Origin of the sequence: Blautia sp. MSK.18.38, assembly GCF_024460535.1 — a bacterium.
Classification (GTDB): domain Bacteria; phylum Bacillota; class Clostridia; order Lachnospirales; family Lachnospiraceae; genus Blautia_A; species Blautia_A fusiformis.
This window is the reverse complement of the sequence record NZ_JANFYP010000028.1, coordinates 1-44,055: the sequence shown is the minus strand read 5'-3', so window position 1 is coordinate 44,055 and position 44,055 is coordinate 1. Positions and strand designations below refer to the sequence as shown.

Genomic DNA, 44,055 nt, shown 5'->3' with positions numbered 1-44,055 from the left:
ACACGAACTACTACAAAGAGGTCAAAGAGAAAAACAGAGTGTACTACGAATATTACTGCTTAGACAGAACAGAGGAAGTCCCGGCAGATTATAAAGAAATTTCTTTCGTCTGCTTAAGACCGGATGGTTGTCTGGAACTTCCGACTACTTTGGGGACGGTATGCAGAAAGGTGGCAAAAACATTAGAGGGATTTGAAGGCTTTCATTTCCACCAGTTACGTCACACCTATACAAGCAACCTTTTGGCAAATGGAGCTGCTCCAAAAGATGTGCAGGAATTATTAGGACACTCAGATGTAAGTACCACAATGAATGTCTATGCTCACTCCACAAGAGATGCGAAACGAAAATCGGTTCGGCTTCTTGATAAAGTGGTAGGCAATGATTAAAAAAAATTCCCTTATTTCCCTTGTGATTATCTCATAAGGGCAAAAATAAGGGAAACTACATATCATTTCACTAATGGACAGGCAGGAAAGCCTATAAAATGGGGAAAGTTAGAGGAATAATTATATAAATTCAAGTTTGGAGAATTGAAAAAATGGAATTTACCTATTAAGACATATAAACTCTTGACAATAAAGCTCCTATATAGTATGTTTTTAATAAACTACTATATAGGAGCTTTTGCATGGAAATGAATGGAGGATTTCTTGTCACAAAAATAAAACAGCTTGGAGACCGGATTTTTGAGAAGATTCTCAGTGAAAAGAATATTGATGCGTTTAATGGAGCCCAGGGACGTATTCTTTATGTGTTGTGGCAGGAGGATGGTATCTCAATCAGGTCACTCTCGACTAAATGCGGATTAGCGATAACATCTCTTACTACGATGCTGGAAAGAATGGAAAATCAAGGGCTGATAAGCCGTGTTCAGTCTGAAACGGACAAAAGGAAAACACTCCTGTTTCTGACTGAGAAAGCACATGCCTTAAAGGGCGAGTACGATTCTGTATCTGATGAGATGGGCAGTATTTACTACAAAGGTTTTTCAGAGGAAGAAATTACCCGGTTTGAGAAATGTCTCGACCGCATCAGAAAGAATCTTGAGGAGTGGCAGAAGTCATGAGTATTTGTATCAAAGATCAGATTCAGAACATGAATATCGTCATTGGCTGCACAGTGGGGTGTACATATTGCTATGCCCGCAACAACGTGAAACGCTGGCATATGATTGATGACTTCGCTGACCCTGAATTCTTTCCGGGTAAGCTCAAGATGATGGAAAAGAAACGTCCGCAGAACTTTCTTCTTACCGGGATGAGCGATCTCTCCGGATGGAAGCCGGAATGGAGAGACGAGGTATTTGCAAAGATCCGTGAAAATCCACAGCATCAGTTCCTGTTCCTTACCAAGCGACCTGATTTGCTGGATTTTGATACCGATTTGGAAAACGCATGGTTTGGCGTTACGGTGACGAGGAAAGCAGAACTGTGGCGTATCGACGCCCTTCGGAAAAACGTCAGAGCAAAACATTACCATGTTACCTTTGAGCCGTTATTCGACGATCCCGGCACAGTTGACCTTTCCGGAATCAATTGGATCGTTGTGGGCACCATGACCGGAGCTCAGAGCAGGAAGATTCATACGGAGCCGGAATGGGCATGGTCTCTGGCGGACCAGGCACATAAGCTCGGCATTCCGGTGTTTATGAAGGAAGACCTTGTCCCTATCATAGGGGATGAAAATATGATTCAGGAAATGCCGGAAGAATTTAATAAAGTGTTAGAGGTACAGAAATCATGGAAGAAGTAATAAATGGAATCCTCATTCGTGAGGTGGAAACAAAGAACATCATGACTAAGTCTAGTCTGCCGGTAGGCGGTTACTCGGTCAATCCCTATGTGGGCTGTACACATGCCTGCAAGTATTGCTATGCTTCTTTTATGAAGCGCTTTACCGGGCACAAGGAGGAATGGGGCACTTTCCTTGATGTGAAGCATTGGACGGAAATTAAAAATCCGAAGAAATATGCCGGACAGCGGGTGGTCATCGGTTCTGTGACAGATGGCTACAATCCACAGGAGGAGCAATTCGGGAATACCAGAAAACTTCTGGAGCAGCTGATCGGCAGTGACGCAGATATTCTGATCTGCACAAAGTCGGATCTTGTGGTACGAGATATTGATTTACTGAAGAAGCTTGGACGTGTAACCGTTTCATGGTCGATCAACACACTAGATGAAAATTTCAAGAACGATATGGACTCTGCTTCGAGCATTGAGCACCGTATCGCTGCTATGAAGCAGGTATATGAGGCAGGTATCCGTACAGTCTGTTTCGTATCCCCGGTATTTCCCGGTATCACGGATTTTGAAGCAATCTTTGAGCGGGTAAAGGATCAGTGCGATCTGTTCTGGCTCGAAAATCTCAATCTTCGAGGCGGTTTCAAAAAGACAATTATGAATTATATCGCCGGAAAATATCCTGATCTTGTACCACTTTACGACGAGATCTATAACAAGCATAACCGCAGCTACTTTGAAGCACTTGAAGTAAAAGCTGAGAAAATGGCTAAGAAGTATGATTGTGCCTTTGTGGATAATGAAATGCCTTATGGCAGAGTCCCGCAGGGACATCCGGTGATCGTAGATTATTTCTATCATGAGGAAATCCGTGGGACAGAGAATACCGGAAAAAGAAATCGCTAACTTCCAGTTTGTATATATCTTTTAAAAGGTATATGATTAAGAAAAACGGCAGGAGGTATCTGAATGAAATCACATAAATATTGGTCTATCGGTGCACTGATTACAATGCTTGGAACTTTTTATACAGGTTATAAGGGATCAAAAGAAGGCCATAAGTACTTTGCAGCAAGTTCTTTGCTTTGCATGATTATGGCTATTTATACAGGACACAAGATGATTTCTGGTAAAAGTAGGAAGAAAAAAGAAGTTTCAGTAGAGAGTGTTGAAGATTAAAAAACAAAATATTTTAATAAATAACGCCGGTGCGGGATTTTTGATATCCAGTACTGGCGTTATTTATTCTACAGGGGCTTGGGGGGTGTAGCCACTAAATAGTCAGTTTGCATTCCTTGTCAAAAGACATCGGATCACAGTTCAGTACATCCATATAAAACTCTTTTCATAGGATGCTTCGTCTGAATTCATCTGCAATCTCCGTCATAATAAAAATATCTCCATCATTTCAAAAGAGAATGCTGGAGATATTTCGCCTTGCTTATTCTTGTAGTAACCAATCGGCTATATCGTGAATTACGATTCCTTCATAGTTATATGGGGGATGTTTGGTTCTAGCAATAATCATTTTCGGATAAGCATCTCGAATCTGAAGCCGAGGAAAGCATTCTCTTTCAAATGTTTCCTGCCCGGAAATGTTGTCGCTGATCTGAATATAAAACTTCTCGTTGCTTCTCTGAGCAACAAAGTCGATTTCCTTTTGATAGAGCTTGCCGACATAAACATTATATGAAAATAGATCATACGCTCTGTTTTTTGCAATATTTTATCTTGCGAATTTATCATTGTAACGAATATGTATATCTTCCCAATCCATGAACAATACATAAAATACTTTCCCGTATTGCGGGCTCTCTACAATTCTTCCATGATCAAGAACAGAAAAATAAGTTCCGTCAGCTTTTCGAAGATGAAAGTGAATATAGTCATTTTCATTGCCGTTGTCAATCTGTTCCCAGATACTTGATTCTATCTGTTGCTGTTCATCTTCACGAATCAAGTTGCGAAAACTTTTCTCAGTAAGTCTGAACAGTTCATCTATATCTTTATATCCGGACATATGAAGAAATTCATCATTTGCAAAAATTAGTTCATCATCTTCTTTGTCAGCTCTGTATATGATGAATGCACCTGGAAGATGTTCAGAGATATCCTTGAATGCGAATCCAAGTTGTTTGCGGGCACCTGACCGAAGTCCTTTTCTGTAGACCATACATCCATTTTTTCCATGAAGCTTTATTTCATAAAGAGCGGCATCTGCGCAGCGCATGAGTTGTGAACGATTGGATGCAAATGTTGGATATTCTGCATATCCTAGAGAAACATAAAATGCATGTTCCTTACCATGGTATGAGAATGATTTAGGAAGTTTGGTGAATTTCTGCAGCTGTATATCTGCTTCTGCAAAGGTACAATTTGGTAAAAGAATGCAGAATTCGTCACCACCATTTTTTCCAAGTAATGCATCGGATGGGAAAAAAGTCTTCATGCTGTCTGCAAGATTCTTTAGTGCCCTGTCTCCGTAATTATGTCCATAGATATCATTAATAAACTTGAAATCATCGATATCAAGGAGCGCAGCCACAAAATGTGTTTTTGGATTTTTTTGAATCATTTTTTCTGCAAATTCATCAAATCCATAGCGGTTATAAATATTTGTAAGAGAATCTGTGCGTGCCAGTATCTGAAACTTTTTCTTATGTTCTTTTGCTACTAACCATACTCTGGTAAGAACTGACAGGAGAAGGCTTATTGTAAGAAAAATTCCGATGATGATTATCAGTAATGTGGCATTTCTCCATCCACTTTTAGGAGTTACTTCAAATTTCCAGTTTTCGTCTCCTATTGTAAATGTATAAGAAACAGGACGATTTATTTGCCCATCTGATTGATAAACCACTTTATAAGTATCACTCCATGGAGCGTCTGTTTTTGAAATTTTGTATTCGTATCCAAAATTCGAAAGTGCACTGATTGAATCTGAAAAAATATCCGGAACACGCAGGATAACAATAGTAAATCCCCAGAAATACTCATGTCCGTTTTTATCTTTCAGGTATATGGGATTGCGGACTGCAATTCCATATCCTCCCTGTTTTAATTTGAAGGGGCCCTGCGTAATGATTGTATGGTTGTCTCTTGCGTAACAGGAAATTTTTCCGCGGTCTTTATCATGGATCAAATCAATCTTACCTGCCTCATTTTCATTAGCCGGATAAATATCTGTAACAACACCATTAGGAGCGAGCTGTACACTTTCAATAGAATCAGACATAAGATTTCCTGCAATTGTTTCAAACTGACGGATTTCGCCATCTTCACTTATTAAGATTTGCTTCAAGGTATCTGTGATCTCAATTCCATTTGTAATTTCATTCTTTATTTGTTCGCCATAGGTGGCTACGTTTAATTGTGCTGTTATGTGTCTCTGCTCTTTTTCGTGGGTGTCTGTTTTGTATACAATCAAACTAATAAGGCATATGCCCAGTAAAAAAGTGATAAGAGGCACAAGTGTTTTCTTTTTCACTTGGTTCACCTCATTTTGTTCATGGGAATTATTATAATAAAGCATTATATCATAGAAGTTGAAAAACAGAATAAGTTTTATGAAAAAACGAACTGTGCAAAATCTTTATACATCTATGACAAAAGAATGTATATCGATAGGGATTTGTGAAATCTATATATTTTAAGAAGGAGCCTTGGAATCATCATAAATATCCTGTATTTTTGCTTTTACAGCTTTACGACGTTTTTCTGTATCAGAAGGTACGTTGTGGAGCCATGCAAGATATCCTGAGCGAGAGACACCTAAAAATTTCAACATTCCGGAGACGGAAACCCGGCGTCCAGCCTTTTTGGCAGCTTCCGTCTTCTCAGACACTTCAAGATAAATGGCTTCCGTCATTTTTCCAGAATGTTGATTGCTTTTTTTATCTTGGGCATCACGTAATTCACGTCTGAGACGGGCAATTTCCTTCTGCTCATCAGATGCATAATTACCAGAACCACGAACAGGAATATCACCTGATTCCCGGAAGTCTTTCAGCCATTTTGTTAATGTGCTGTATCCGATGCCAAGATTTTCTGCACATCCACGTACTCCGAGATCTTTGGAGTGTGTGGATTATTGACTAGAGCCTCTCCTGATGGTATATTTAGATTACCCGACGGGTAATTTAAAAAGGAGGGCAAACGTGCAGCTACTATACAATAACAGTAAAGTTCAGAAACAATGTACCGATTTAAAAACTGCAAAAAAATTGTTTGGCGGGAATGCTGCATTAGCAACCAGCCTATTTGCCCGAATAAATGCTATGCTGCAGGCGAGTGTAATTAAGGATATAGTAATGATGCCGACGTTTCATTTTCATAAGTTGAGTGGCAATATGGATGGATTTTTTGCTATAGATGTAAAAACGAGAAGAGATCCATGGCGTATTATTATTCAGCCATTAGATGAGAATGAAGAACCTTATGATCCTTGTAATATTGATGAAATTGCTGGTGTGGTTAGAATTGTTGAAGTAAAGGAGGTAAGTAACCATTATGAGTAATTATATTGAATATAATGATAAGATTGCTTTTCATCCTGGATACTATATCAAAGAAATCATTGAAGAAAGTGGACTTTCTCAGAAAGATTTTGCAAAACGATTGGATACCACGCCAAAGAATTTAAGCATTCTGGTACGTGGGGAGCAAAGCTTATCAATCGATATAGCCATGAAATTATCTCGAATGTTAGGGACTAGTGTTGACTACTGGCTGAATCTTCAGAAGAGCTATGACGCTTTGATTGCTGAGTTTGAATCATCCAAGGAATTAGAGCAGGAAAGAAGAATTTTCAAGTACTTTCAGTACACATATTTCAGAGAGAATTTTGGATTGCCTGATCTTCCGAGAAAAACAAATGAGCAGATTAAGTGCCTACGTGAATTTTTAAATGTTGCATCATTATCTGTTTTTACAAAGCAAAATATGGCAGTTAGTTTCCGAAGTGCATCTGAGGATATGAAAGAGGCTAATACTGCCAGAGCAAATGCAATGGTTCAGATCGCAATTAATCAGGCACTGAAGATAGAAGCACCTAAGTTTGACAAAAAGAAGTTTGAAAAAGCTGTTGATTATGCATTGACATTAACAACACAGCATGGTGATTTTTATCCACTGATTAGGAAGGCCTTTGAAGATGCGGGAGTAATATTCGTAATACTTCCAAATCTTCCGGGTTCAGGAATAAATGGTGCAACCAAGAAGATTGGGCAGAATGTAATGCTGATGGTGAATGACAGACGTTTCTATTCAGATACATTTTGGTTTACTCTGTTCCATGAGATTGGCCATATTATTAATGGTGATTATGGAATTACGTTTGAAAATGAGCACGCTGGACAGGAGGATGCAGCAGATAAATATGCGGAAGACAAATTGATCCCTCCGGGAGAATATGAGGCTTTCGTTAGAATGAATGAGTTTAGCGAAAATGCTATCCGCAGATTTGCTGAAAGAATTGACAGAGATCCGGGTATTGTCCTTGGCCGCTTGCAAAATGATCAGATTGTTCCATTTACAAATGTTGCACTGTCAAAAGCATTAAAACACAAATACAAAGTAATAACATCATAAAGAAGTATATAACTTGAGGTCGTCTACCGTTATCCACGATAGATGGCCTTATTTTTTATCCATTTGGGGAGAAAGGAGGTGAAAGCGATTGGAGGAATTTAAGGCGAAAAGACATGCGGTCAAAAGGATGACCCGAAAGGGACTTGTGGAAACAGATTCCAGAGAAGGGATAGTGAAGGAAACTGCGGAAGCAAAGTCCGGTGGAAGGCGCATCAATGAGGCTGACTTTGTGTGCACCATCATTTGGTACTGCACGCAGTACATGAATTATATTATCCTGGGAATCGCTGAATTCATGTTGGTAGGTGTATTGGCTGCAGGAGCATTTGTCCTGGCATTGGAGTCAGAAGTGAGAAACTGGCAGTGCTGATGAGAGGATACCTGCAATCTATGAAGGCAAATCTGAGAGAAATTATTCACTATATTGACGAGTCAACACTTGAAAAAGCGAAGAACGAAAAAGTTCAAAAGCAAGAGTCTCCCTCAAAGACGTCAAAAGACGTAGAGGAGTCTGTTGATAAGATGATCTCCAATCGTATGAGCAAAGCATATTCTGAATGGAAATCAAATCAAGATACACAGCCATTTAATGAAAATATAGAGAAGGAATACCAGAAGCTTTTGGAAACACTGTCTCCGGAACAAGAGGAAGTGCTTACGAAGTATTGTGATGAAATATTTGCCAGCGGAGCAGAGACAGAAGAGTTTTTCTATCGCCTGGGTATAAAGGATGGACTGAGATTAAAAAGTACGGTAAAATCTGTATTAGAAATGATGTCGTGAAATCGGAAGTTGGAGGGATAATGAGATGAATATAAAAGATTTTAAGTGGACGAGAGAACCTGATGATTACACGCTGACAGATGACAAAATTGAGATTATTACACAGCCTGGAACTGATTTGTGGCAAAGAACTTACTATCATTTCCGCAATGATAATGCTCCGGTTCTGCAGATAGAAACAGAGGAAAAATTTTTTTCATTTATAGTGAAAACTGATTTTAAGGAAAGCCATCATCGCTTTGATCAGTGCGGTGTGGTTATGTATCTTGACAGTGAGAATTGGTTGAAAGGTTCTATAGAATATGAGAATGACTATTTTCAGCACCTGGGAAGTGTTGTGACAAACAATGGATATTCAGATTGGGCAACTACGGAAATTGATGCAGAGATTAAATCTATGTGGTATCGTCTCAGTAGACGTGAAGATGATTATTGCATTGAATGTTCTGAGGATGGAATACGGTTTAAGCAAATGAGGATTTGTCATATGTGGGCTGGTGCAGGAAAAATCAAATTTGGAATTTATGCATGCAGTCCGGAAGATTCATCGTTTAAAGCGGTATTTACAGATATGAAATTGATGGAGTGTCAATGGAAAGCCCACGATGGTCAAATGCCGGATGAGATGTAGCAGACCGTATTTGATATAAAAAAACAATATGAAAATAGTTAAAGTTTTTCAGTTTGTGTAACTGAGAAAAATGAAAATTGCGGAGGTGGATTTGTTGAAGGAAAGTACATATCAAACTCCTTGCGGAACAATTCACTATTGGTCAAATAATCTGAGTTTGGATACAACGACGCTTGTATTTTTACCAGGGCTGACTGCTGACCATAGATTATTTGATAAACAGGTTGAGTACTTCGATGGAAAATATAATATTATTGTATGGGATGCACCGGCTCATGCCTCTTCCTGGCCGTTCCGCTTTGACTTTGATCTGTTTGATAAGGCAAAATGGCTGAATGTGATTCTTGAAAAAGAAGAAATCATAAAACCAATTATAATAGGTCAATCAATGGGAGGATATGTGGGACAGGCTTATGCACAATTGTATCCTGACCGGCTGGCAGGTTTTATTTCCATTGATTCAGCACCGCTCCAGAGAAACTATGTGACAGCAGTGGAGATCTGGCTTCTGAAAAGAATGGAACCAGTATATGCACATTACCCATGGAAGTTGCTTTTGAAATCCGGAACTGAGGGAGTTGCAACTTCTGATTATGGCAGAAATCTGATGAAGGAAATGATGCTGGTCTATGATGGTGATCAGCATCGTTATGCCCAAATTGCCGGGCATGGATTTCGTATTCTGGCAGAGGCAATGGAAAAGAATCTGCCATATGAAATCAAATGTCCTTCCCTGTTGATATGTGGTACAAAGGATCATGCCGGTTCATGCATAAGGTATAACAGAGAATGGCATCGAAAAACGAAAATTCCTTTAAAGTGGATTGAAGGGGCCGGTCATAATTCTAATACAGATAAACCGGAGATGATAAATAGTTTGATAGAAGAATTCCTTTCAAATATATAAAGACGATTGAAAACAATTGGTCAACCGTTATAAAAGGGCAATAAACAAATCGGAATCAGTAGGAGGATCATTATGAGATTTTATAACATATTTTTCAGCCCGACAGGGGGTACAGAGAAAGTAGCAGATATTGTTGCGAAAGGGACGAAGCTGGATGCTGAAGAAATCGACCTAATTAAAGAATCAGATAAACTCATGAAGGTGAAATTTGAAAAAAAGGACCTATGTTTGGTTGCTGTACCGTCTTACGGTGGACGCATTCCAGCAGTTGTAACGGATATGTTCTGCAAAGTAAAGGCAGATGGTACGAAAGCAATTCTTGTGGCAGTATTTGGAAACCGTATGATTGATGATACGCTATTGGAACTACAGGATGTTCTGGAGGCATCAGGATTTGTATGTATCGCAGGAATGGAGGCAGTCGCAGAGCATTCCCTGATGCACCAATTTGGAACCGGACGCCCGGATCGGCAGGATGAAAAGGAATTGCTGGAATTTGCCGCAAAGATTATGCAAAACAGCGAAGCACAAAGGATACCTGCATTTCCGGGAAACAGACCATATCGAGAATATGGTGGTGTTCCATTCAAACCTGTTGCAAATGGAAAATGCACTTCCTGCGGTCTGTGCGCAAAAGAATGCCCGGCAGGTGCCATTCCGTTGGACAATCCGAAGATGACCGATAAGGATAAGTGTATTTCTTGTATGCACTGTGTAGCAGTCTGTCCGAAGAAAGCAAGAAATTACAGTAAGCTTGTCAGTTTTATCGCTGGACTGAAAATGAAAAAGGTTTGTTCCAGTAGGAAGGAAAACAAATTGTATTTATAATAGGGCGAGCAATACAATGAGAAACATGTAAATTGATACGTGAACAATCGGCTCAGTATGATATTTAATTAAATATTGCAATGAAAAGATCATTTACCGTAAACAAGCAGTAGATGGTCTTTTTTATATCTTTTTGTGAACAAGTAGAGATTTATAGCTGGTAATATGTGTTTTATCATAATCCGTGAAATAAGATGAGTTAATTCTTCGATTTACATATTTTTTAAGGTGTTCCGGCATGGTATTATGATACTTATAAAGAACCAATTATATCTGTTGGAGAGAGCGGTGAAAAGTTATGAAGTTATTGTTTAAACAAAGGCTGTTTTCATGGTTTGACAGCTATGATATCTATGATGAAGCAGGCAACACTGTTTATGTAGTAAAAGGCCAGTTGTCCTGGGGACATAAACTTGTAATTTATGATGCCTATGGAAATGAAGTAGGAATGGTTGTTCAGAAAGTACTTACTTTTCTTCCTAAATTTGAAATTTATAAAAACGGCAGTTATATCGGATGCCTGAGCAAAGAATTCTCATTCCTGACGCCACATTATAATATTGATTACAATGGATGGCATATTGATGGAACCATTATGGAATGGGACTATAGCATTCTTAATCAAAGCGGTTATTCAATTGCACGGGTTAGTAAAGAACTGTTTCATATGACTGATACATATGTTATTGATGTGCAGGATCCAGGAAATGCATTGGATGCGTTGATGTTCGTACTTGCGATTGATGCAGAAAAATGTTCCAGAAATTAAATAGTTGATCTTGTTGTCGAAGATATTCGGAGATGGGGAGGTAGCATGGGATTATTCAAAAAGAAAATCGTGAAAAAAACATATGACCGAGAACATATGAAACCAGTTATTCGTGCAAGCATTTGTACCGGAGAAGAAGTAGCAGGATTCAAAGACATACGGACTGGAAAAATCGAAGAAATCATGCTGATCAGATCTCCAGAGGACTTAGAAAAATTCAAAGAGATATATGAGATAACAGAGGAAATTGCAAAAGAATATTAGACATTGGATGAGGAGGAGATGTTGTCATGAGAACTATAGGTAATATCCTTTGGTTTATATTTGGAGGATTACTGGGCGGTTTGGCCTGGGTTTTTGCAGGTTGCATATGGTGTATTACAATTATTGGAATTCCGGTAGGTCTGCAATGCTTTAAATTTGCAACCCTGGCATTCTGGCCGTTTGGAAAAGAAATCGTGTATGGAAATGGCATGTTTTCATTTCTGGTAAATCTTATATGGATTATATTTTTTGGATGGGAAATGGCACTTGGAAACCTGATAGTGGGTTGTATTTGGTGCATTACGATAGTTGGAATTCCATTTGGAAAGCAGTTCTTCAAGATGGCAAGACTCTCTTTCATGCCATTTGGTGCAAGTGTGATAGGGTAGAATGTGTAAGGTCTTATTGATGAAAAATGAAATAATATTATTCACGGATGGTAATATTAATATTGGAGTTCAAATAAAACCTGAACAGGAAACAGTCTGGTTGACACAGAAGTATTGTTTGATGTTAAGCATATGCAGCAGCCGGTCACTGATAAGGAATTTAAAAATTTCACAGACTGTGCGGTTAAGAAAAGTAACGAAAATGCCCTGATTTTCACAACTGAAGATATGGAGAAGCCTTTCATAAGCTTTGATGAAGGAATGTAGAATTTCTTTGAACCGGAGCTTCAGAAGAGATTGTATGAAATGGAAAAAGTCATTTAATATATATTGATCAATGATATAATATTCTAAAATGTTGATGATAAAAGAAATATAGTAATTAAAAATGTTACAAAGTTGTTCTTGATAAAAATATTATTTGGTAACAGGAGATGTTTTATGTTAAAAAGAAAAGTGACGCATTACATAAAAAATGGGTAGATTCAAAAAACAAAAAATGTCTTGTAATTCAGGGAGCCAGACAAACAGGAAAAACATATATAGTTGAAAGATTTGCAGAAGAGAACTATGAAGAAATTGTTGAAATTAATTTTAAACAGATACCTTCTGCGATGGATATTTTTTCCGGTGATCTAAAAGTAGATAATATAGTTATGGCTATGTCCGTATTTGATGACGGAAAGTGCAAAAGCATTAGATAAAATATTGCAGACCATGAGAGAGTGGGGAAACTGATATTTATAACTTTGAATTTGGAGGTTATCGGAAATGACTGAAAGAGAAAAAATGCTAAGTGGAGGGTTGTACGATCCAACGGATAAAGAATTGGAGCAATTACGCGTGAATGCACGTAAATTAGCAAGAAAATACAATTCGACAGATGAAGATGATCAAGAAGAACAAGCACAGATATTGAGGAAATTATTGCCAGCAACAGAGGAACTCCCCTATTTACAGGCGCCTGTTTATTTTGATTACGGATGTAATACGTTCTTTGGAAGATTCAGCTCTGCTAATTTTAACTTTACATGTTTAGATGTATGTGAAATACATATAGGCGATAATGTGATGATTGGTCCAAATGTTACATTGGCAACTCCTATGCATCCATTATTACCTGAAGAACGCAATATTAGGAAAAGAGAAGATGGAAGTTTTTATAATCTTGAATATGCGAAGCCAATAACTATAAAGGATAATTGCTGGCTGGCATCCAATGTGGTTGTTTGCGGTGGTGTCACCATAGGAGAAGGGTGTGTAATTGGTGCAGGGAGTGTTGTAACAAAAGATATTCCGCCGTATAGTTTGGCAGTTGGAAATCCATGCCGGGTCATTCGAAAAATAACTGAGAAAGATCATATGCCAGATGGAATTGAAAAGAATTAAAAATTTGCATTGATGATAAGCAGTTCATCTGAATAAAGAAAATAAAATGATCACAATTAATAACGCCGATGCAGGATTTTTATAATCCTATATCGGCGTTTGTTGGTTACAAGAGAATGTATTTTACACTTATTTTCCAAATGTATTGCTGGATTTAGCAGCAGCTTTAGCTGCCATGGTGTTAGTGGACTCAAATAAGGAAGTTGTCGGTGCGACCGGACACATCAGTACCCGTCCTGTTCCACGATAAACATTTACCAGACCCTCTCCGCTAACTGCAGATCCGACAAGTGTTTTTGTAGATCTTTCTACGGTAAATTCAAGATTTGATGACCAGCATACAGCAAGGTTTCCATCAATTTTCAGTTCATCATTTTCCAATATGACTTCAATCAATTCATCTTCGGGAACATTAGACTCCAGTGCAGCTACACCATTTCCTTGCAAACTCAGATTAAACAGACCTTCGCTACCTAATACTGCTGATGAAAGGTTCTTTCTGGCTACAACTTTACTTTTTACATTTGCATCACAAGCCAGGAACATGCCATCTTCAATTGTCATTCCGGCTGGTCCCCATTTGCCAATGTCTGCAAGGATAATATATTTGTATGTCGGTTCTAATACCAGACAGCCTTCACCAATATATTCCGGTTTAACTGCGGTTTCTTTTGTAACCGCACCCTTGAATGCCTTTCCGAGGAAATCTCCGATACCTTTTACACCAGATGTGGCTAGTACATTACCACCCATCCATTGCATGGCACCAGCCTGGATAACAGCTGAATGGTCTTTATCAATATCAATAACAACCTGTCTTCTTCTGACATTCATTTTACTCATGAAATACTCATTCATTGCATTCATAGGTGAAACGCTGGCATCCTGCACATGTTCAAGCACATGGAAGTTTTCGATACTTTTCGCATATTTTCTGTTTTCATTTTGCAAGTTTTCAATTCGCATAGCATAACCTCCCTTTTAATAATAATTTATGATGTTGCTCGGATATGCTTATTATAAAAGAGGCAGCATAGATAGGAAACACTTCGTGCAGAGAAATATAAAGACAGAATTCTCAAAATTCGAGAAATATAAAGATGCAATTCCTCATGGTGGATGTGTATTATGAAAAATAAATTTGTTATAGTGACAATATCAACAAAAAACAGAATATAAATGGGGTGATCAGATGGAAGCGGCACAGAGAATTCGATTAATCCGGATAATAGAAAAGATGGAGAAAAATCCGGCATTCAGTAATAAGCTTGGCATAAAGAACACATCTGAATATTTAGCAGAAAAAGAACAGAAAAAATGAAAGACACATATTAGAATGAGTTTCAGAAGGAGTAAAAAAATGTTATCGTTATTATTTGCAATTTGTATGATTTGGTTTGTTGGAAAATTTTTTATATTTGGATTAAAAGCATCCTGGGGAATTATGAAATTACTTTGCACAGTTATTTTCTTCCCGGTGATATTGATTGGTATGGTTGTAGGTGGACTGATGTACATTGCTTTTCCATTATTGATTATTGGTGGCATTATAGCATTGGTGACGTCACATTCATAATCGATCAGGAGGAGAAAACGAATGGGATATGATATTGAAAAAGAAAAAAGAGAAGCAATTGAAGCTGGACGTAGAGCTTTGAACAGTCTTCAGGCAGCAAAAGAAAATTTAAACAGTGCAAAGAACTGGGGACTGGTAGATATGTTTGGCGGTGGTTTTTTCACTACGATGCTAAAACATTCTAGAATTGATCAGGCCAAACGGAATATGGAACAGGCAAAGTATGATCTTCGTAATTTCAGTAGAGAATTAAATGATGTAAATATGGTATGTAACTTGAATATCGATACTGGAGATTTTCTTTCTTTTGCGGATTATTTTTTTGATGGATTTGTTGTGGACTGGGTGGTCCAGGATCGAATCAATAATGCACAAAGACAGGTAGAAGAAGCAATTCGAAGAACAGAAAGTATAGTCAATCAATTACAGCGTATGTAAAGTAAAAGGCAATGAGTCAGAAATGGTTCCTTGCCTTTTGTGGCGTTATGGATTATTTTAATTTTTCTTTTTCGGCATTTAAGAGCTCAAGATTAAGTCCCTGTTCTCCGGCTGTCTTATCTGCCCAAAGATTCAAAGAGTCTATAGCTAAAGAAATCTCATCAAGTTTTTTACTGATATAAGCAAAATCTTTCATTTCATCATCGTTACCGTCACGGGCAATCTGGATCAGACGACCGGTAAGAGGATTGATTTCATTTAGACTGGCAATTGTCTCCAAAATGATATTTGACAGATCGGTCACTTCAACTTCTGGAACATAACGATGACCGATTTCACATTTGTGAGAACAATAATAATTGCAAAGATCTGGTCTTTTATAGGCATCTGCCATCTGGAGGATATCATAAGGTGTAGGTTCTTGTGTTTCATATTCAAATTTTTCAATTTTTGAATCAGAGACAGCATCCATTTTTTCACTGGCCTCTGCACTTGTAAGTCCTGCCGCTTCTCGGCAAAGCTGGTAAATTGTTTTGTTTTCCCTGGTGGATTGTTTACCCATGAGAATTTCCTCCCCGTATATCGCCAAACATGAGGATTATCAATATTTAAGTCCTCATGCAAGACGTGTATTTCTCGTATGGAGTTTATTATACTTGAATTATCAGTTAACAACAAGCTCAATAATGAATATGAAGTCAAAAATCAATAGTATTTGTAAGGCGTCAGTGGAGTTATTTCCGCTGGCGTTTTTATTTTTTAAATCTTTTTTCATTTCTCCCTAAACTTTCCCAAACTTTTTTGTATTTAGAAGTTGAGAAGGCTACAGATCAAAAATTTGAATCAAAAAGCTGGATTAGCACTTTGAAAATTAAATGAGCTTGCCAGTTCGCCGGAGTCCTGCCAGATAGGATTCCGGATAAGTCCAAGGACAATCGGTCCGAGGATGAACAGAAACAGAGGTTTGCATTAAAACATTGCTGCGGCAATGGCTTTCTTGGAAAAGCAGCGAATTGATAATGATACTCCCGAATGATGTCGGCCAGGAGGAGTGAGGATCCTGGAGACCATACACGATATGGTTGAGGCTGCCTGCGATGGCGCTAACGGACTGGGTGTTCCCTGAGATGGGATACACGTGTGAACAAGACAAACGAGCACTGTATGAAAAAGATTGCCCCGGTGTATTCCGGGGTAACTGACAATAGAAGTCGTGTGGCAGAGGGAAACTTCTGCCATACCCTTGTGTTGCCAGTGAAAAGAAGTGGCAAACAGAAAGGAGATTAAACAGATGAAACCATATCTAAAAGCAGAAGAAATAACTAGAGAGATTAAAGAAAAGTTACCGGTGATTGATGAGGAGACCTTCAGAGAACATTATTGTTCAGAGTGTCTGTATTATGCAGGAAGGATTGATAAGAAGCCGCGTTGTATGCAGCGCCAGTGTTCCTGGGATCAGGAAGAGGAACATTTCGCGCCGGTATTAAGAAGGATGATTCCGATTCTTGATGAGGAATGCATGCAGGCAGAGGAGAGGTATATTGATGCCAAACGCAGAAGAGACGCCGTTCAAGAGATGTTCGCAGAGGAGATTCGCATGGAACGCAGAAAAAAGATCCATGTTACAAATGTGCGTATAATTGTCATGCTCTATGCATCGGATTTTGCTATCAGCAGATGACAGCTCATCCTGTTGATCCGAATGAGTTTGATTTTTAATAGAGAATGATTACCGGATTGGCTTCAGAGGTGTTGGAACAAATGAAGGAAAAGTAAAAAAGGAATGGGAAGAAATTTTGTTTGGTAGGAAAGATTCACTATAGGAATTGTATTTATGTTATACTTGAGTCGATGAGAAAGTTTTCCAATTAAGATAAATAAAAAATGGAATATAGGAGAAAATAAATGGTAAAACAAATTGTAAGAGATGTTTTCTTCTTAGGCCAGTCATCTGAACCGGCCACGAAAGCAGATATCCAGGTGGGAAAAGACCTGCAGGATACACTGCAGGCGAACCGGGAGCGGTGTGTTGGTATGGCTGCAAACATGATTGGTGTAAAGAAGAATATCATCATTGTAAATATGGGATTCATAGATGTTGTGATGTTCAATCCGGTGATTGCTTCAAAACGTGACATGTATGAGACAGAAGAAGGCTGTCTGTCCCTGGACGGTGTCCGCAAGACGACCAGATACCAGGAAATTGAAGTGGAGTATTATGACTTTAACTGGAAAAAACAGAGGCAGAAGCTGTCCGGATGGACGGCACAGATCTGTCAGCATGAAATTGATCATTTGTCTGGAAAGATTATTTAACCGCATGCGGATTGCGAATATTCGCTTGACTCAAAGCGGATTGTGAGGTGACGGATATGCTGAAAAACGTACTGATCGTGGTGGATGATATAGAAAAATCCATAGAGTTTTATAGGGACTTATTTGGACTGCAAGTGATTCTTAAGAATGAAGGCAATGTGATCTTATCGGAGGGACTTGTTTTGCAGGATGCCGACGTATGGGGGAAAACATTGAATGAAACTTCTACGCCATTCAATAACATGATGGAACTGTATTTCGAGGATTTTGATATAGATGGATTGCTTGTAAAATATGAATCCGGTAAGTATTTCGTCCGATATGCCACTGAACTAACAGAACTTGCAGGTGGGCAGAAGCTTGTAAGGCTGTATGATCCGAGTGGTAATCTCATCGAGGTTCGTACGCCATTTATGTGTAATTAAAGGAGAAGATATGCAGATTTTTGTTGATGCAGATGCCTGTCCGGTAATTGGTATTGTTGAAAAAGTTGCAAAAGAGCACAGTATTCCGGTAACGTTGTTGTGTGATACCAATCATGTGTTATCTTCTGATTACAGTGAAGTGATCGTAGTTGGAGCCGGAGCAGATGCCGTGGATTATAAACTGATCAGCATTTGTCATAGGGGCGATATTGTTGTATCACAGGATTATGGAGTTGCGGCAATGGCACTTGGAAAAAATGCGTATGCGATTCATCAATCTGGGAAATGGTATACCAATGAAAATATTGACCAGATGCTTATGGAGCGGCATCTGAATAAGAAAGCACGAAGGGCATCCGGAAAGAAGCACTTAAGAGGCCCACGAAAACGAACATCGGAGGATGATGAGCATTTTAGAGAATCCTTTGAGAAAATGATACATATGGCAATGGATAAGGAGAATTGATTTGAACGTACAGATTTTTGGAACAAAGAAGTGCAATGATACAAAGAAAGCAGAACGTTTCTTTAAGGAACGTGGGATCAAGTTTCAGTTTATTGATATGAAAGAAAAAGGCATGAGTAAGGGTGAATTCAATTCGGTTGCCCAGGCAAATGGTGGACTGGAAAATATGATCAACTGGGAGGGCAAGGATAAGGATCTGCTTGCGCTCATTAAGTACATTGCAGAGGAAGATAAACTTAAGAAGGTGTTGGAAAACCCGCAGGTGATTAAGACACCCGTAGTTCGTAATGGAAAACAATCCACTCTTGGATATCAGCCGGATATCTGGAAAGCGTGGAAGTAAGAAACAGGATGTTTTACCATGTATGAGGAAGAAGAAAATCGCTGGCGTTGTTCCTTCCGGTCTGATGGAAAATGGATCAATGTAAATGAACTCCTGCAGACATTTGGCGGAGGTGGAGATGCTGCAGCAGCTGGTGTGCGCAAACGGACGAATGATGTTGAAAAATTCAGGCAGGAAATCCTTGAGCGGATTGTTATGATGAGAAAGTTTTTCGGGCAGGATAAATAAGAATTAGAAACAGAACACAGGAGAATCGGGAGATGTAGAATGATGGAAAAGGAAAGAACCTATATTGCAATCGATCTTAAGTCATTCTATGCGTCTGTGGAATGTAAAGAACGAAATCGGGATCCTTTGACGACCAATCTTGTGGTTGCAGATAAAAGCAGAACAGAAAAGACAATTTGTCTTGCGGTATCTCCAGCTTTAAAGTGTTATGGGATACCAGGAAGGGCTCGTTTATTTGAGGTTGTTCAAAAAGTAAAAGAAGCCAACAGCGCCCGCAGGTGGAAAGTGCCGAACAGAACTTTTATCGGAGCCTCTGATGACAGCACAGAATTAGATACCAATCCGGAACTGGAGATTGATTATATTGTTGCTCCTCCCCGGATGGCCCTCTATCTGGAATACAGCACCAGAATTTACAGTATTTATCTGAAATATATTGCGCCGGAAGATATTTTCCCGTATTCGATCGACGAAGTATTTATGGATGTAACGGATTATCTGCATACTTATAATATGACAGCAAGAGAACTTGCAATGACCATGATACAGGATGTGCTGAAAACGACAGGTATAACGGCAACTGCTGGAATCGGAACGAATATGTATCTGTGTAAGATTGCGATGGATATCGTGGCGAAGCACATTAAAGCAGATAAAGATGGTGTACGAATTGCAGAACTGGATGAAATGTCATACCGAAGGAAACTCTGGGGTCACAGACCACTTACTGATTTTTGGAGAGTAGGAAAAGGATATGCAAAGAAGCTGGAAGAATACGGGCTTTATACAATGGGAGATATTGCCAGATGTTCCATCGGAAAAGAAAATGAGTTATATAATGAAGACCTGTTATATAGGTTGTTTGGTGTTAATGCAGAGCTGCTGATCGACCATGCCTGGGGATATGAGCCCTGTACCATGGAAATGGTCAAGGCTTATAAGCCGGAAACGAACAGTGTTTGTTCCGGGCAGGTACTTCATTGCCCTTATGATTTTGAAAAAGCAAAATTAGTCGTTAAAGAGATGACAGACCAGATGGTTTTGGATTTGGTGGATAAGAAGCTTGTAACGGATCAGATCGTGTTGACGGTTGGTTATGATATTGAGAATCTGAACAATGCCGACAGGAGAAAACAGTATCATGGAGAGGTTACGATCGACCGTTATGGAAGAAGAATTCCGAAACATGCACATGGAACGACTAATCTGAAACGGCAGACTTCCTCAACCAAGATGATAACGGATGCAGTAATAGAGTTATATGACAGGATCGTTGACAGAAACCTGCTTGTCAGAAGAATCAATATCACAGCGAACAGGCTTGTGGATGAAAGTTCTGTCAAGAAAGAAGAAGTATATGAGCAGCTGGATCTTTTTACGGATTATGAGGCGCAAAGGAAAAAGCAGGAAGAGGAAGAGGCTGCGCTGGATCGCGAAAAACGTATGCAGGAAGCAATGCTCAGTATCAAAAAGAAATTTGGAAAAAACGCTGTACTGAAGGGGATGAATCTTCAGGAAGGTGCAACCGCCAGGGACAGAAATGAACAGATTGGCGGTCATAAGGCGTAAAGGAGTTGAAAGAGGATGAAAAATAATTCTTATGACGATATCATTAATTTACCGCATCCGGTCTCTAAGAATCATCCGCAAATGCCACTTCGGGATCGGGCAGCGCAATTTGCTCCTTTTGCAGCCCTGACCGGACATGATGCTGCGATAAAGGAAACGGCAAGATTAACCGATGAAAGATTGGAACTGAGCGAGGAAGCGATTGCTCAGCTGAATGAAAAAATCAATATAATCAGAAATAATATCGGTATAGAACAGAAAGTATCGATAACTTATTTTATTCCCGATGCAAAAAAAGCAGGCGGCTCCTATGTTACGTGCTCTGGTATTGTAAAAAAGATAGACGAATACGAGCATACCATCATTATGACGGATCAAACGGTTATTCCAATCGAGCAGATAAGTGATATTAAATGTGAAGAGTGGCAAATCTGAGAGTTGGATGGCGGAAAGTATCGCATTCCGATGTTATGTGAAAGACTGGCTGGAAAAACAGGGATACTGTTAAAAAATACCCATTATAATTATAAGCCAAAGAATATGAATAGTGCTTATCTATTACTGTTTCGAAACTTCCCAGGGGTGGTATTATAATACTTATGAAAAAGTTCACAAAAATAACTGCTATTTGAAAACCCGCAGGTATATGCTATCTCAGTAACAGACATTGTAGTATTTTGAAGAAGAAAAACAGATTTTTCCAAACGATAGCGATTTAGATATACCATTGGGGAAGTATTCAAATATTTCTGAAAAAGGGAAGTGCATTTTGTCTTGCAGCAATTTCCTGAGGATGAAATATCTTTAAGCATAATTTTTTGGGAATAATTTTTTTGCACATATCCGATCATTGTAGTAAGAGCCAGAGTATCCTCTGTATCTTTATCATAATCTGGAAAATAGTTCATATTTTCAGCAAGGAGGCGAAAAATATGAACGGTTTTTTCCAGCGTAATAAATGGCTGTATTTCATCCACATTTTTTTTGTAAAGCATTTCAAGGTCACGAAGAATAGAATTCTGCCACAGGATAGACGGATTCAGTGGCTGATAGGGAAAATGAATATTCTGTATCAGGGGATTTAGACATTTTTCCACAAAATAAGTATTTACAGAAAGCAACTGCGGAGATAACATAATACAGGTAAAGAGACATTCTGTATGAGTATCGGAATAGCCATAATGAAAGCAGCGGCTGTTTACAAAAATTCCTTCACCTGCTTGCAAAGAAATCTTCTGACCATTCACATCATAAAACATCTGTCCCTCTAAAATCAGAATAAATTCCAGATCGTCATGCCAATGACTGACTGCACGAAAATCAGGATAGCGTGAAAGCTGTCCCTTTTTTATATATGCAGGAAAGTCTGGATTGTTATAGGCAACATTTTCAGATGCATCTGAATTTAAAACAATGCTTGGACATACTTCCATCAAAATAATCTCCTTTTCGAACGTTTGTTATATTATTATAGCTGATTATGGTATAAAAATCAATAAAATTGGTTTATTTTTATATTGTGCACAGAAAGGAAAAATTGTAGATGGGAAACGAATTCACAAATAAGATTTTGAAACTTGCTCTGCCCATTACAGCACAACAATTTATGTTAGCACTTGTAAGTGCATGCGATGCTTTTATGTTGGGAGGATTAAATCAGAACTCTCTGTCAGCAATTTCGCTGGCTTCGCAGATCACCTTTGTTTTTAATTTGATTTTAACAGCACTTACAATAGGGGAAAATATGTTTGTTGCACAGTATTATGGAAAAAGAGATTTTGATGGATTACGGACATCAGCAGGACTTGTATTAAGATATGTATTCATAATTTCCATTCTCTTTCTGCTTGCAACATTCTTTATTCCTGAAATGCTCATGCGACTGTTTACAAACGATACTATATTGATTGATTATGGTATTAAGTATTTGAAAGTGATTGGATTATCCTATATCTTTTCAGGGGTTCTGCAGGTTTTGCAGGGAATCTTGAAAAATTGTGGTTATGCAGGTAGATGTACCATAATAAGTGCAGTTGTTGTCTGTGTTAATATTATACTGAATGTTATTCTGAATGTTATTCTGATTTACGGATACATGGGCTTTCCAAGAATGGAGATTGCAGGTGCGGCACTGGCTACTGTCATTGCAAATGGACTTGGTCTGGTTATTACGATTTATATTTTGCACCTGAAAAAGGAATTTTGGATTGGAGTAAAAGACATAAAAAGCAGGGAAGTCCATATAACGAGGAAATTCTGGAAACATGTCTATCCGGTACTTTTTAATGAACTTGCCTGGGGCGGTGGATTTACGATGTATTCTGTCATACTTGGACATCTTGGTTCCGATGCTATCGCAGCCAATTCTATTGCAAATATAACCAAGAATCTTTTAATCTGTGGTTGTACCGGTTTTGGATATGGTGGAAGTATTATTGTCGGAAATCTGCTTGGTAAAGGGAACTTATCTGAAGCAAAGAAAAACGGAAATATTTTATGCAAAACTTCGGTATTTTTGGGCGTGGTGACGGCTGGAGTGATTTTTCTTGCGACACCTGTAATCCTGCATTTTACGAATCTGACTGATATAGCAACAGGATATTTAAAGAATATGCTGTTTATAAGCAGCTATTATGTAATAGGAAAATCAATTAATTCTATGACAATAGGTGGTATTTTTCCAGCAGGGGGAGATACAAAATTTGGATTAATATGTGATGTGGTTACCATGTGGTGCTTTGCAGTTCCACTGGGATGTATCGCAGCATTTGTATTTAAATTGCCAGTAATGATGGTGTATTTTGTCTTAAATCTGGATGAACTGGTAAAACTTCCGGCAGTATTTAAACATTATAAACAATATAAATGGTTAAAAAATTTAACAGAAATGGAGAATTAAATTATGGATATGAAAAAAAGAAGAGATATGCAGCTTGCTTACATTTCAGATGAAGCGGTTATGGAAGAACAGAGGATAGGTAGAAAAATTCTGCAAAAACTTAATTTTGCAGATCGGTCGGATTTTGATGGGATTGCAGAAATAGTAAAAGAACTTTTGGGAAAATCGGAAGGTGCATGGATTAACCCACCTTTTTACTGCGATTATGGTTCGCATATAGAAGTAGGTAAAAATTTCTTTGCAAATTATAACTGTACAATTATAGATGTGGCAAAGGTAAAAATCGGTGATAACTGTCAGATGGCACCCAATGTATCTATTTATACGGCAGGACATCCAATTTATCCAGATACGCGCAATTCTGCTTTTGAATACGGAAAAGAGGTTACCATCGGGGATAATGTATGGTTGGGAGGAAATACAGTAGTGTGTCCGGGAGTACATATTGGAGACAATGTGGTAATTGGTGCAGGAAGTGTTGTAACAAAAGACATTCCGGACTGGTCCATTGCAGCTGGAAATCCATGTCGTGTGATTAGAAAAATAACAGATGAGGACAGGAGAAAATTGTTTCACAATGAAGAAATTGATGATGAAGCATGGGATATGATATGTGCACAGGCGGAAAAATAATATGATCATGAGAGAACGGATTGCAGCCGGATAATTATCAGCAGATTATTGTGAAGGGCTTCCGGAAGATCGGATAAACTGTAAAAAAGGAATGATTCAGTTTAATTCGGGAGTTTTTTTGGGTATAAACATCAATGCTGTTGTATTGCGGGTTATATTTTGCAAATATTGTTCTCATCGTATCATATCTCCCTAAAGCCAATTGAGTCTGTAAAATGCCTTATGAATTATAAGATTTTGATCAGTCTTTTTCTTCATAACTTCATGGTTCCTTTAACAAAAAAACATAAAAAATCAGAATAAAAATCCATCGAGTTCGATAAATGCATGACTCGATGGATTTTTTTCTATTGGTTAATCAAAACTTTACTGCCCATAAAAGAGGAATTGCAATGATGTTTTTTGTCTAAAACTGTATTTTAAATAATGCAGTTTTTTAAATGTGTAGAATATCAGATTATGAAAGACAAAAAAATATACAAAACAGGTAAAAATACTGAGAAGAAAATAGAAAGAACAAATGTATAATAAAGTTACTAAAAAATACAAAAAAATAAACAGAAAACAAACAATTTAATGAATGGAGGAAGGGAAAATGAAAAGTAATACTGTTATTTTTACTGAACCATATAAGGCTGAAATACAAGAAATTGATTGCCCTAAGCCAGGAAAATCAGAGGTTTTGATTCGAACGGAACAAACCTTAATTAGCACAGGAACGGAATTAACTTTCTTGACTGGGGAATGTCCGGAAAAATCAAAATGGTCAGAATATATTCACTATCCGCAAAAGAGTGGTTACTCAAATGTGGGTATTATTGAAGAAGTAGGTGAAGGTGTTTCAAAGGATTTAATTGGAAAACGTGTAGCAAGTTTCAGTGGACATTCACAGTATGTCATTGTGAATGTAAATGAGCTTCGTATGATTAATTATGAAATTAAACCAGAAGAAGCAACATTTTTTGCACTTGCAGAAACAACGATCAATGGAATTCGAAGAACTGGTATCGAATTAGGAAACAGGGTTGTAGTATATGGAGCTGGTATTGTAGGTCAACTGGCGGCCAGGTTTTTACTTGCAGGAGGATGTACAGAAATTTTTGTGGTAAACAGGAGTGAAGCAAGACTGAAGCATTTACCTGATCAGAGGGCAATTATTCCGATTTGCTCCACAAAAGAAGATCCAATCTCGATTATAAAAGAATATACATATGGGGATATGGCAGATATTGTTATTGAAACAACGGGAAATGCAGATGCGATTCCGGAAGAATTTTTAGCTTTGCACCAGCAGGGAAAGCTTTGTATGTTGAGTTCACCTAAGAAAAAGACCTTAATTGATTTTCATGATTGTTGTAATGCAGTAAGTGTAAACATTATTGGCGCACATACATCTTCACAGGCACCGGTAAAAACTTATGACAATCCGTGGACATGTGAAAGAAATAGTGAAACATTTTTTAAGTTGATTTACAACAAACAGGTAGATATGTCAGAAATGATTACACATCGTGTAAGCTATAAAGAGGCACCGCAGATGTATCAGATGCTGTTAAAGGATCGCACGCAGGCAATGGGTGTTGTTCTGGATTGGAGATAAGATGAAGGGTAGTAAAGAAGAAATTAAGGCAATCGATTTACGTAGCGATTATAAAGTAAATCCGATAGGAATTCACAATGTAGCTCCACGCTTATCCTGGAGAATGACGGCGTATGGAAAAAACCGCAAACAGAGTGCCTACCAGATTCAGGTATTTAAAAAGGAGTCGGATATTAAGGAAGTTCTTGTCTGGGATAGCGAAAAAGTTTATTCCGGCGAATCTGTGAACATTCCGTATAAAGGAAAGCAGCTTGCATCCAGAGAGAGGGTTTATTGGAAAGTTCGTATATGGGATGAAAAGGAAAATGTTTCTGAATGGAGTGAGGAGGCTTTTTTTGAAGCCGGTTTATTAAATAAGACGGATTGGGAAGCAGAGTGGATTTGTGCGCCAGAGAAGGCAGCAGCGGTTTATTTTAGAAAAGTCTGCAATATAGAGAAGCAGCCGAAATCCGGGCGGTTGTATATTTCCGGGTTAGGGTATTACGAAGCTTATCTTAACGGAAAAAAATGTGGGGAAGATGTTCTCACGCCGAATCGAACGCATTATACGGAACGAGTTTTTTACCATACATATGATATAACAACTGCGGTTGTTCACGGAGAAAATGTTTTTGGTGTTGAGCTTGGTAATGGATGGTATAACCAAAAAGATAAAATTAACGAAAAAAAATTATGGTATGGATATCCAAAGCTTTTGTTCCAGATTGAAATAGAATATGCAGATGGAGACAAAGATGTATTTATAAGCGATGAAAATACGAAATGGCATGAAAGCCCTAGAATTTATAATAATATTTATTTTGGAGAAATATATGATGCACGTAAGGAGAGTATAGGCTGGCGAGAAAAAGATTTCGAAGACCTGGATTGGAAATTTGCAGGTAAAGCAGAGAAACCAGGCGGAGAATTAACCAAACAGAAAGCTCCGTCAGATCAAAAGATTTGCGAACTTTTTCCAAAGAAGATCAGTGAAGTAACGCCCGGAATGTATGTGATTGATTTTGGTCAGAATATGACTGGCTGGGTTAAAATGAGGGTATCTGGCAAAGAGGGAGATAAGGTTCAGTTACGGTTTGGTGAAGAACTATGGCCGGATGGGAAAATAAATTATTATAGTACTGGAAGCGGGTGGAAACAGCAAAAAGATATTTATATTTTAAGTGGAAAAAAAGAAGAATATTATGAACCGGCATTTACGTGGCATGGATTTCGATATGTAGAGGTACAGGGATATCCGGGAATCCCAAAGAGGGAAGACTTTGTGGCGGTGCATATTCGGGCAGGTGTCGAACGGTCAGGTAAATTTATATGCTCTAACGCATTGATCAATCAGATTCAGAAAGCAAGTCTGTGGTCGATGGAGAGTGGTTTACATGGAGGCATTCCACTTGATTCTCCTCACAGAGAACGGCAGGGGTATGGAGGGGATGCATTGATTACAGCAAAAGCTATGATGTATAGCTATGACATGCACGAATTCTATTCCGACTGGATGGATGACTTTATAGATGCACAGGACAAGACAACAGGATTTTTGCCACACACAGTACCATGTCAGGACGGCGGTGGTGGTCCGGCCTGGGGCAGTGCTTTGATTATTATCACATGGCTTATGTACCGTTACTACGGAGACACGAAGAGTGCAGAAGAGTATTTTGATAATATGATTCATTGGATGCAATTCCTGCAGACCGGAATGGAAAAAGGAATTGTTGAGGGTGAAGGTACAGATAAGGACTGTCTTGGAGAATGGTCGACACCTGGAGAAATTTTAATACCTCCGCGATTTGTTAATACTTTTTTCTATGCATATAATGCGAAACTTATGACAGAATTGGCAGAGGTGCTTGGCCGGTCAGCAGATGCAGAGTATTTTCAGAATCAGTATAATGAAACAGTGCTTAGCTTTAGAAACGAGTTTTATGATTCTAAAAATGGTAGGTACAGTATTGGGGCACAGGGAACGGAAGCATTTGCGAATAAGTTGGGTGCTATCAGAGAAAGAGAACTTTGCGAAGTAAAACAGTATTTGGAGAAACATATTACCAAGGAGTGCGAAGGAAACTTAGATACAGGAATTTTTGGGACACCATTATTATTTGAAACACTTGTTGAATTTGGCCTTGGTGAAGTAGCCTATCATATGATTACTAGCGTAACGTATCCAAGCTATGGATATATGATTACAAATGGAGCCACTACATTATGGGAATACTGGGAAAAAGAGTATGGATTTTATCAGTGTCCTGCGAATCATAATCAGCCGATGTTCGGCAGTATAAGCAGCTTCTTTTACGAAAAGCTGGCTGGAATTAAGCCATTAAAGCCGGCATACAAGAAAATTGAAATTAAGCCGGCAATGATAGGAGATCTCAGATTTGTATCATCCAGTGTAAAGACACCGTATGGAGAAGTCTGCATAGATTGGGAGAGAAACGAAGACGAAATTTTAGTGTCTGTGGTAATTCCGCCAAATACGGAAGCAGTTTTGCTGATTCCAGGACAAGAAAGAAAAGAAATTGGATCTGGTAACTATCAGTTTAGATATGTTGCATGTGAGAAATAATAAGAAATACAGCTTGCCTTTTTTAGCAGGCTGTATGACTATGAAAAACTGGAGTTAACACGATAAAAGTTTTAAGTTTATCAGTATGAAGATTGTGAGAGATTATAATTTATGGAAGGGTGATAAAAAATGTCTTACAGAAGTCATGAAATTTTACAGGGTCCCGGGTATGCAAATGTAAGAGCTTTATATAAAGCAGACGGATATGCAGAAGAGGAACTGAAACGCCCAATCATTGGGATTGCAAATGCATATAATTCGATTTGTCCGGGTCATATTGTCCTGCGCCAGATGGCAGAAAGAATTCGTGAAGGAATTCAGGCGGCAGGGGGGATGCCAATTGAATTTGGAACAATTGGTGCCTGTGATGGAATTGCAATGGGACACGAGGGCATGCGTTATATCCTTCCGGCAAGAGAAATGATTGCAAATGATGTGGAGGCAATGGTGCAGGCTCATCGTTTAGACGGCATTGTATTACTGGGAAGCTGTGACAAAATTATTCCGGGAATGTTGATAGGAGCAATGAGGGTAAATTTGCCTGCAATTTTTATTAATGGAGGACCAAGTCTTCCGGGACATATGGCAGATGGAAATCCCTATGGAGGAGAGTGGATCGACCATTCCTGTATTCAGCAGTCGGAAGGAGCTTTACAGGCAGAAAAGATTACAGAAAAAGAGTTTAAGTGGATAGAGGATAATGCAATGCCGACAGTTGGATCCTGCGCGATGCTTGGTACAGCAAATACAATGGGATGCCTTGCAGAAGCTATGGGAATCATGCTGCCAGGTTCAGCTACGATTCCGGCAGTATATAGTAAACGTATGGCCGCCGCTTACAATAGTGGAAAAGCAATCGTTGATTTGGTACATAAGAATATAAGGATTCAGGATATTATTACAAAAAGGGCGCTGGCAAATGCAATAATGGTAAATTCAGCGATGGGAGGGTCAACAAACGCTGTATTGCATTTGCTGGCAATTGCACATAGCGGAAAAATTAATTTAACAATAGATGATTTTGAAACGATCAGCAGTGGGATTCAGCATTTGGTGGCTATGATTCCGGCTGGAAAATATACATTGTTTGATTTCTTTGAAGCTGGCGGCGTACAGGCTTTGATGAAAGAGATGGAAGAAAAACTGTATGTGGATGCATTAACATGTACAGGAGATACATTATATGAGAATTTGATGCATGCAGAGAATAGATCTCGGGAAGTAATTCATGCAATTCAAAATCCAGTACATAAGCGAGCAGGTATTAAGATCCTGTATGGAAATATAGCACCCGACGGTGCGGTAACGAAGCCGTCAGCAATTCCAGAAGAGGCAGTACACTTTTGTGGAAAAGCAAAGATTTATGAAAGTGAAGAATCGGCGTTGACAGGAATTCGGAATGGAGAAGTACAAGGTGGGGAAGTTGTTGTGATTCGAAATGAAGGACCCAAAGGTGGACCAGGGATGCCGGAAATGTATAAAGCTATGAAGCTGTTAGTTGGCTTAGGCTTGGGATCGAAGGTATGTCTGATTACAGATGGCAGATTTTCAGGATCAAACAACGGGTGCTTTGTGGGGCATATTTGTCCTGAAGCTGCAGACGATGGAGCGATTGCATATTTACAGGATGGGGATATGATATCAGTCGATGTGGAAAATGGAAAAATTGATGCAATAGATGTAGATTTTGAAGAACGAAGGAAAAAGAAATACATATGTCATCAAAAGGTAGAAGGATATTTGTACCAGTATGCAAAAAATGTGACATCTGCATCAAAAGGAGCAGTGATTCCCACTTATGAGAACGAATGATAGATGCAGCATCGTTAATAATTGAGGGAAAGAGGCAGTAGTGTAGTGTGAAAGAAAGTAGAGGAAGACCATAAATTGACGCACTTGAATAAGCTGTCTAAGGCAGGCAACTTTTTAAAGTGTTATAGAGTTAGAAAATTAAATCAAGAAGCTAATGGTTCATCAGGAGGAAATAATCCCTCTCGTTGTAATAGTTTCTTGGCTTGCTTGATAGCTTTTGCTTTTTGTTTTTCAACAAGAGCTACAGGCATATCGATTTTGTAAAGATCGCTCGGATTCCACTGCTCACCAGTAGACAGCATCTGATAGATAGCAGTAAGAATCATACGGGCAATAGCGATAATGGCTCTTTTCTTGCCACGGCGTTTGACAAGAGAATCATATTTCTTTTTGTAGTAAGGAGATTTGTCAGATTTTACGGCTGCATGAGCACACTGTACTAATGCAGGTTTGAGGTAGATACCGGCACGTGTAATCCGAACAGACTTCTTCTTACCAGCAGACTCATTGCTGCCTGGCGTTAAACCAGCCCAGCAACACAAACGTTTAGAACTTGAGAACTGAGACATGTCAGTACCGATTTCGGAGATGACAGTGATTGCACTATCACGTTTGACACCCGGAATGGTACAGAGAAACTGGACAGCATCTTCTTTGGATTTGAGCCTCCTAAGAAGCTTAGATGCGATTTCTTCGTGGTTAATAGATGTACCCGATTGTTCAAGCAGATAGTCGATAATGGATGTGGATGACTTCCCAAAGATATCGGAAACAACAGAATCTAATGCAACATTACAAACGGTAAGAGCATTCTGATATCTATTCTTTTCACTTGAACGGCAGGAAACAAGCTTGTAACGATAGCGAGTGTATTCCCTAAGAATACGGACTTTCTTGCAAGTAATATAATTGCCTTTGACAAGTCCAAGGCGGAACAAATCTCCAATCCATTTAGAATCTTTTGTATCATCTTTGTTGCCTTTCACCGCCTTTACCCATTTAGGATTGGCAATGACAACATTGATATCATCTTCCAGAAGATTAAAGACAGGAACTCAGTATTTACCTGTGGATTCCATGCAGACATTATGGCAATCATTGTCGAGAAGCCATTGCTTGAATTCAAGAATTGAATTGTTAAAGGTGGAAAAGCGCTTCTTTTGGTAAGAAGGCTCAATGCCACCAGTGGTTTTTACAATTGTGGCAACGAGAAAAGATTTGTGGACATCGACACCACAACAGGTTTGATAAGTAACTTTCATAGTCAGACTCCTTTCGTGAATGATAAGAAGCCATTGACTGAACTGCCACACAATTAAACGAAAGGCTTAAACAATTCTTAGTGTACGGATTCATGATGTCACTTATTTGTGCTTGAAAAGGCAGAACTTACACTGATTAGTATGCTGTCTAAAACGAAGAAAGTTATTACAACTCCTCCTCCCGTGCTTTGTAGTGTAGCTTCTTGCAAACTATTTTACAGCACAGTGTAGAGAGTTGGAACACTTTCATTACTATTTGCGCCGCCAGCCGAAGGCGGCGGAATGGAGATTAGTATGAAGGATTTTCAGGAAAAAATTGAAAAAATAGGAGTTATTCCGGTTATCGTAATCGATGAAGCAAAAAATGCAGAACCGCTTGCAGAAGCATTAGTGGCGGGTGGGCTTCCGTGTGCGGAAATTACATTTCGAACACAGGCTGCGGAAGAAAGTATCCGCATTATGACGCAAAAGTATCCCGAGATGATAGTTGGAGCTGGGACTGTTTTAAATGTAGAACAGGTTGAACGTGCGATGAATGCAGGTGCACGATTTATTGTTTGTCCCGGGTTTGATTCAAAAGTGGTTGACTATTGCCTGGAACGAAAAATTCCAGTTTTACCTGGATGCGTTACACCATCTGAAATAATGCAGGCGATCGCCTGTGGTTTAAAAATGGTGAAATTTTTCCCGGCGGTTCAGTTTGGTGGGGTGGCAATGATTAAAGCGTTGGCAGCACCGTATAATGAAATGAAATTTGTGCCGACCGGTGGAGTAAATAAAGAGAATTTAAAAGAGTTTCTTTCGTATAAGGCAGTAGCAGCTTGCGGGGGGAGCTGGATGGTAAAAAGGGAATGGATTCAGAACGGTGAATTTGACAGAATCCGAAGTCTGGTAATAGAAGCTGCAAAATTAAAAGGTGAAATCAGGTCAGAAAATAGAAACGAAAAAAGGAGATAATGAAAAAATGGATTTACATCTAAAGGAATCGTGTGAATGTAAATATGATGCAGTTTCACTTGGCGAAGTAATGCTGCGACTGGATCCGGGTGAAGGAAGAATTCGCACTGCGCGTTCATTTCGAGTTTGGGAAGGCGGCGGAGAATATAATGTGATTCGAGGCCTGAGTAAGTGCTTTGGGTTAGATACAGCAGTTATTTCTGCATTTGCCAAAAATGAAGTGGGAATGTTGTTAGAAGATCTGATCTGTCAGGGAAAAGTAGATACATCATTGATTAAGTGGGCAGATACTGATGGAATAGGACGGGTATGCAGAAATGGCCTGAATTTTACAGAACGAGGATTTGGAATCCGCGGAGCGTTAGGATGCTCGGATCGTGCGAATACTGCAATTTCCAAGGCAACTTCGGCAGATTTTGATTTTGAATATATTTTTGGAAAGCTTGGTGTACGCTGGTTTCATACAGGAGGAATTTATGCAGCACTTTCAGAAAAATCATGTGAAACGGTAGTGGATGCAATAAAAATTGCCAAAAAATATGGTACAATTGTTTCGTATGATTTAAATTATCGCCCATCTATGTGGTCTGCAATTGGTGGTATTGAGAAAGCGCAGGAAGTAAATAAAGAAGTGGCAAAATATGTAGATGTAATGATTGGAAATGAAGAAGATTTTACTGCGTGTTTGGGATTTGATGTAGATGGTAATGATAATGAATTAAAGAAATTAAATCTTGAAGGATACGAGCGCATGATTAATAATGTAGTAGAGAAATATCCAAATCTGAAAATGGTGGCAACGACGCTTAGAGAGGTAAAGACGGCCACTGTGAATGATTGGGGTGCTATTTGCTGGGCAGAAGGTCGAATTTATAATTCAAAAAGGTATGAGAATCTTGAGATTTTAGATCGCGTAGGCGGTGGAGATTCTTTTGCATCTGGTCTGATTTATGGGATGTTGACGACAGGAGATCCGGAAACAGCACTTGAATTAGGAGTGGCACATGGAGCGCTTGCAATGACAACACCTGGAGATACGAGTATGGCAAACCGAAAAGAGGTTGAGGCGGTTATGCGGGGGGCTGGCGCACGAGTGAAGCGATAAAATGACAGGAAGGAGCAAGGGTAAAATATGAGAGCACTGGATGTACATGCTCATTTGGGCAAAGATGTTGTGTTTGGACATGTAATTACAGAGGAAAATTTACTGGATGGCTATAAGGATACGATCGTACAGGGAGCAATTGTACAGCCATCGTTACCACGTTTTTCATTAAAGGCAAATAAAGAAATCCATGATAGAATTTTTGAATTTTCGAAGTGTGATAAAATGAAAATCTGGGGGATGGCATCTATTTATCCGCATTTTACACAGGAAGAATATAGAGAAGAAGCTATTCGGTGCGTAAAAGAGCTTGGTTTTGTAGGATTGAAATTAACACCAATTGGTCACGCCTGTGATCCTGAATCAGAGGATGGCATGTATGCTTTTTCTGTGGCAGCTGAGTTGGGTGTGCCGATGATGGTTCATACCGGATCAGGAATACCATTTTCAAGTCCGATGCATATTTTGAAAGCTGCAAAAGAGTATCCTGAATTAAAAATTGTAGTGGCACATGCGGGAATGGGAGTGATGGCCAGAGAAGCGGTTATTTTGGCGCAGATTTGTGAAAATGTGTATCTTGAACCGACTTGGACCGGTGTTGCAGATATGGGCATGATTTATAAGGAACTGGGGGCAGGGAAGATAATGTTTTCTTCAGACCACGTAAACAATGTTACTGTGCAATATGAAACAATAAAAACCGTTGTGCCAGAAAAAGAAATGGAACAAGTGTTATATAAAACAGCAGAAAGTGTGTATAAAATCACGTTATAGAGGGATATGAATATACGTAAATTAATGAAAGAGAAAGTAAGCAGAGTAAGTATTTCCAGCAAAATGTCAATTGTTATGACCGTGTCGATTGTTTTAATCCTCACGGTCTTTCTTGGCGTAAACAGATATTATAATTCATTTTTCGTGTATCAAAAACTTGAAAATGCGTCTTTGACATATTTGGATAGTATAGATAGGATGATGGAAAATTTAGTAGACACTTTGGATGGTTATTCAAGAATTTGTTTTTCCAATGCAGGAGTTCAGGAGTTACTGGATAAAAATTCGAGTGGGCAGGTTGATTTTTCATTGCAGGACAATGTTAATAATTATCTGTGGGAACTGGTTGTAAATGTAAAGCAGATAGAATCTATTTATTTGTATAGTAATAATGGACTGGTAGCCTCAGCAGATAGGCAGGAGCTGCATTATCCACGATATCGTTGTATTAAAGATTATGAATGGTATGATGAAGAGGAATATGGGGAATATCATGTTGATTTTTCGAGCGATGATTTTTACAGAAAAGGTGATATGCCGGAGATTAGTTTCAGAAGAGCAGTAAGAAGTACGACTAATTTTAAAAAAATCGGTTATATGATTATGACGGTCTCTTCCGATGTATTAAAGGATTTTTTAGTGGCGGATAATGCGGACAAATATGAAAGGGTATTTTGTCTTTTGAATAATGAGGAATCTGTAATTGTGATCTCTGATAATGTGTATATGGACGAAATGCAGAAAATCGGAAAAGACATGATTCAGAATGAAAAAGCAATGGTGCTCCGGAATATGTTTGATGAAAAATATATGTTTTGTATTTTGAAATCGGAGGAAGGATATTATATGGATGCTATTTCGGTAGAGGATGCCTATCAAAGAAATCGAGAGAAAAGTTTAGTGGATATTGCATTGATTATTTTACAGGCTATGCTCACCCTGGTTTGCATTGTTATGATTTCTAAACTATATACACGACCGATAAAGGAGCTGATGATTGCGATGCGCTGTCTGCAAAACGGTGTATTTCAGCCAGTGAAAATGAATTCTGCTCATTACGAAATACAGGAACTAATACATGTTTACAATGAAATGGTAAAAAAAATCAATGAATTGCTGGAAAAAACAAAGGAGGCAGAACGATTAAAGGGAAAAGCAGATTTAAAAGTGCTTACTGCACAGATAAATCCTCATTTTTTATATAATACATTTGACTCCATAAAAGCGTTGTTTGTTTTGAAACGATATGATGATGCATATGCAATGATAGATGCGCTCTCCAGATTTTATAAAATTAATCTCAGCAAAGGAGATGATTTTATAACAATAGAGAAAAACCTGGTGATGTTAAAAAGCTATATTGATATTCAACAAATGCGTTTTGGTGGAGAGTTTGAATACATATACTCGGTTGATCCGGAAATTATGCAGTGGAAAATTTTGAAATTTGCTTTACAGCCGTTGGTGGAAAACGCAATTAATCATGGCATACATGGGTTTACGACAGAAGGGATTATTAATCTTGATATAGTCCGGACAGGAGAAAAGAGTCTTAAAATCACATTAATGGATAATGGACGCGGAATGTCTAAAGAAGCTCTGAAAAAAGCTATTTCAGGAGAAGAGGGAAGAAATGGCAAATCTTTCGGATTATTTGCAACGCTTCATCGACTTCAGTATTGTTATGGTGATCGAATTTGGTGGAGTATTGAGTCGGAAGAAAATGGTGGTACTACAATTATAATGAAAATTGAAGTGGAGGAGTGTTGAATATGCTAAGGCTGATTATTGTAGATGATGAATATTTACTTAGACAATTAATCAGAAATATAATCGATTGGAAAGCATTAGATATTGAAGTCGTAGGAGAAATGGCATCAGCAGAGCTGGCAATGCGGCAGCTTGAGTCTTTAAAGCCGGATATCATTTTGACGGATATCTGTATGCCAGATATAGATGGTCTGACTTTTGCAGAAAAAATAAAAGGTAGAAATCCAGACACAAAAGTGATCGCAATTACCGGCTATGATAATTTCGAATATGCGAAAAGGGGAATTTGCATAGGGTTGGACGGCTATATTTTAAAGCCGATCAATGAGGAAGAACTTACAGAATGTATTGTTAAGATCAAGAAAAAAATTCTGGAAGAAAACAGAAAGAGAAATGAAATAGAAACTCTTTCGATATTTAAAAGAGAAGCAGAGGAAATCGTTAAAAATTATTATTTGACAAAGCTTCTGGAATCAGATGTGCCGGAAAAAATTGTGAATAGCCAGTTGATGGAGGAATTGGCTTTGGAAACAAGCCCAATGGTATGGATAGTTGTTTTTCAATGGAAAACAAACCTGATTGCCAAAAGGACTGGGAATGAAGAACTTTTAGATTGTGAGATGTGGATTGTCAATTATTGTAAAGAAAAATTAAAAAAAATGGTTTGGGTTCATGGAACGGCTAATAGGTTGATTATTCTTGATCCTGAAAAAGATATCATGCCTGAGACAATATTAAAGCAGCTGCAAGAGGAATGGAAAAAGGAATTTGAGTGTCCGTTGTATTACGGGACAGAGGTTATATATAATCAGGAAAAGAGTATTCATGAGGGCTATATAGAGGCGGTTAATCAATTAAATATCGAATTGGTTAATGGAGAAAATAAACCAGAAGATATATGGAGATGGAAACAGCAAAAAAAAGAAACTAAGCAGTTATGGGATCTCAACGAGTTGAAAAGGCTGCAATATTGTGTTGAGGCAGAGGATTTAGAAGAAGTAGAAAAAGTAATTGATAGTTATTTTCTGAAATGGAAAGATGTTACGTTAGATGATATGGAACTGTTGCAGGTGCAATTATTGAATATCTATTTTTATTTTTACACTTCATTTGGAGATCGTTGCATTGATGCAGTTGCAATGCAATATATGAATTTTTATGAAAATGTAAAACATGCGGAGAATATACTTGAGTTAAAAAATGCATTTTTAATAGGATGTCAGGCACTGCAGGAGATGTTAAGGGGGAGGGAGACAGCGGCAGACAGTTACAAACTCATTTATTCTATGAAACAATACATAAAAGAAAACTTAGATGACCCGGATTTTTCATTAGGCGCATTGGCAAAGGCATATTATATGAATAGCAGCTATTTAAGCCGTTTTTTTAAAGAGAAGGTAAAAAGCTCATTTGTAGAGTATTTGACAGAACAACGTATTGATAAAGCAAAGCAGCTTTTGCAATATGGGAACTTTAAGATTTACGAAGTGGGCGAAAAAGTGGGAATTTATAATGCAAATTATTTTGGGATTTTATTTAAAAAGAAAGTGGGCGTAACGCCAGCTGAGTACAGAAAACAATACGAAAAATAGTGCAAAACAGATACAGGAAATGGAAAAATGGAAAAAATAAAAGGAAAAATAACTAATAAACATAGAATATAAAGCAAAAAAATATCAAAAACAGCTAACAGGTAAAATAAGTGTTGAAAAATGTAAAAAGTGTGAGATTGGAAGAGATAAGCTTTTGTTATAATAAAACCATCAAAAACAAAGGAAAGGAGAAGTTATTATTCATGTGAAGAATAATAACAAAAGGCAAATGAAAAAGCATTTAAAAAAGGCTGCAACAGTATTGGCATGTACGGGAATGGTTGCAGGAGCATTTACAACCACGGCTTTTGCAGAGGATGCAGAGCAGATCACATTAAACGTGTCCCATATCTTCGTGGATCAGACAGATGGGCAGTGCAGAGGATGGTATAAGGCATTGGATGAATATAAGGAATCTCATCCCAATATTACGATTGTAGAAGACACTGCAGACAATGATGCATATAAAACTAAGCTGAAGACGCAGCTTGCAGCAGGTGCAGTTCCAGATGTATTTTATGCTTGGGGAGGTGGCTTTACAAAGCCATTTGTAGAAGCAGGAATGGTAGAAAATCTTGATCCGTACGTGGAAGATGGAACGATTGATCTGGATGCTATGATGCCGGATATTTGTAACAACTTTTATTATGATGGCTCATTGTACGGCCTTCCATTGGATAGCTTCATAGGAGTGCTGATGTGCAATCAGTCTCTGTTTGATGAATATGGTCTTGAAATACCAAAAACAATGGATGATTTATATGCCGTGTCCGCCACCTTTAATGAAAATGGAATTACGCCAATTGCGATGGGGGAAAAAGATAAGTGGCCGGGACTGTTTCCATTTGGTGCATTGGCACTTCGATATGGCGGTGTAGAAAAAACAATAACGATGTTGAATGGCGAAGGAAACTTTGATCAGGAATTTGTGCAGAAAACTGCGGAAGAACTTCAGAAGATGGTTGATGAAGGTGTATTTGCTTCGGACAGTGTTGCTCTTACAGATGATGAGGCAACAGAGGAATTCCGTCAGGGAAGAGCGGCTATGTGGTATAGCGGAAACTGGAAGGTAGATTTACTTTGCGAAGAAGGATCTCCGCTTGAGGGCAAATTAACCATGGTAAACTGGCCGGCAGTTTCTGGTGCAGACGGAGACCAGAATTCATTTGTCGGAGGCGCAAGTGCAACGCTTGTAGCATCAGCGACGAGCGCTCATAAAAAAGAAGCAGTTGAATTTATGACATTTATGAGTGAGCATTTTTCCAATTACGCATATGAAGAAGGAGCGATCCTTCCGACATGGAAATATAGTGGCGATATGGAATTGAAACCATTTCAGCAGACATTACTGGATTTGATGCAGGGTGCAGATGGGTTCTGCCTTGCATGGGATACATTGCTGGATCCGGAAACAGCAGATGTTCATTCTACGTCACTGCAGGGAATTTATGCACAGCAGATGACAGCAGATGATTATGTTGAAGCTATGGCAGCTACGAGGTAAGTATGAATAAGATATTGGGAAATAAAACAGCGATTGCTGCATTTGTGGCACCTTCCCTCATTCTGTTCGGTGGCATTATCTTTTATTCGATTATTATGTCTTTCCGGTATAGTTTGCTTGACTGGAATGGATTTGGAGAAGGAATCTTTGTTGGGTTTTCCAATTACGCGAAAATGTTTCAGGATAAGGTGTTTTTAAGATCCGCTGTTAATTCACTGCTACTCGGATTTGTGACACTGGTTACGCAGCTGCCGCTGGCGCTTTTGCTGGCGTTGCTGCTCACCAGCGGCATTAAGGGAGAAGGATTTTACAGGACAGTGTTTTTTATCCCGATGACATTATCTTCGGTTGTAATTGGACAGCTGTGGTTGAAAATTTATAACCCGAATTATGGAGTACTGAATACTCTGTTGGGAGTATTGGGACTGGAAAGCTTACAAAGAAGCTGGTTAGGTGATGTAAATACAGCTTTATTTAGCGCTTTTGTTCCAATTATATGGCAGAATGTCGGATACCATATGTTGCTGCTTTATACATCTATTAATTCTATATCAAAAGATATATTGGAAGCAGCAAAATTGGATGGAGCAAGTGGAGTTAAGGCAGCGCGGTATATTACGATTCCATTAGTGAAACCAATGCTCAGAACATGTGCGATTTTTGTGGTAATTGGATCTTTAAAGGCGTTTGACATGATTTATGTATTAACAAATGGTGGACCGGCTCATATGACAGAAGTTCCAAGCTCCTTAATGTTTAGCAGTATATTCAATCTTAATAAATATGGCTATGGAAGTGCTATTTCTATATTTATCGTTGTTGAATGTATTGTTATGGCAGTTATTTTGCAGAAAGTATTTCTCGTGAAAGAGGAATCGGCTTGAGGAGGGAAAGAAGATGTATGCCAAACTTCATTCAAGAAAAGGAAATCTTTTAATACGGCTTATCATTACGGCTTTTTTGGTTTTTTGGGCCGCTGTGCAGATTTATCCGCTTATATGGCTTGTTTTCTTTTCCTTCAAAAGCAATGAAGAAATTTTTGGAGGAAATATTGCCGGGCCTCCGCTTGTATGGAAAGTTGAAAATTATAAAAATGCGTTAATGGGTGGAAATGTTTTTCGCTATCTTTTTAATAGCGTTTGGGTGTCTATGGCTGTTGTTATTGTTGCGTGTATTTTAATTGCAACATCGGCATATGCACTAAGCAGAATGAGATGGAAATTAAAGAAAATAGTTTACTGGATTTTTATTTCAGGAATGACAATCCCGCTTCATGCAACACTTCTGCCGTTGTTTTTACTTTTCCGAAAGATGCATATCATTAATAATCCTCTGTCAATTTTGATCCCGTATATTGTATTTGCATTACCGACAGGAATTTTGATTTTGACAAATGCCTATGCGTCTCTTCCTATAGAGATGGAAGAATCAGCCTGTATAGATGGATGCAATATATATCAGTTATTTTGGAAAATTATGTTTCCGCTTGTAAAGCCAACGGTAGCGGCAATTGCGTTATTTACATTCTTATCATCATGGAATGAGCTGATGTTCGCAATGACGTTTATAAGTGAACCCAAGTGGAAGACATTGACGATCGGATTACAGAGTCTTTCAGGAATGTTTTATACGGAATGGGGGCCAATTGGTGCAGGAATGGTAGTAGCAACAGCACCTGTTCTGATTATTTATTTGTTGCTGAACAGACAGGTACAAAATGCGCTTATTATGGGCGCAGTGAAAGGATGAGAACATGAAATTAAGAATAGGAATTATTGGATGTGGAGGAATCGCGACAGGAAAGCATTTATCAGCATTAAAATCAAATGGTGATTTGTGTGAAGTAGTAGCATTTTGTGATGGCATACTTGACAGAGCAAAAAAGGCGGCACAGGAGTATGGAGTAGAAAATGCACAGGTTTGCCAGAATTATAATGAGCTGCTGGCGAATCCGAATGTGGATGTTGTATATGTCTTAACGCCAAACATTAGCCATAGCCCAATTGCAGTAGACGCTTTTCATGCGGGAAAGCATGTGATGTGTGAAAAGCCGATGGCAATTAATACTGCAGAGGCGGAAAAAATGATGACCGCCTGGAAAGAGTCTGGTAAAAAATTTTCTATCGGATACCAGAATCGTTATCGTGCGGATGTCCGTCATCTCCGCAGCGCGTGCCAGAATGGTGATTTGGGTGAGATATACTATGCGAAAGCATATGCAATTCGCAGAAGGGGAGTTCCGACCTGGGGAAGTTTTATACAGGGAAGTCAGCAGGGTGGTGGACCGTTAATTGATATCGGAACACATTCGCTTGATCTTGCGTTGTGGTTGATGGACAACTATGATGTGGAATCTGTGACCGGGACAGTATTTAAAAAACTGGGAAAACTGCCGCAGGCCACAGATGGGAACTTATGGGGAGCATGGGATACATCAAAATATGATGTAGAAGATTCTGCGATTGGTTACATAAAAATGAAAAGTGGAGCACTGGTTGTTCTGGAATCCAGTTGGGCTTTAAATATACTGGAAGCGCGTGAAGCAGAGGTTACACTTTGTGGAACGAAAGCAGGAGCGGAACTTAGAAATCAAAAAGAAGTGATTTATAATCGTGGAAAATACGGTCGGCTGACAGAAGAAGTGCTTACACCGGGAGAGCCACATGACTTTTTTGGAACACGGTATGATGCGCCGTATCTGGAGGCTAAGGAATGGTTGACTGCCATTTTGGAAGACAGGGATCCACTTGTACGACCAGAACAGTCATTGGTTGTGACACAGGTATTGGATGCAATTTATGAATCAGCGGCTAAAAATGAGACCGTGTGGTTTTAATAGTAGTAACAGTTACAACAATTTTTAGATTATGCTACAAAGATATTCAGTTTTTCGATGGATGCGCCCGACAAGTTCTTTACAAAACGGTCGTACTGGTACTTGCAAACAGGGATCAGATGCGATATAACGAGTCGAAATGGGGAACTCAAATGGATGGGCTGAGAGTAGACGTTATAGTCTTGACCTGAAACCTGATTCGGATAACGCCAACGTAGGGAAATACATGTCGGAAATGATTGGATTTTGTGTCCGTGCTCCCTGTTTTTTATGTGAACTGGGGGCACCACTTTTCACAGATGCAGACAGGCGCCGGATGATACAGATATTGTATCGTCCGGTGTTTTTTGTATCATGAAGAAATTTTTTTGAATCACAGGTGTCCTGGAAAGGAGAGCTTGGCTATGGTAAAGATCAACGGAGAAGAAAAACAGCTTGACGGAAGAAATCTTCTCTTTTGCTGGTGGATTTCTACGTGGTGGATGTGACGAATCTGAATCGTCAGATGTATTTTGTTTCACAGCTTGGAAAACCAAAGGCAGAGGCTTTGCCGGAGGTGCTGTATCGGATAAATCCATATCTGGTCTGTGAGTCGAGATGCGAAAAAGTAACGCCTGAAAATGTCAGAGAATTATTTGCGGACTATCCGATCGTATGCTGAATAATTCTTATTTAACTAATATATATTGTTTTATGCGGTCATGGTAAGATATATAATCATGACCGCCAGTTTTAACATTCTTCTACAAAACACAGTTTACTGTTTATAGTATTTCGCAACATCGTTTTTGAATTTTTCAAAAAGAGGATAATAAATATTTATAATATCCTGAAATTTCTCTGCGGCGAAAGTACCATCGTAATCATGAGACAAATGATTTCTGGATTTCAGCATTTGCAGCCAGGTGTCATCATCAATAATACCATTGGTAAATGCCTGCTGCAGAGTTTCGCGTGGAGAGCCAACTGCAAAATCAAGAATTCCCATTTTTTTGATCAGAATATCTTTCATAACTTTCCAGGAGATGTCGAAAGTAAGACTGAAATTGAGAACAGTTCCTTCGAGAACAAAATCGGTCTTGGGGTCGGCTGTTTTGCTTTTTGCAAGATTGGAGAGACTTTTACAGAAAGTGTTATAGAGGTTAATAAATTTGTTTTCCATATTTTTTTATATCCTCCAATAAATACTCATTTTTTATACTGTCAAAGTCAAAAATATCAATTTTCCTTAGCGTTTCAATCTGCAGAAGATCATCTTCTAACTGCATTAGATTATCACAGCCGTATACTACAAAATCAATATCACTGGTGGGGGTCGCAGTGCCTGTGGCGAAGGAACCGAATAAATCAAGGCGCTTTACATTATTTTTTTTGCAAATCATGGTTACTTTTTCGATGATTTCGGAAATTGGCATTACGTTCATGATCCACTCATGTCCTCCTTTACTTGGAAAATTCTGATAAAAATATGATAGCAGTTTCTATAGATTAATTCAACTTTAAAGACACTGACTGCGGTTGGTGTTATTCTATAGTCGTAATCCTTTCGTGGCGTTATGGATTATTTTAATTTTTCTTTTTCGGCATTTAAGAGTTCAAGATTGAGCCCTTGTTCTCCAGCTGTTTTATCTACCCAAAGATTCAAAGAGTCTATGGCTAAAGAAATTTCATCAAGTTTTTTACTGATATAAGCAAAATCTTTCATTTCATCATCACTGATCTTACCGTCACGGGCAATTTGGATCAGACGACCGGTAAGAGGATTGATTTCATTTAAACTGGCAATTGTCTCCAAAATGATATTTGACAGATCGGTCATTTCTATTTCTGGAACATAACGATAGCCGATTTCGCATTTGTGAGAGCAATAATAATTGCAAAGATCTGGTCTTTTATAGGCATCTGCCATCTGGAGGATATCATAAGGCGTAGGTTCTTGTGTTTCATATTCAAATTTTTCAATTTTTGAATCAGAGACAGCATCCATTTTTTCACTGGCTTCTGCTCTTGTAAGTCCTGCCGCTTCTCGGCAAAGCTGGTAAATTGTTTTGTTTTCCCTGGTGGATTGTTTACCCATGAGAATTTCCTCC

The 44,055-nt window shown here is 38.6% G+C and carries 51 protein-coding genes and 3 pseudogenes; 43 read left to right on the top strand and 11 right to left on the bottom strand.

What is annotated here, in order from left to right; all coding sequences use genetic code 11:
* The 5 genes from NE638_RS15045 to NE638_RS15025 all read left to right on the top strand — a co-directional run.
* Window positions 1–389 (top strand): tyrosine-type recombinase/integrase (locus NE638_RS15045; RefSeq protein WP_173746545.1); only part of this gene is annotated, 389 nt, incomplete at its 5' end.
* A 242-nt stretch (window positions 390–631) separates the two neighbouring features.
* Window positions 632–1,069: a radical SAM mobile pair system MarR family transcriptional regulator gene (locus tag NE638_RS15040; protein ID WP_005608550.1), complete on the top strand. Its 438-nt coding sequence runs from the start codon at window positions 632–634 to the stop codon at window positions 1,067–1,069.
* The gene (locus NE638_RS15035) at window positions 1,066–1,755 is read left to right on the top strand and encodes a radical SAM mobile pair protein A (protein ID WP_021650119.1); all 690 of its coding nucleotides are present in this window, start codon (window positions 1,066–1,068) and stop codon (window positions 1,753–1,755) included. Before NE638_RS15040 ends, NE638_RS15035 begins: the two co-directional genes overlap by 4 nt.
* On the top strand, window positions 1,743–2,651 hold the full coding sequence (locus NE638_RS15030; protein WP_059086551.1) for a radical SAM mobile pair protein B: 909 nt from the start codon (window positions 1,743–1,745) through the stop codon (window positions 2,649–2,651). The genes NE638_RS15035 and NE638_RS15030 overlap by 13 nt, the downstream gene beginning before the upstream one ends.
* Before the next feature lie 63 nt (window positions 2,652–2,714).
* The gene (locus tag NE638_RS15025) at window positions 2,715–2,924 is read left to right on the top strand and encodes a DUF6219 family protein (RefSeq protein ID WP_008392833.1); all 210 of its coding nucleotides are present in this window, start codon (window positions 2,715–2,717) and stop codon (window positions 2,922–2,924) included.
* A 262-nt stretch (window positions 2,925–3,186) separates the two neighbouring features.
* Here the strand turns inward: NE638_RS15025 and NE638_RS15020 are convergent.
* From NE638_RS15020 to NE638_RS15010, 3 genes and pseudogenes are all read right to left on the bottom strand, one after another.
* Window positions 3,187–3,435 (bottom strand): annotated as a pseudogene (locus NE638_RS15020) (ATPase); the annotation flags it as partial.
* 36 nt (window positions 3,436–3,471) lie between these two features.
* Window positions 3,472–5,232, bottom strand: coding sequence for a diguanylate cyclase domain-containing protein (locus NE638_RS15015; RefSeq protein WP_256137230.1), 1,761 nt, complete (start codon window positions 5,230–5,232; stop codon window positions 3,472–3,474).
* Window positions 5,233–5,394: 162 nt separating this feature from the next.
* Window positions 5,395–5,613, bottom strand: coding sequence for a hypothetical protein (locus NE638_RS15010; RefSeq protein WP_243269229.1), 219 nt, complete (start codon window positions 5,611–5,613; stop codon window positions 5,395–5,397).
* 289 nt (window positions 5,614–5,902) lie between these two features.
* Here NE638_RS15010 and NE638_RS15005 point away from each other — a divergent pair, with 289 nt between their 5' ends.
* The 12 genes from NE638_RS15005 (at window position 5,903) to NE638_RS14950 (ending at window position 13,294) form a co-directional block, all read left to right on the top strand.
* A complete protein-coding gene (locus NE638_RS15005; RefSeq protein WP_173746543.1) occupies window positions 5,903–6,262 on the top strand; it encodes a type II toxin-antitoxin system RelE/ParE family toxin in 360 nt (119 codons plus the stop codon).
* On the top strand, window positions 6,255–7,334 hold the full coding sequence (locus tag NE638_RS15000; RefSeq protein WP_147602740.1) for a HigA family addiction module antitoxin: 1,080 nt from the start codon (window positions 6,255–6,257) through the stop codon (window positions 7,332–7,334). Before NE638_RS15005 ends, NE638_RS15000 begins: the two co-directional genes overlap by 8 nt.
* Before the next feature lie 88 nt (window positions 7,335–7,422).
* Window positions 7,423–7,704 carry a hypothetical protein gene (locus NE638_RS14995; RefSeq protein WP_147602739.1) on the top strand — a complete coding sequence of 94 codons (282 nt, stop codon included), beginning with the start codon at window positions 7,423–7,425 and terminating at the stop codon, window positions 7,702–7,704.
* A gap of 20 nt (window positions 7,705–7,724) precedes the next feature.
* A complete protein-coding gene (locus tag NE638_RS14990; RefSeq protein WP_227588488.1) occupies window positions 7,725–8,117 on the top strand; it encodes a hypothetical protein in 393 nt (130 codons plus the stop codon).
* A 25-nt stretch (window positions 8,118–8,142) separates the two neighbouring features.
* A complete protein-coding gene (locus tag NE638_RS14985; protein ID WP_118609018.1) occupies window positions 8,143–8,748 on the top strand; it encodes a DUF1349 domain-containing protein in 606 nt (201 codons plus the stop codon).
* Between the two features lie 94 nt (window positions 8,749–8,842).
* Window positions 8,843–9,655, top strand: a complete 813-nt coding sequence (locus NE638_RS14980; RefSeq protein ID WP_118609017.1) for an alpha/beta fold hydrolase — start codon at window positions 8,843–8,845, stop codon at window positions 9,653–9,655.
* A 72-nt stretch (window positions 9,656–9,727) separates the two neighbouring features.
* Window positions 9,728–10,483, top strand: coding sequence for an EFR1 family ferrodoxin (locus tag NE638_RS14975; protein WP_173746542.1), 756 nt, complete (start codon window positions 9,728–9,730; stop codon window positions 10,481–10,483).
* A gap of 298 nt (window positions 10,484–10,781) precedes the next feature.
* The gene (locus NE638_RS14970; protein ID WP_021650109.1) at window positions 10,782–11,252 is read left to right on the top strand and encodes an LURP-one-related/scramblase family protein; all 471 of its coding nucleotides are present in this window, start codon (window positions 10,782–10,784) and stop codon (window positions 11,250–11,252) included.
* Window positions 11,253–11,297: 45 nt separating this feature from the next.
* Complete coding sequence (locus NE638_RS14965) at window positions 11,298–11,516, top strand: hypothetical protein (RefSeq protein WP_015526477.1); 219 nt, start codon at window positions 11,298–11,300, stop codon at window positions 11,514–11,516.
* A gap of 26 nt (window positions 11,517–11,542) precedes the next feature.
* Entirely contained in the window at window positions 11,543–11,905 is a 363-nt protein-coding gene (locus NE638_RS14960; RefSeq protein ID WP_015526476.1) for a YccF domain-containing protein, read from the top strand.
* Between the two features lie 434 nt (window positions 11,906–12,339).
* Window positions 12,340–12,609, top strand: a complete 270-nt coding sequence (locus tag NE638_RS14955) for an AAA family ATPase (RefSeq protein ID WP_173746541.1) — start codon at window positions 12,340–12,342, stop codon at window positions 12,607–12,609.
* A 67-nt stretch (window positions 12,610–12,676) separates the two neighbouring features.
* Window positions 12,677–13,294 (top strand): sugar O-acetyltransferase, encoded by a 618-nt coding sequence (locus NE638_RS14950; RefSeq protein WP_173746540.1) that lies wholly within the window; start codon window positions 12,677–12,679, stop codon window positions 13,292–13,294.
* Between the two features lie 129 nt (window positions 13,295–13,423).
* Here the strand turns inward: NE638_RS14950 and NE638_RS14945 are convergent, their stop codons facing one another.
* Window positions 13,424–14,260 carry an AIM24 family protein gene (locus tag NE638_RS14945; RefSeq protein ID WP_173746539.1) on the bottom strand — a complete coding sequence of 279 codons (837 nt, stop codon included), beginning with the start codon at window positions 14,258–14,260 and terminating at the stop codon, window positions 13,424–13,426.
* A 226-nt stretch (window positions 14,261–14,486) separates the two neighbouring features.
* Between NE638_RS14945 and NE638_RS14940 the strand changes: the two genes are divergently transcribed.
* Genes NE638_RS14940 through NE638_RS14930 form a run of 3 tightly spaced genes read left to right on the top strand, consistent with a single transcriptional unit; the run spans window position 14,487 to window position 15,308 of the window.
* Window positions 14,487–14,615, top strand: coding sequence for a hypothetical protein (locus NE638_RS14940; RefSeq protein ID WP_015526470.1), 129 nt, complete (start codon window positions 14,487–14,489; stop codon window positions 14,613–14,615).
* Window positions 14,616–14,654: 39 nt separating this feature from the next.
* Window positions 14,655–14,870 (top strand): hypothetical protein, encoded by a 216-nt coding sequence (locus NE638_RS14935; protein ID WP_044964168.1) that lies wholly within the window; start codon window positions 14,655–14,657, stop codon window positions 14,868–14,870.
* Between the two features lie 21 nt (window positions 14,871–14,891).
* Entirely contained in the window at window positions 14,892–15,308 is a 417-nt protein-coding gene (locus NE638_RS14930) for a hypothetical protein (RefSeq protein ID WP_092071042.1), read from the top strand.
* A 52-nt stretch (window positions 15,309–15,360) separates the two neighbouring features.
* Here the strand turns inward: NE638_RS14930 and NE638_RS14925 are convergent, their stop codons facing one another.
* Window positions 15,361–15,870, bottom strand: a complete 510-nt coding sequence (locus tag NE638_RS14925; RefSeq protein ID WP_173746538.1) for a helix-turn-helix domain-containing protein — start codon at window positions 15,868–15,870, stop codon at window positions 15,361–15,363.
* A 729-nt stretch (window positions 15,871–16,599) separates the two neighbouring features.
* On the opposite strand from NE638_RS14925, the gene NE638_RS14920 reads away from it, so the two are divergent.
* From NE638_RS14920 to NE638_RS14885, 8 genes are all read left to right on the top strand, one after another.
* The gene (locus tag NE638_RS14920) at window positions 16,600–16,989 is read left to right on the top strand and encodes a hypothetical protein (protein ID WP_173746536.1); all 390 of its coding nucleotides are present in this window, start codon (window positions 16,600–16,602) and stop codon (window positions 16,987–16,989) included.
* Window positions 16,990–17,213: 224 nt separating this feature from the next.
* Window positions 17,214–17,624, top strand: a complete 411-nt coding sequence (locus NE638_RS14915; protein WP_173746535.1) for a peptide deformylase — start codon at window positions 17,214–17,216, stop codon at window positions 17,622–17,624.
* A gap of 56 nt (window positions 17,625–17,680) precedes the next feature.
* Complete coding sequence (locus NE638_RS14910; RefSeq protein WP_021650100.1) at window positions 17,681–18,049, top strand: VOC family protein; 369 nt, start codon at window positions 17,681–17,683, stop codon at window positions 18,047–18,049.
* A 10-nt stretch (window positions 18,050–18,059) separates the two neighbouring features.
* A complete protein-coding gene (locus NE638_RS14905; RefSeq protein ID WP_173746534.1) occupies window positions 18,060–18,515 on the top strand; it encodes a YaiI/YqxD family protein in 456 nt (151 codons plus the stop codon).
* Between the two features lies 1 nt (window position 18,516).
* Window positions 18,517–18,858 (top strand): arsenate reductase family protein, encoded by a 342-nt coding sequence (locus NE638_RS14900; protein WP_021650098.1) that lies wholly within the window; start codon window positions 18,517–18,519, stop codon window positions 18,856–18,858.
* A gap of 18 nt (window positions 18,859–18,876) precedes the next feature.
* On the top strand, window positions 18,877–19,086 hold the full coding sequence (locus NE638_RS14895; RefSeq protein WP_021650097.1) for a DHHA1 domain-containing protein: 210 nt from the start codon (window positions 18,877–18,879) through the stop codon (window positions 19,084–19,086).
* A 42-nt stretch (window positions 19,087–19,128) separates the two neighbouring features.
* Window positions 19,129–20,655 carry a Y-family DNA polymerase gene (locus NE638_RS14890; RefSeq protein ID WP_173746547.1) on the top strand — a complete coding sequence of 509 codons (1,527 nt, stop codon included), beginning with the start codon at window positions 19,129–19,131 and terminating at the stop codon, window positions 20,653–20,655.
* A 15-nt stretch (window positions 20,656–20,670) separates the two neighbouring features.
* Window positions 20,671–21,090: a hypothetical protein gene (locus NE638_RS14885; protein ID WP_021650095.1), complete on the top strand. Its 420-nt coding sequence runs from the start codon at window positions 20,671–20,673 to the stop codon at window positions 21,088–21,090.
* A gap of 116 nt (window positions 21,091–21,206) precedes the next feature.
* On the opposite strand, the gene NE638_RS14880 is transcribed toward NE638_RS14885, so the two are convergent.
* Both NE638_RS14880 and NE638_RS18465 read right to left on the bottom strand, forming a co-directional pair.
* Window positions 21,207–21,650, bottom strand: a complete 444-nt coding sequence (locus NE638_RS14880) for a helix-turn-helix transcriptional regulator (RefSeq protein ID WP_243121666.1) — start codon at window positions 21,648–21,650, stop codon at window positions 21,207–21,209.
* 132 nt (window positions 21,651–21,782) lie between these two features.
* Window positions 21,783–22,088: pseudogene (locus NE638_RS18465) on the bottom strand (cupin domain-containing protein); the annotation flags it as partial.
* A gap of 110 nt (window positions 22,089–22,198) precedes the next feature.
* On the opposite strand from NE638_RS18465, the gene NE638_RS14875 reads away from it, so the two are divergent.
* From NE638_RS14875 to ilvD, 5 genes are all read left to right on the top strand, one after another.
* Complete coding sequence (locus NE638_RS14875; RefSeq protein ID WP_021650093.1) at window positions 22,199–23,554, top strand: MATE family efflux transporter; 1,356 nt, start codon at window positions 22,199–22,201, stop codon at window positions 23,552–23,554.
* Window positions 23,555–23,557: 3 nt separating this feature from the next.
* Complete coding sequence (locus NE638_RS14870; RefSeq protein ID WP_021650092.1) at window positions 23,558–24,187, top strand: sugar O-acetyltransferase; 630 nt, start codon at window positions 23,558–23,560, stop codon at window positions 24,185–24,187.
* Between the two features lie 595 nt (window positions 24,188–24,782).
* Window positions 24,783–25,787, top strand: a complete 1,005-nt coding sequence (locus NE638_RS14865) for a zinc-binding dehydrogenase (protein ID WP_161206385.1) — start codon at window positions 24,783–24,785, stop codon at window positions 25,785–25,787.
* A 1-nt stretch (window position 25,788) separates the two neighbouring features.
* Window positions 25,789–28,353, top strand: a complete 2,565-nt coding sequence (locus NE638_RS14860; protein ID WP_044960367.1) for an alpha-L-rhamnosidase — start codon at window positions 25,789–25,791, stop codon at window positions 28,351–28,353.
* Window positions 28,354–28,482: 129 nt separating this feature from the next.
* A complete protein-coding gene (ilvD, locus tag NE638_RS14855; protein ID WP_021650088.1) occupies window positions 28,483–30,165 on the top strand; it encodes a dihydroxy-acid dehydratase in 1,683 nt (560 codons plus the stop codon).
* Between the two features lie 143 nt (window positions 30,166–30,308).
* On the opposite strand, the pseudogene NE638_RS14850 reads toward ilvD, so the two are convergent.
* Window positions 30,309–31,427: pseudogene (locus NE638_RS14850) on the bottom strand (IS110 family transposase).
* Between the two features lie 294 nt (window positions 31,428–31,721).
* On the opposite strand from NE638_RS14850, the gene NE638_RS14845 reads away from it, so the two are divergent.
* The 10 genes from NE638_RS14845 to NE638_RS14800 all read left to right on the top strand — a co-directional run bounded on the left by NE638_RS14845 (window position 31,722) and on the right by NE638_RS14800 (window position 42,626).
* The gene (locus NE638_RS14845; RefSeq protein ID WP_044960365.1) at window positions 31,722–32,384 is read left to right on the top strand and encodes a bifunctional 4-hydroxy-2-oxoglutarate aldolase/2-dehydro-3-deoxy-phosphogluconate aldolase; all 663 of its coding nucleotides are present in this window, start codon (window positions 31,722–31,724) and stop codon (window positions 32,382–32,384) included.
* A gap of 7 nt (window positions 32,385–32,391) precedes the next feature.
* On the top strand, window positions 32,392–33,489 hold the full coding sequence (locus NE638_RS14840) for a sugar kinase (RefSeq protein WP_044960363.1): 1,098 nt from the start codon (window positions 32,392–32,394) through the stop codon (window positions 33,487–33,489).
* A 27-nt stretch (window positions 33,490–33,516) separates the two neighbouring features.
* The gene (locus tag NE638_RS14835) at window positions 33,517–34,263 is read left to right on the top strand and encodes an amidohydrolase family protein (RefSeq protein WP_021650083.1); all 747 of its coding nucleotides are present in this window, start codon (window positions 33,517–33,519) and stop codon (window positions 34,261–34,263) included.
* Window positions 34,264–34,269: 6 nt separating this feature from the next.
* Entirely contained in the window at window positions 34,270–36,033 is a 1,764-nt protein-coding gene (locus NE638_RS14830) for a cache domain-containing sensor histidine kinase (protein ID WP_129975847.1), read from the top strand.
* 2 nt (window positions 36,034–36,035) lie between these two features.
* The gene (locus tag NE638_RS14825) at window positions 36,036–37,625 is read left to right on the top strand and encodes a response regulator transcription factor (RefSeq protein WP_021652527.1); all 1,590 of its coding nucleotides are present in this window, start codon (window positions 36,036–36,038) and stop codon (window positions 37,623–37,625) included.
* 205 nt (window positions 37,626–37,830) lie between these two features.
* The gene (locus NE638_RS14820) at window positions 37,831–39,129 is read left to right on the top strand and encodes an ABC transporter substrate-binding protein (RefSeq protein WP_044962128.1); all 1,299 of its coding nucleotides are present in this window, start codon (window positions 37,831–37,833) and stop codon (window positions 39,127–39,129) included.
* Window positions 39,130–39,131: 2 nt separating this feature from the next.
* A complete protein-coding gene (locus NE638_RS14815) occupies window positions 39,132–40,013 on the top strand; it encodes a carbohydrate ABC transporter permease (RefSeq protein ID WP_021652525.1) in 882 nt (293 codons plus the stop codon).
* A gap of 13 nt (window positions 40,014–40,026) precedes the next feature.
* Entirely contained in the window at window positions 40,027–40,878 is an 852-nt protein-coding gene (locus tag NE638_RS14810) for a carbohydrate ABC transporter permease (protein ID WP_021652524.1), read from the top strand.
* A gap of 4 nt (window positions 40,879–40,882) precedes the next feature.
* Window positions 40,883–41,965, top strand: coding sequence for a Gfo/Idh/MocA family protein (locus tag NE638_RS14805; protein ID WP_021652523.1), 1,083 nt, complete (start codon window positions 40,883–40,885; stop codon window positions 41,963–41,965).
* A 478-nt stretch (window positions 41,966–42,443) separates the two neighbouring features.
* Window positions 42,444–42,626 (top strand): ThiF family adenylyltransferase, encoded by a 183-nt coding sequence (locus tag NE638_RS14800; protein ID WP_021652519.1) that lies wholly within the window; start codon window positions 42,444–42,446, stop codon window positions 42,624–42,626.
* A gap of 96 nt (window positions 42,627–42,722) precedes the next feature.
* On the opposite strand, the gene NE638_RS14795 is transcribed toward NE638_RS14800, so the two are convergent.
* The 3 genes from NE638_RS14795 to NE638_RS14785 form a co-directional block, all read right to left on the bottom strand.
* The gene (locus tag NE638_RS14795; RefSeq protein ID WP_021652518.1) at window positions 42,723–43,127 is read right to left on the bottom strand and encodes an HI0074 family nucleotidyltransferase substrate-binding subunit; all 405 of its coding nucleotides are present in this window, start codon (window positions 43,125–43,127) and stop codon (window positions 42,723–42,725) included.
* Window positions 43,108–43,389 carry a nucleotidyltransferase family protein gene (locus tag NE638_RS14790; protein WP_021652517.1) on the bottom strand — a complete coding sequence of 94 codons (282 nt, stop codon included), beginning with the start codon at window positions 43,387–43,389 and terminating at the stop codon, window positions 43,108–43,110. Before NE638_RS14790 ends, NE638_RS14795 begins: the two co-directional genes overlap by 20 nt.
* Window positions 43,390–43,526: 137 nt before the next feature.
* On the bottom strand, window positions 43,527–44,042 hold the full coding sequence (locus NE638_RS14785; protein WP_015526458.1) for a helix-turn-helix domain-containing protein: 516 nt from the start codon (window positions 44,040–44,042) through the stop codon (window positions 43,527–43,529).
* Between the last annotated feature and the right edge of the window lie 13 nt (window positions 44,043–44,055).

Excerpts from the sequence above, each read along its gene's own strand:
- NE638_RS15040 (WP_005608550.1), top strand. The coding sequence starts at position 632 with ATGGAAATGAATGGAGGATTTCTTGTCACAAAAATAAAACAGCTTGGA.
- NE638_RS15035 (WP_021650119.1), top strand. The coding sequence starts at position 1,066 with ATGAGTATTTGTATCAAAGATCAGATTCAGAACATGAATATCGTCATT.
- NE638_RS15030 (WP_059086551.1), top strand. The coding sequence starts at position 1,743 with ATGGAAGAAGTAATAAATGGAATCCTCATTCGTGAGGTGGAAACAAAG.
- NE638_RS15025 (WP_008392833.1), top strand. The coding sequence starts at position 2,715 with ATGAAATCACATAAATATTGGTCTATCGGTGCACTGATTACAATGCTT.
- NE638_RS15010 (WP_243269229.1), bottom strand. The coding sequence starts at position 5,613 with ATGACGGAAGCCATTTATCTTGAAGTGTCTGAGAAGACGGAAGCTGCC.
- NE638_RS15000 (WP_147602740.1), top strand. The coding sequence starts at position 6,255 with ATGAGTAATTATATTGAATATAATGATAAGATTGCTTTTCATCCTGGA.
- NE638_RS14990 (WP_227588488.1), top strand. The coding sequence starts at position 7,725 with ATGAAGGCAAATCTGAGAGAAATTATTCACTATATTGACGAGTCAACA.
- NE638_RS14985 (WP_118609018.1), top strand. The coding sequence starts at position 8,143 with ATGAATATAAAAGATTTTAAGTGGACGAGAGAACCTGATGATTACACG.
- NE638_RS14975 (WP_173746542.1), top strand. The coding sequence starts at position 9,728 with ATGAGATTTTATAACATATTTTTCAGCCCGACAGGGGGTACAGAGAAA.
- NE638_RS14970 (WP_021650109.1), top strand. The coding sequence starts at position 10,782 with ATGAAGTTATTGTTTAAACAAAGGCTGTTTTCATGGTTTGACAGCTAT.
- NE638_RS14965 (WP_015526477.1), top strand. The coding sequence starts at position 11,298 with ATGGGATTATTCAAAAAGAAAATCGTGAAAAAAACATATGACCGAGAA.
- NE638_RS14960 (WP_015526476.1), top strand. The coding sequence starts at position 11,543 with ATGAGAACTATAGGTAATATCCTTTGGTTTATATTTGGAGGATTACTG.
- NE638_RS14955 (WP_173746541.1), top strand. The coding sequence starts at position 12,340 with ATGTTTTATGTTAAAAAGAAAAGTGACGCATTACATAAAAAATGGGTA.
- NE638_RS14950 (WP_173746540.1), top strand. The coding sequence starts at position 12,677 with ATGACTGAAAGAGAAAAAATGCTAAGTGGAGGGTTGTACGATCCAACG.
- NE638_RS14945 (WP_173746539.1), bottom strand. The coding sequence starts at position 14,260 with ATGCGAATTGAAAACTTGCAAAATGAAAACAGAAAATATGCGAAAAGT.
- NE638_RS14940 (WP_015526470.1), top strand. The coding sequence starts at position 14,487 with ATGGAAGCGGCACAGAGAATTCGATTAATCCGGATAATAGAAAAGATG.
- NE638_RS14935 (WP_044964168.1), top strand. The coding sequence starts at position 14,655 with ATGTTATCGTTATTATTTGCAATTTGTATGATTTGGTTTGTTGGAAAA.
- NE638_RS14930 (WP_092071042.1), top strand. The coding sequence starts at position 14,892 with ATGGGATATGATATTGAAAAAGAAAAAAGAGAAGCAATTGAAGCTGGA.
- NE638_RS14925 (WP_173746538.1), bottom strand. The coding sequence starts at position 15,870 with ATGGGTAAACAATCCACCAGGGAAAACAAAACAATTTACCAGCTTTGC.
- NE638_RS14920 (WP_173746536.1), top strand. The coding sequence starts at position 16,600 with ATGAAACCATATCTAAAAGCAGAAGAAATAACTAGAGAGATTAAAGAA.
- NE638_RS14915 (WP_173746535.1), top strand. The coding sequence starts at position 17,214 with ATGGTAAAACAAATTGTAAGAGATGTTTTCTTCTTAGGCCAGTCATCT.
- NE638_RS14910 (WP_021650100.1), top strand. The coding sequence starts at position 17,681 with ATGCTGAAAAACGTACTGATCGTGGTGGATGATATAGAAAAATCCATA.
- NE638_RS14905 (WP_173746534.1), top strand. The coding sequence starts at position 18,060 with ATGCAGATTTTTGTTGATGCAGATGCCTGTCCGGTAATTGGTATTGTT.
- NE638_RS14895 (WP_021650097.1), top strand. The coding sequence starts at position 18,877 with ATGTATGAGGAAGAAGAAAATCGCTGGCGTTGTTCCTTCCGGTCTGAT.
- NE638_RS14890 (WP_173746547.1), top strand. The coding sequence starts at position 19,129 with ATGGAAAAGGAAAGAACCTATATTGCAATCGATCTTAAGTCATTCTAT.
- NE638_RS14885 (WP_021650095.1), top strand. The coding sequence starts at position 20,671 with ATGAAAAATAATTCTTATGACGATATCATTAATTTACCGCATCCGGTC.
- NE638_RS14880 (WP_243121666.1), bottom strand. The coding sequence starts at position 21,650 with ATGCTTTACAAAAAAAATGTGGATGAAATACAGCCATTTATTACGCTG.
- NE638_RS14875 (WP_021650093.1), top strand. The coding sequence starts at position 22,199 with ATGGGAAACGAATTCACAAATAAGATTTTGAAACTTGCTCTGCCCATT.
- NE638_RS14870 (WP_021650092.1), top strand. The coding sequence starts at position 23,558 with ATGGATATGAAAAAAAGAAGAGATATGCAGCTTGCTTACATTTCAGAT.
- NE638_RS14865 (WP_161206385.1), top strand. The coding sequence starts at position 24,783 with ATGAAAAGTAATACTGTTATTTTTACTGAACCATATAAGGCTGAAATA.
- NE638_RS14860 (WP_044960367.1), top strand. The coding sequence starts at position 25,789 with ATGAAGGGTAGTAAAGAAGAAATTAAGGCAATCGATTTACGTAGCGAT.
- ilvD (WP_021650088.1), top strand. The coding sequence starts at position 28,483 with ATGTCTTACAGAAGTCATGAAATTTTACAGGGTCCCGGGTATGCAAAT.
- NE638_RS14845 (WP_044960365.1), top strand. The coding sequence starts at position 31,722 with ATGAAGGATTTTCAGGAAAAAATTGAAAAAATAGGAGTTATTCCGGTT.
- NE638_RS14840 (WP_044960363.1), top strand. The coding sequence starts at position 32,392 with ATGGATTTACATCTAAAGGAATCGTGTGAATGTAAATATGATGCAGTT.
- NE638_RS14835 (WP_021650083.1), top strand. The coding sequence starts at position 33,517 with ATGAGAGCACTGGATGTACATGCTCATTTGGGCAAAGATGTTGTGTTT.
- NE638_RS14830 (WP_129975847.1), top strand. The coding sequence starts at position 34,270 with ATGAATATACGTAAATTAATGAAAGAGAAAGTAAGCAGAGTAAGTATT.
- NE638_RS14825 (WP_021652527.1), top strand. The coding sequence starts at position 36,036 with ATGCTAAGGCTGATTATTGTAGATGATGAATATTTACTTAGACAATTA.
- NE638_RS14815 (WP_021652525.1), top strand. The coding sequence starts at position 39,132 with ATGAATAAGATATTGGGAAATAAAACAGCGATTGCTGCATTTGTGGCA.
- NE638_RS14810 (WP_021652524.1), top strand. The coding sequence starts at position 40,027 with ATGTATGCCAAACTTCATTCAAGAAAAGGAAATCTTTTAATACGGCTT.
- NE638_RS14805 (WP_021652523.1), top strand. The coding sequence starts at position 40,883 with ATGAAATTAAGAATAGGAATTATTGGATGTGGAGGAATCGCGACAGGA.
- NE638_RS14795 (WP_021652518.1), bottom strand. The coding sequence starts at position 43,127 with ATGGAAAACAAATTTATTAACCTCTATAACACTTTCTGTAAAAGTCTC.
- NE638_RS14790 (WP_021652517.1), bottom strand. The coding sequence starts at position 43,389 with ATGAACGTAATGCCAATTTCCGAAATCATCGAAAAAGTAACCATGATT.
- NE638_RS14785 (WP_015526458.1), bottom strand. The coding sequence starts at position 44,042 with ATGGGTAAACAATCCACCAGGGAAAACAAAACAATTTACCAGCTTTGC.